The sequence below is a fragment of the Streptomyces sp. NPDC055239 genome, from assembly GCF_053606205.1.
Map to the genome: position 1 here is coordinate 829,201 of NZ_JBSGRD010000003.1, position 57,671 is coordinate 886,871.

46 protein-coding genes are annotated in these 57,671 nt (G+C 70.8%); 23 read left to right on the top strand and 23 right to left on the bottom strand.

The genetic code is table 11. The annotated features are described in order from the left end of the window. Positions 1 to 37: 37 nt before the first annotated feature. Complete coding sequence (locus ACWFRJ_RS14455) at positions 38 to 2,323, bottom strand: MMPL family transporter (RefSeq protein WP_453529045.1); 2,286 nt, start codon at positions 2,321 to 2,323, stop codon at positions 38 to 40. 191 nt (positions 2,324 to 2,514) lie between these two features. Here ACWFRJ_RS14455 and ACWFRJ_RS14460 point away from each other — a divergent pair, with 191 nt between their 5' ends. Then, positions 2,515 to 3,786, top strand: a complete 1,272-nt coding sequence (locus ACWFRJ_RS14460) for a sensor histidine kinase (RefSeq protein ID WP_453529048.1) — start codon at positions 2,515 to 2,517, stop codon at positions 3,784 to 3,786. Then, positions 3,783 to 4,526 carry a response regulator gene (locus tag ACWFRJ_RS14465; protein WP_453529051.1) on the top strand — a complete coding sequence of 248 codons (744 nt, stop codon included), beginning with the start codon at positions 3,783 to 3,785 and terminating at the stop codon, positions 4,524 to 4,526. The genes ACWFRJ_RS14460 and ACWFRJ_RS14465 overlap by 4 nt, the downstream gene beginning before the upstream one ends. Positions 4,527 to 4,532: 6 nt before the next feature. On the opposite strand, the gene ACWFRJ_RS14470 is transcribed toward ACWFRJ_RS14465, so the two are convergent. The 3 genes from ACWFRJ_RS14470 to ACWFRJ_RS14480 are packed head-to-tail and all read right to left on the bottom strand — an operon-like array spanning position 4,533 to position 7,617. Beyond that, a complete protein-coding gene (locus ACWFRJ_RS14470) occupies positions 4,533 to 5,858 on the bottom strand; it encodes an ABC transporter substrate-binding protein (protein ID WP_453529054.1) in 1,326 nt (441 codons plus the stop codon). Beyond that, positions 5,858 to 6,694 carry a carbohydrate ABC transporter permease gene (locus ACWFRJ_RS14475; RefSeq protein ID WP_453529057.1) on the bottom strand — a complete coding sequence of 279 codons (837 nt, stop codon included), beginning with the start codon at positions 6,692 to 6,694 and terminating at the stop codon, positions 5,858 to 5,860. Before ACWFRJ_RS14475 ends, ACWFRJ_RS14470 begins: the two co-directional genes overlap by 1 nt. After that, positions 6,691 to 7,617 (bottom strand): carbohydrate ABC transporter permease, encoded by a 927-nt coding sequence (locus ACWFRJ_RS14480; protein WP_453529060.1) that lies wholly within the window; start codon positions 7,615 to 7,617, stop codon positions 6,691 to 6,693. The genes ACWFRJ_RS14475 and ACWFRJ_RS14480 overlap by 4 nt, the downstream gene beginning before the upstream one ends. Positions 7,618 to 7,797: 180 nt before the next feature. Here ACWFRJ_RS14480 and ACWFRJ_RS14485 point away from each other — a divergent pair, with 180 nt between their 5' ends. Then, the gene (locus tag ACWFRJ_RS14485) at positions 7,798 to 8,652 is read left to right on the top strand and encodes a phosphotransferase enzyme family protein (protein WP_453529062.1); all 855 of its coding nucleotides are present in this window, start codon (positions 7,798 to 7,800) and stop codon (positions 8,650 to 8,652) included. Between the two features lie 36 nt (positions 8,653 to 8,688). Here the strand turns inward: ACWFRJ_RS14485 and ACWFRJ_RS14490 are convergent, their stop codons facing one another. The 4 genes from ACWFRJ_RS14490 to ACWFRJ_RS14505 form a co-directional block, all read right to left on the bottom strand. After that, a complete protein-coding gene (locus ACWFRJ_RS14490) occupies positions 8,689 to 9,423 on the bottom strand; it encodes an exonuclease domain-containing protein (protein ID WP_453529683.1) in 735 nt (244 codons plus the stop codon). A 114-nt stretch (positions 9,424 to 9,537) separates the two neighbouring features. Then, the gene (locus ACWFRJ_RS14495) at positions 9,538 to 10,779 is read right to left on the bottom strand and encodes an SAV2148 family HEPN domain-containing protein (protein ID WP_453529065.1); all 1,242 of its coding nucleotides are present in this window, start codon (positions 10,777 to 10,779) and stop codon (positions 9,538 to 9,540) included. Between the two features lie 103 nt (positions 10,780 to 10,882). Continuing rightward, positions 10,883 to 12,202, bottom strand: a complete 1,320-nt coding sequence (locus ACWFRJ_RS14500) for a copper amine oxidase (RefSeq protein WP_453529068.1) — start codon at positions 12,200 to 12,202, stop codon at positions 10,883 to 10,885. Between the two features lie 64 nt (positions 12,203 to 12,266). Further along, complete coding sequence (locus ACWFRJ_RS14505) at positions 12,267 to 13,061, bottom strand: Tat pathway signal sequence domain protein (protein ID WP_453529071.1); 795 nt, start codon at positions 13,059 to 13,061, stop codon at positions 12,267 to 12,269. A 160-nt stretch (positions 13,062 to 13,221) separates the two neighbouring features. On the opposite strand from ACWFRJ_RS14505, the gene glgX reads away from it, so the two are divergent. Further along, positions 13,222 to 15,330, top strand: coding sequence for a glycogen debranching protein GlgX (gene glgX, locus ACWFRJ_RS14510; RefSeq protein ID WP_453529074.1), 2,109 nt, complete (start codon positions 13,222 to 13,224; stop codon positions 15,328 to 15,330). Here glgX and ACWFRJ_RS14515 read toward each other — a convergent pair. Beyond that, positions 15,305 to 16,600 carry an MFS transporter gene (locus ACWFRJ_RS14515; protein WP_453529076.1) on the bottom strand — a complete coding sequence of 432 codons (1,296 nt, stop codon included), beginning with the start codon at positions 16,598 to 16,600 and terminating at the stop codon, positions 15,305 to 15,307. The genes glgX and ACWFRJ_RS14515 overlap by 26 nt on opposite strands. Positions 16,601 to 16,681: 81 nt before the next feature. On the opposite strand from ACWFRJ_RS14515, the gene treY reads away from it, so the two are divergent. Next, positions 16,682 to 19,123 (top strand): malto-oligosyltrehalose synthase, encoded by a 2,442-nt coding sequence (treY, locus tag ACWFRJ_RS14520; RefSeq protein WP_453529079.1) that lies wholly within the window; start codon positions 16,682 to 16,684, stop codon positions 19,121 to 19,123. Here the strand turns inward: treY and ACWFRJ_RS14525 are convergent. Continuing rightward, positions 19,103 to 20,197, bottom strand: coding sequence for a cytochrome P450 (locus tag ACWFRJ_RS14525; protein ID WP_453529082.1), 1,095 nt, complete (start codon positions 20,195 to 20,197; stop codon positions 19,103 to 19,105). The two genes, treY and ACWFRJ_RS14525, sit on opposite strands and share 21 nt — an antisense overlap. Positions 20,198 to 20,405: 208 nt before the next feature. Between ACWFRJ_RS14525 and ACWFRJ_RS14530 the strand changes: the two genes are divergently transcribed. Next, positions 20,406 to 21,656 (top strand): M14 family zinc carboxypeptidase, encoded by a 1,251-nt coding sequence (locus ACWFRJ_RS14530; protein WP_453529085.1) that lies wholly within the window; start codon positions 20,406 to 20,408, stop codon positions 21,654 to 21,656. A gap of 29 nt (positions 21,657 to 21,685) precedes the next feature. On the opposite strand, the gene ACWFRJ_RS14535 is transcribed toward ACWFRJ_RS14530, so the two are convergent. Next, the gene (locus tag ACWFRJ_RS14535; protein ID WP_453529088.1) at positions 21,686 to 22,237 is read right to left on the bottom strand and encodes an FHA domain-containing protein; all 552 of its coding nucleotides are present in this window, start codon (positions 22,235 to 22,237) and stop codon (positions 21,686 to 21,688) included. Positions 22,238 to 22,413: 176 nt separating this feature from the next. On the opposite strand from ACWFRJ_RS14535, the gene treZ reads away from it, so the two are divergent. Beyond that, the gene (treZ, locus tag ACWFRJ_RS14540) at positions 22,414 to 24,159 is read left to right on the top strand and encodes a malto-oligosyltrehalose trehalohydrolase (protein ID WP_453529686.1); all 1,746 of its coding nucleotides are present in this window, start codon (positions 22,414 to 22,416) and stop codon (positions 24,157 to 24,159) included. A gap of 38 nt (positions 24,160 to 24,197) precedes the next feature. Here the strand turns inward: treZ and ACWFRJ_RS14545 are convergent, their stop codons facing one another. From ACWFRJ_RS14545 to phsA, 3 genes are all read right to left on the bottom strand, one after another. Further along, the gene (locus ACWFRJ_RS14545) at positions 24,198 to 25,331 is read right to left on the bottom strand and encodes a M24 family metallopeptidase (protein WP_453529091.1); all 1,134 of its coding nucleotides are present in this window, start codon (positions 25,329 to 25,331) and stop codon (positions 24,198 to 24,200) included. 154 nt (positions 25,332 to 25,485) lie between these two features. Next, on the bottom strand, positions 25,486 to 26,184 hold the full coding sequence (locus ACWFRJ_RS14550; RefSeq protein WP_453529094.1) for a PDZ domain-containing protein: 699 nt from the start codon (positions 26,182 to 26,184) through the stop codon (positions 25,486 to 25,488). Positions 26,185 to 26,292: 108 nt separating this feature from the next. After that, positions 26,293 to 28,230 (bottom strand): O-aminophenol oxidase PhsA, encoded by a 1,938-nt coding sequence (gene phsA, locus ACWFRJ_RS14555; protein WP_453529689.1) that lies wholly within the window; start codon positions 28,228 to 28,230, stop codon positions 26,293 to 26,295. Positions 28,231 to 28,474: 244 nt separating this feature from the next. Here phsA and ACWFRJ_RS14560 point away from each other — a divergent pair, with 244 nt between their 5' ends. The 6 genes from ACWFRJ_RS14560 to rbsD all read left to right on the top strand — a co-directional run bounded on the left by ACWFRJ_RS14560 (position 28,475) and on the right by rbsD (position 35,831). Continuing rightward, the gene (locus ACWFRJ_RS14560; RefSeq protein ID WP_453529097.1) at positions 28,475 to 29,692 is read left to right on the top strand and encodes a hypothetical protein; all 1,218 of its coding nucleotides are present in this window, start codon (positions 28,475 to 28,477) and stop codon (positions 29,690 to 29,692) included. 223 nt (positions 29,693 to 29,915) lie between these two features. Further along, positions 29,916 to 30,932 (top strand): LacI family DNA-binding transcriptional regulator, encoded by a 1,017-nt coding sequence (locus ACWFRJ_RS14565; RefSeq protein ID WP_453529100.1) that lies wholly within the window; start codon positions 29,916 to 29,918, stop codon positions 30,930 to 30,932. A gap of 47 nt (positions 30,933 to 30,979) precedes the next feature. Beyond that, positions 30,980 to 32,518: a sugar ABC transporter ATP-binding protein gene (locus ACWFRJ_RS14570; protein ID WP_453529691.1), complete on the top strand. Its 1,539-nt coding sequence runs from the start codon at positions 30,980 to 30,982 to the stop codon at positions 32,516 to 32,518. Next, on the top strand, positions 32,508 to 34,457 hold the full coding sequence (locus tag ACWFRJ_RS14575) for an ABC transporter permease/substrate-binding protein (RefSeq protein WP_453529103.1): 1,950 nt from the start codon (positions 32,508 to 32,510) through the stop codon (positions 34,455 to 34,457). The genes ACWFRJ_RS14570 and ACWFRJ_RS14575 overlap by 11 nt, the downstream gene beginning before the upstream one ends. 55 nt (positions 34,458 to 34,512) lie before the next feature. After that, positions 34,513 to 35,445: a ribokinase gene (locus ACWFRJ_RS14580; RefSeq protein WP_453529106.1), complete on the top strand. Its 933-nt coding sequence runs from the start codon at positions 34,513 to 34,515 to the stop codon at positions 35,443 to 35,445. Beyond that, positions 35,442 to 35,831, top strand: coding sequence for a D-ribose pyranase (gene rbsD, locus ACWFRJ_RS14585; protein ID WP_453529109.1), 390 nt, complete (start codon positions 35,442 to 35,444; stop codon positions 35,829 to 35,831). Before ACWFRJ_RS14580 ends, rbsD begins: the two co-directional genes overlap by 4 nt. Here rbsD and ACWFRJ_RS14590 read toward each other — a convergent pair. Continuing rightward, positions 35,828 to 36,805, bottom strand: coding sequence for a GHMP family kinase ATP-binding protein (locus tag ACWFRJ_RS14590; protein WP_453529694.1), 978 nt, complete (start codon positions 36,803 to 36,805; stop codon positions 35,828 to 35,830). The two genes, rbsD and ACWFRJ_RS14590, sit on opposite strands and share 4 nt — an antisense overlap. A 145-nt stretch (positions 36,806 to 36,950) precedes the next feature. On the opposite strand from ACWFRJ_RS14590, the gene ACWFRJ_RS14595 reads away from it, so the two are divergent. The 6 genes from ACWFRJ_RS14595 (at position 36,951) to ACWFRJ_RS14620 (ending at position 43,217) form a co-directional block, all read left to right on the top strand. After that, complete coding sequence (locus ACWFRJ_RS14595; protein ID WP_453529112.1) at positions 36,951 to 37,940, top strand: pyridoxal-phosphate dependent enzyme; 990 nt, start codon at positions 36,951 to 36,953, stop codon at positions 37,938 to 37,940. A 58-nt stretch (positions 37,941 to 37,998) separates the two neighbouring features. Further along, complete coding sequence (locus ACWFRJ_RS14600) at positions 37,999 to 38,826, top strand: Rossmann-like domain-containing protein (RefSeq protein WP_453529115.1); 828 nt, start codon at positions 37,999 to 38,001, stop codon at positions 38,824 to 38,826. Continuing rightward, positions 38,823 to 40,100, top strand: a complete 1,278-nt coding sequence (locus ACWFRJ_RS14605) for an MFS transporter (protein ID WP_453529118.1) — start codon at positions 38,823 to 38,825, stop codon at positions 40,098 to 40,100. Before ACWFRJ_RS14600 ends, ACWFRJ_RS14605 begins: the two co-directional genes overlap by 4 nt. A gap of 155 nt (positions 40,101 to 40,255) precedes the next feature. After that, positions 40,256 to 41,392, top strand: a complete 1,137-nt coding sequence (locus tag ACWFRJ_RS14610) for a FecCD family ABC transporter permease (protein WP_453529121.1) — start codon at positions 40,256 to 40,258, stop codon at positions 41,390 to 41,392. 1 nt (position 41,393) lies between these two features. Continuing rightward, positions 41,394 to 42,173, top strand: coding sequence for an ABC transporter ATP-binding protein (locus ACWFRJ_RS14615; RefSeq protein ID WP_453529124.1), 780 nt, complete (start codon positions 41,394 to 41,396; stop codon positions 42,171 to 42,173). Between the two features lie 48 nt (positions 42,174 to 42,221). Next, positions 42,222 to 43,217: an ABC transporter substrate-binding protein gene (locus tag ACWFRJ_RS14620; RefSeq protein WP_453529126.1), complete on the top strand. Its 996-nt coding sequence runs from the start codon at positions 42,222 to 42,224 to the stop codon at positions 43,215 to 43,217. A 25-nt stretch (positions 43,218 to 43,242) separates the two neighbouring features. Here ACWFRJ_RS14620 and ACWFRJ_RS14625 read toward each other — a convergent pair whose 3' ends face one another. Next, entirely contained in the window at positions 43,243 to 43,749 is a 507-nt protein-coding gene (locus ACWFRJ_RS14625; protein ID WP_453529129.1) for a MarR family winged helix-turn-helix transcriptional regulator, read from the bottom strand. A 120-nt stretch (positions 43,750 to 43,869) separates the two neighbouring features. Here ACWFRJ_RS14625 and ACWFRJ_RS14630 point away from each other — a divergent pair, with 120 nt between their 5' ends. The 4 genes from ACWFRJ_RS14630 to ACWFRJ_RS14645 all read left to right on the top strand — a co-directional run bounded on the left by ACWFRJ_RS14630 (position 43,870) and on the right by ACWFRJ_RS14645 (position 48,014). Further along, entirely contained in the window at positions 43,870 to 44,280 is a 411-nt protein-coding gene (locus ACWFRJ_RS14630) for an organic hydroperoxide resistance protein (protein WP_453529132.1), read from the top strand. A gap of 100 nt (positions 44,281 to 44,380) precedes the next feature. Next, positions 44,381 to 44,845 carry a hypothetical protein gene (locus ACWFRJ_RS14635; RefSeq protein ID WP_453529135.1) on the top strand — a complete coding sequence of 155 codons (465 nt, stop codon included), beginning with the start codon at positions 44,381 to 44,383 and terminating at the stop codon, positions 44,843 to 44,845. A gap of 86 nt (positions 44,846 to 44,931) precedes the next feature. Next, complete coding sequence (locus ACWFRJ_RS14640; protein WP_453529138.1) at positions 44,932 to 46,395, top strand: hypothetical protein; 1,464 nt, start codon at positions 44,932 to 44,934, stop codon at positions 46,393 to 46,395. A gap of 290 nt (positions 46,396 to 46,685) precedes the next feature. Beyond that, the gene (locus ACWFRJ_RS14645; protein WP_453529141.1) at positions 46,686 to 48,014 is read left to right on the top strand and encodes a M28 family metallopeptidase; all 1,329 of its coding nucleotides are present in this window, start codon (positions 46,686 to 46,688) and stop codon (positions 48,012 to 48,014) included. A gap of 66 nt (positions 48,015 to 48,080) precedes the next feature. Here the strand turns inward: ACWFRJ_RS14645 and ACWFRJ_RS14650 are convergent, their stop codons facing one another. The 7 genes from ACWFRJ_RS14650 to ACWFRJ_RS14680 all read right to left on the bottom strand — a co-directional run bounded on the left by ACWFRJ_RS14650 (position 48,081) and on the right by ACWFRJ_RS14680 (position 57,530). Next, entirely contained in the window at positions 48,081 to 51,476 is a 3,396-nt protein-coding gene (locus ACWFRJ_RS14650) for an SAV_2336 N-terminal domain-related protein (RefSeq protein WP_453529144.1), read from the bottom strand. Positions 51,477 to 51,478: 2 nt separating this feature from the next. Then, on the bottom strand, positions 51,479 to 52,453 hold the full coding sequence (locus ACWFRJ_RS14655; RefSeq protein WP_453529147.1) for an AAA family ATPase: 975 nt from the start codon (positions 52,451 to 52,453) through the stop codon (positions 51,479 to 51,481). Further along, on the bottom strand, positions 52,450 to 54,618 hold the full coding sequence (locus tag ACWFRJ_RS14660; RefSeq protein ID WP_453529150.1) for a VMAP-C domain-containing protein: 2,169 nt from the start codon (positions 54,616 to 54,618) through the stop codon (positions 52,450 to 52,452). Before ACWFRJ_RS14660 ends, ACWFRJ_RS14655 begins: the two co-directional genes overlap by 4 nt. Position 54,619: 1 nt before the next feature. Further along, the gene (locus ACWFRJ_RS14665; RefSeq protein WP_453529153.1) at positions 54,620 to 55,024 is read right to left on the bottom strand and encodes a CU044_2847 family protein; all 405 of its coding nucleotides are present in this window, start codon (positions 55,022 to 55,024) and stop codon (positions 54,620 to 54,622) included. 89 nt (positions 55,025 to 55,113) lie between these two features. Then, positions 55,114 to 55,521, bottom strand: coding sequence for a peptide-methionine (R)-S-oxide reductase MsrB (msrB, locus tag ACWFRJ_RS14670; RefSeq protein WP_453529156.1), 408 nt, complete (start codon positions 55,519 to 55,521; stop codon positions 55,114 to 55,116). 26 nt (positions 55,522 to 55,547) lie between these two features. Further along, complete coding sequence (murC, locus tag ACWFRJ_RS14675; protein ID WP_453529159.1) at positions 55,548 to 56,945, bottom strand: UDP-N-acetylmuramate--L-alanine ligase; 1,398 nt, start codon at positions 56,943 to 56,945, stop codon at positions 55,548 to 55,550. A gap of 111 nt (positions 56,946 to 57,056) precedes the next feature. Further along, entirely contained in the window at positions 57,057 to 57,530 is a 474-nt protein-coding gene (locus ACWFRJ_RS14680; RefSeq protein ID WP_453529162.1) for an indole-3-glycerol phosphate synthase, read from the bottom strand. Between the last annotated feature and the right edge of the window lie 141 nt (positions 57,531 to 57,671).

Sequence of the window (57,671 nt, forward strand, 5' to 3'; positions counted from 1 at the left end):
CCCCCGTGTACGGATCCGTACACGGGGGCCACGGCTGTCACCGCGCCGACTGGCCTTCGGAGTGCTGGTACTCCGAGGGCCGGTGCTCCGAGGGCCGGTGCTCCGAGGGCCGGTGTTCGAAGTGCGCCGGGTCGGCCGCGTACGGCTGGTACCGCTCGGCCGCGTACGGCCCGTCCGGGGCGTGATGGTTCCCCCGCGTCCGGTTCGACCTGCGCGGCCACCACAGCCCACGGCCGAGGATCGCGGCCAGGGCAGGCACAAGGACGAGGGAGAGCACGAGCGAGGACAGGATGATCCCGAGGCCTGTGGCGAAGCCGATCTCCAGGGTGGAGGGGCTCGCGGCCAGTCCTGCGAAGGAACCGGCGAGCACGATCCCGGCCGTGGCGACGGCGGGCGCGGTGTGCCGGACCGCCTCGGCCACCGCGTGCCTGGCCGGGACGGGCTTCTCCATCTCCTCCCTGATCCGGTCGGTGATCAGGATGTTGTAGTCGGTGCCGAGAGCGACGACGAAGAGGAAGAGCACCAGGGGCAGCGTGAACGAGACCCCCGGCCGGTCGAGGGCGTGCTGGAAGACCAGGGTGCTCGCCCCGAGGGTGGCCACGAACCCGAGCCCCACGGCGATCAGGAGCACGACCGGTGCGAGCAACGAGCGAAGGAGCAGGAAGAGGATCACCGCGATCAGCAGCGCCGCGACCGGGAACACCAGGCGAAGGTCCTTCTCCACGGCCTTCGAGATGTCGGCGAAGACGGCGGCCGTTCCCGTGACGTACGCCTGTGTGCCCTCCGGGGCGGTCCGCGCCGCCGTGTCCCTGATGGGTCCGGAGACCAGGTCGCGCGCCTTTTGCGTATCGGACTTCGCGCTCAGGAACAGATCGACCCGCGCGGCCGTGCGGTCCTTGCTGAGCACCGGCTCGCCCACCTCGCCGATGCCCTCCGTCCTGCCGAGGGCACGGGTCATGCCGGTGAGCGAACTCTCCTTGATGTCACCGCCGTCGGCGCTCCGTACATACACGCTGTGCGGGTCGGAGACACCCGCGGGCAGGCTGCGGGAGATCTGCTCCGCGGTCCTGACCGCGGCCGTCTCGGGCAGGCCCTGCTGGTCGTAGCTCATCTTCATGCCGACCGCGCCCGCGCCGAGCGCGCCGAGCAGCACCAGGCTGCCGAGCACGTACCGCACAGGGCGGGCGCTCACCGCGTGGCCCAGGCGTGCGCTGATTCCGCCGGTGCGCTCCTTCTTCCAGGCGCGGGCGGGCCAGAACATGCCGCGCCCGAGCACGGCGAGAAGGGCGGGCATCAGCGTGAGGCCGGCGAGGAGCATCACGAGGACGGAGATCGCGATAGCGGGGCCAAGGACCCGGAACTGCCCGAAGCTCGCCAGGCCGAGGGTCGCGAAGGCCGCCACGATCGTCAGGGCCGCGGAGGTGATCGCGCCGCCCACCCTCCCGGTCGTCTCGGCCGCGGCCGTCCGGGCGTTCTGCCCGGGATGGTTCCGCAGCTGCTCCCTGAACCGGAACATCAGGAAGAGGAAGTAATCAATACCGATTCCCAGGAGTACGACACCGATCAGCGAGGGGGTGGAAGGGTCGAGGCCGATACCGAAGAGTTTCGCCGCACCGACGACCGCTCCCGAGGCGACACCACCGATCAGCGCCACCGCGACCAGCGGCACGAAAGCGGCCGCCGGACTGCGGAACACCAGTACGTTCAGAAGGACGATGAGGCCCATCGTCAGAGCGCCGACCACTTTCCCCGTGGTCTCCTCGGCCTCCGCGTTGTCCACCGTGGAGGCTATTCCACCGGTGAATCCCACACGCAGGTCGGCGGCGGCGAATTCGTGCTCCGCGCCGTCACGGAATTCCTTGTAGACGTCCTGCAGACCGGGGTCGCCGGGGTTTCCGTCGAGCGAAACCGTCAGGAGGCGGAAGCTTCTGTCCGGGGCCACGGCGCCCGGCGACACCCGCGGGGTCTGGGAGTGGTCCTTCATCAGCGGTTCGGGCTTCGGCGCGGCGATCCGCTCCCGGCCGATACCGTCCGCGGTCGCCTCGATCCGCCGCTGGTCGCCCGCCGTGAGCTTGCCGCCGTCGTCCCTGGCGACGAGCACGGTAAGGGCGTTGGGGTCGGGCTTGGTGCCGAATTCGTCCTCGGCTATACGCAGCGCCACCGCCGAGTCGTATTTCTTGGGCAGGAAATCCCCGGCCTGGGAGTCGGTGACGTCGTACATCATCGCTTTCCCCACGAACGACAGTGCCGCTCCGAGGATGGTCCAGACGACGATCGTCAGCCATCGATGCCGGACGGAGAAAGAGGTCAGCTTGCGGATCATGCCAATAGGTCATCACGCAAAGCCCCTTGGGAGCGTCGGCCGCCGGAAGGGGACGCACCCGTGACTCCGGTCCGGTACGTCGGCGTACCCAGTACTCCGGTACTGGGTACAAGAACCACCCCCGCGCCGATTCACGACTTCGCGGGCCGGGATGTAATGGAGGGAAAGACGCTAGTTTTGGAGGCGCCCGGATGGGACGCGACTTCTTCCCTCCGGTGCCGCCCACGGGCGGGGCGCGGCCGACGCCGGGTGACGCGGCCGTCGCCGTCGTCGCGGTGGGGCTCGACGTACTGGCCTACCTCGCTCCGGGCGAGGAGGGCCCGGGGGCGCCCGTCACCGTGCTCGGTGTCCTGCTGGTCGCCGTCTCCGTGCTCCCCTTGCTCTTCAGGCGCCATCATCCCGTGCCGGTGTTCGGGGCGGTCCTCGCCGTGCAGATGGCCGTCAACCTGGGGCTTGCCGTCGACCCCGGCTCGCCGATGTCGAACAGCTACGGGGGCGCCGTCGCCGTAGCGCTCTACACCGTGGCCAGGTACAGCGGGCGGCGTGCGGTGGCGCTGTGTGTGGTGGCCACCGCGCCCGTGCAGCTCGCGCGGTACCTGCACAACGACGTGCCGTTCCTGGGGGTGGGCCTCACCGACGTGCTGGTCACGCCCTGCCTCATCGTCGCCGTGGGCCTGGCCGTGCGGCAGTGGAAACGGCAGCTGGACATCAACCGGAATCTGCTCGCCGACCGCGCGGTGACCGAGGAGCGGCGCCGCATCGCGCGCGAGCTCCACGACATCGTGGCCCACCACATCACCACCATGTACCTGATGTCCGGCGGGGCCAGATCGACCCTGGACCGCGATCCCGAGACGGCCCGCGAGGCCCTGGTGACCCTGGAGGAGTCCGGCCGCACCGCGCTGCGCGAGATGCGGCAGCTACTCGGGGTCCTGCGCAGCACCGACACGCTGGAGGAGACGCCGTCGGAACCCCAGCCCGGGGTGGACGGCATCGAGCGGCTCGTCGCCGATTCGACCGCCGCGGGCCTGTCGGCCGAACTCCACGTCACCGGGCGGCCACGGCCGCTGCCGATGACCGTCGGCCTCACCCTCTACCGCATCGTGCAGGAGGCGTTGACCAACGCCCGCAAGCACGCGGGCCCCGCCCGCGCCACGGTGCGGCTCGCCTATCTCCCGGACCGGGTCACGGTCGAAGTGGCCGACGACGGCGCCGGTGACGGCAGGGCGCCCGGCGGAAGCGGCGGGAGCGGCGGGAGCGGCGGAAGCTTCGAGGGCGGGGGATACGGTCTGCTGGGCATGCGGGAACGTGTCGCTCTGCACGACGGTTCCCTGCACGCCGGCCGCCGAGCGGAGGGCGGGTTCGAGGTGGTCGCGCAGGTGCCGCTGCCCGCCGGTACGTACGAGGCCGACGCGGAAGCCGACGCAGAGGCCGACAGACACGACAAGGACGGGACCCGATGACGCCCTCTCCCACCGAGCCCGAGCCTGAGCGGGGCAGCGAACCGGAGCCGGGCGGCGAACCCGAGCGGATCACCGTGCTCATCGCGGACGACCAGCCTCTGGTGCGCCGGGGCCTGTCCCTGATCCTGCTCTCGGACCCCGCCATCCAGGTAGTCGGCGAAGTGGGCGACGGCGAGCAGGCCGTCGCCTCGGCCATCGAACTGCGCCCCGATGTGGTCCTGATGGACATCCGCATGCCGGTGCTCGACGGCGTCAGGGCCACCGAGCGCCTGGCCGCCGAGCTGCCCCGGTGCCGGGTCCTCGCGCTCAGCACCTTCGACATGGACGAGCACGTGGTCGGTGCCCTGCGGGCGGGAGCCTCGGGCTTCCTGCCCAAGGACGTCTCTCCCGAAGAGCTGGTGGCCGCTCTGCGCACCGTCCACCGCGGTGAGTCCGTCGTCGCCCCGCGGCTGCTCACCCGGCTCCTCGCCACCTTCGTGACCCCGGCTCCTGCCTCGCACCCGCCGACCGCGGACCTCGCCGGACTCACCCCGCGCGAGATCGACGTGCTCCGCCTGATCGCCGCGGGCCTGGACAACACCGAGATCGCGCAGCGGATGGCGATCGGCGTCCAGACCGTGAAGAACCACGCCACCGGCATCTTCGCCAAGCTGGGCGTCCGTGACCGTGCGCAGGCGGTCGTCGCCGCGTACGAATCGGGGCTCGTCAGGGCGGGACAGGGGAACGGGGCCCGGCCCTGACGCTGCCTAGCGCTGATACCTCTTGAGCACCAGGTTCCCGTCCTTCACCAGCCGTTCGCGCAGCTCGTCCAGGCCGATCGCCCCGCTGTAGTACTCCTGGAGCGCCGGGGTCGCCACCTTGTCCTTCCACTCCGGGTAGCCGCGCACCGACTGCGCGGGTGCCGAACGGAGATCCTTCGCGAGGGCGGTGCCCGCGGCCCAGTCGTTCTTCTCGGTATGCAGGGCCGGATCCTTCAGCGCCTGCTCGCCCGTCGGCAGCATCCAGTCGCCCTTCGCGAGCCGCACCATGTTCTCGGGCCGAAGGAGGAAGTCGATGAACTCGACCGCCTCCTTCTTGTGCTCGGTGTCCTGCGAGACGGACAGCGTCTGCGGACTGACGCCCTGCGCGAGCCCCTCCGCTCCGGCCGGAGCGGGAAGCACCTGCCAGTCGAAGCCCTTGGGCGCCTGCTGGACGATCTGCTGACGGTAGGAGAAGCCGAGCGGGACCATCGCGTACTTCCCGCCGAAGAAACCCGGCAGGGTGTCGGATCCGCCCATGCCCAGGGTCGTGCTCGCCGCGCTCTTGTCGATGTTGACCTGGTCGTGGACCGTACGCGGCATGATCTCGTCGGCCTTGTCGAAGCGGACGTCGACCTTGCCGTCCTCGCCCCGGTGGAACATGCGGCCGCCGGTGGAGAGCGAGAGGTTGAGCGTCGCGGACACCGGCTCCTTGAGCGGCCAGGCCACCCCGTACTTCCCGTCCGTACCGTCGCCGAGTTCCTTGCTGACCGACCGGAACTCCTCCCAGCTCCACGGCTTCTCGGGCGTGGGAATCCGCACGCCCGACTTCTTCAGCCACTTCGCGTTGGCGATCAGGACGCGGGGTTCCTGGAGGAACGGCACTCCATAGACCTTGCCGTCGAAGGTCGTGGTCCCCCAACTGCGCTTCGGGATGTCGGTCTTGAGGCGCTTGGGGAGCAGGTTGCTCATGTCGGCGAGATACCCGCCGTACGCGAAGTCGGCGAGGTCGTCCGACGCGTCATGGATGATGTCCGGTGCCTCGCCGCCCTCGAAGGAGGTGAGCAGCTGGTCGTGGACGCTGTCCCAGCTTCCCTGGACGTACTCGACCTTGACGTCGGGGTGAGTGGCGTTCCACTCCTTGACGAGCGCCTTGTTGGCGTCGACCGACTCCTTCTGCCAGGCCAGGGACTGGAACTGAAGGGTGATCTTCCCGTCGTCGTCCCCCGAGCCGCCGCCGCAGCCGGTGAGCAGCAGCGCGAGAGCCGCGGTGACGGCGGTCACGAGACGTGGGGTCGCGATACGTGGTGCCGCGATACGTGGTGCCGCGCGCATCAGGCCTTCACCGCCCCTGCCAGCATGCCGCCCGTGATCCGCTTCTGGATGATCGCGAAGATGACGAGCGAGGGGAGGGTCGCGAGGAACGCCGCCGCGGCGAGCGGCCCGAGGTCCGCGGCGCCCTCGGTGCCGATGAAGCGGTTGAGGATGACCGGCAAGGTCTGCTTCTCCGGGGTCTTGAGCAGGACGAGCGCGAAGAAGAACTCGTTCCATGCGGTGATGAAGGCGAACATCGCCGTGGCGACGATGCCGGGGGCGAGCAGGGGTGCGACGACCGAGACGAACGCGCGCGCCTTGCTCGCGCCGTCGACCGCCGCCGCCTCCTCCAGTTCGGTGGGCACGGCGCGGACGTACCCGACGAGCATCCACAGCGCGAAGGGCAGCGACCACACCACGTAGACCATGATGAGACCGAGCAGCGAGTTGATCAGGTGCAGGTTCTTCAGGACCAGGAACAGCGGGATGATGATCAGGACGAAGGGGAACGCCTGGCTGATCACCACCCAGCCCGTCGCCGCCTTCGAGACGCGATTGCGGTGCCGCGCCATGACGTACGCCATGGGGGTCGCGATGACGACCGCGATCAGGGACGCGCTGAGCGCCGCGATGAGGGAGTTGCCCGCGGCCTGGAGCAGCGGCTGCTCGTCGAAGGCCTGCCGGAAGTTCTCCAGGGTCGGATCCTTGGGGATCCAGGTGGGGTGCAGACTGCCCAGTTCCCGCGCGGGCTTGAAGGCCGTGGAGATCAGCCAGAGGAACGGGAAGGCGAGGAAGACGAGATAGGCGGCGAGCGCCACGTACTGCGCGGCGCGTGTCGATCTCTTCGTACGCGTCATGACTCGTCGTCTCCCTTCAGGCGGCCGACGAGGTAGAAGGCGAGGATCACGGAGATCACCGCGACCATCACGCAGCCCATGGCCGCGGCATAGCCGAACTGGCCGTAGCGGAAGGCCTCTTCGTAGGCGAAGAGCATGGGAAGGCGGGTGCGGCCGCCGGGTCCGCCCTGGGTGAGGACGTAGACCAGGGCGAAGGAATTGAAGTTCCAGATGAAGTTGAGCGCCGTGATGGCCAGGGCGATCGGCTTGATCGCGGGCCAGGTGACGGTGCGGAAGCGGCGCCAGGCTCCCGCGCCGTCCATCGCGGCGGCTTCGTGGAGCTCACGAGGGGTGTTCTGCAATCCGGCGAGCAGCGCGACGGTGGTCTGCGGCATACCGGCCCAGATGCCGACGACGATCACGGCGAAGAGTGCGGTGGCCGTCCCCGTCAGCCAGTCCTTGCCCTCCCCCAGGCCGAGGTTGGAGAGCGTCTCGTTCAGTACGCCCGCGTCCGGGTGGTAGACGAGCCGCCACATGATGCCGACGACCACCTCGGGCATCGCCCAGGGGATGATCGCGAGCGCCCGCGCAAGCCAGCGCATCCGCAACGGCTGGTTGAGCAGGAGGGCTAGGCCCATCGCGAGGAAGAACTGCGGCACGGTGACGCCGAACGCCCACAGCAGGCCGATCCGGAACGAGTCCCAGAACAGCGTGTCGTGCAGCAGGTCCGAGAAGTTGAGGGCGCCGACCCACTGGGTCGGTTCGGTGCGGCCCGACTGGGAGTCGGTGAACGCGAGCATGATGCCGTAGAGGAGCGGACCCACGCTGAGGACCAGGATCGGGATCAGTGCGGGGAGGACCAGGAACCAGGCGCCGTGGTCCGCGCCTCTTCCGCGGGCGGACGCGCCTTTCGCTGACCGCTTCGTTGCGGTCGCCAATGTCACGGAATCGGCTCCTTTGGGCGGCTCATCGGGTTTTGGCCGCCCACGCGGCCCCCGTCATCGTGCTGATGGGATCTTGATACGTCAAGCAGCTACGCAGGCCTCGCAGCCCCTTGGCCAGTGCGAATGGGAGACTGTGCCAGCAAACGTGCCGAACGGCGCGAGCGGTGCGGGAGGCAATGGATGGACGAGGCGCGGGCACGGGACGTACTGAGCGCCGCGGGTCTCGGTCGGGACGCGGCGTTGCTCGCGCTCGGCGAGAACGCGGTGTTCGGTGACGGTGAGTCGGTGGTCAAGGTCGGGCGTGCGGCGCCCGAGCTTCTCGACCGTGCGCGGCGGGAGTTGCGCGTCGCGCGGTGGCTTGAGGAGTCAGGCGTGCCCGCGGTGCGGGCGGCCGAGGACGAGCCCCGTCTGGTGGACGGGCATCCGGTGACGGTGTGGCACCGGATGCCCGAGGCCGTGCGGCCGGCTGAGCCGCGTGACCTCGCCTCCCTCCTTCGCCTGGTGCACGCGCTTCCCGCGCCCGGGTTCGAGCTGCCCCGGCGTGAGCTTCTCGGTGGAGTCGAGCGGTGGCTGCGGCTCGCCGGTGACGCGATCGACGTCGAGGACGCGGACTATCTGCGGGAGCGCAGGGACGGGTTCGAGGCGGCGGCGTCCGCGCTCACCCCCCGGCTGACCCCTGGCCCCATCCACGGCGACGCCCTCCCCCGGAACGTCCTGGTGGGCGCGGACGGTCCGGTCCTGGTGGATCTGGAGACCTTCTCCGCCGATCTGCGGGAGCACGATCTCGTGGTGATGGCGCTTTCGCGTGACCGGTACGGCCTGCCGGCCGAGGCTTACGACGGGTTCGTCGCACAGTACGGCTGGGACGTGCGGGAGTGGGAGGGGTGCGCGGTGCTCCGGGGGGCTCGGGAGACGGCCAGCTGCGCGTGGGTCGCGCAGCATTCCCCCAGCAATCCGAAAGCGCTGGTCGAGTTCCGCCGTCGTGTCGCCTCACTGCGTGACGGGGACCCGGGTGTGCGGTGGTTTCCGTTCTGAGAGCTTCTGAGATCTTCTGAGAGCTCCCCCGGCCCCTCAGACGCCGGACGGCGTCGAGCTGCTGGCCGCGTCCCGCAAGGGCCACGTGCCGTCCACCACCGCGTCCGTCTCGCCCTTCTTCCTGAGGAACTTCTGGAAGTCCGCCGCCCACTCGGCATACCAGTCGATCTGGCGGCGATGCAGCTCCGCGGGACCGAAGGCGGCCAGTTTGGGGTGGCGGTCGGCTATGGCGGTGGCCAGGCGGGCCGCGGCCAGGGCGTCCGACGTGGCGTCGTGGGCGGACTCAAGGACCACGCCGTACTCCGTGCAGACCGCTTCGAGGTTCCGCTTGCCCTTGCGGTAGCGCTCGACGGAGCGGTCGATCGTGTACGGGTCGATGACCGGGGCCGGTTCCGCGCCGCCCAGGCGCTCGCGCAGCGACGGCAGGCCGTGCCTGCGCAACTCGGCGGAGAGCAGGGTCAGGTCGAAGGTGGCGTTGTAGGCGACGACCGGGACGCCCGACTGCCAGTACGACACGAGGACGGCCGCTATCGCGTCGGCGACCTCCGCGGCCGGTCTGCCGTCCGCCGACGCCCGTTCGTTCGAGATGCCGTGCACCGCCACGGCCTCCGCCGGGATCTCGACCCCCGGGTCGGCGAGCCACTCCCTGCGGCCCAGCGTCTCGCCCGCCCTGACCTCGATCACGGCGCCCGTGACGATGCGTGCCTCGTGCGGATCCGTCCCGGTCGTCTCCAGGTCGAACCCGATCAGCAGCTCCCGGTGCCAGCCCATGGCCGCCCCCTTCTCTGTGGTGCTTTCCCCCATTGACCACCACGATCCCACGGGCCACTGACAATCCCGGGTCCGCGTTCCGCTTACCGCCCGGGGGCAGCCGCCCAGGCCGCTTCAGGACACCGGCCGCGAGTCCGCCCAGGCCAGTTCGAACTCCTCCCGGTACGTCTCGAAGAGTCCGCTCTCGTCCTGCTCGTCCGCCTTGACCACCCGGCGTCCGCCGCGCAGCACGAGCACCGGCGCCTCCATCCCCCGCGTCCTGCGCAGATACGACTGGACGACCGCGATGCCGTCCACGCCGTCCCCGTCGACCAGATACGCGGTGAAGCGCGGCGTCTCGTCGAAGACCTGGATCTCGAAGGCGCCCGGATCACGGAGACGGGCCCGCACCCGGCGCATGTGCAGGATGTTCATCTCGACGCTGCGGCTCAGCTCGCCCCGCTTCAGGCCCAGTTCGCGCTCCCTGCGCTTGACCGCGCTGCTCGCCGGGTTGAGGAAGAGCAGCCGCACCCGGCAGCCGGACTCCGCGAGGCGGACGAGGCGGCGCCCGGAGAAGTTCTGGACCAGGAGGTTCAGGCCTATCCCGATCGCGTCGAGGCGACGGGCCCCGCCGAAGATGTCCTCGGCAGGGAACTGCCGAAGCAGGCGCACCCGGTCCGAGTGGACGCCCACCACGTCGGCGTACCGGTCGCCGACCAGGGACTCGACGGCGTCGACGGGCAACCGGCGCGCGGAGGGCGTGTCGGTGCCCGCGCCGAGTATGTCCAGGAGCTTCGCCGACGCGCGCTCCGCCTGGGCGAGCACGGCGGTGGACAGGGCGCGGTTGCGCGAGACGACGTTCCGGGTGACCTCGAGCTCGTCCAGGGCCAGTTCGACGTCCCTGCGGTCGTCGAAGTACGGCTCGAAGCACGGCCAGTGCTGCACCATCAGCTCGCGGAGCTGGGGCAGCGTGAGGAAGCTGAGGACGTTGTCGTCGGCCGGGTCGAGCAAGTACCCCTTGCGGCGGCTCACTTCGCGTACGGCGACGGCCCGCTGCACCCACTCCTGTCCGGCGGGTCCGGCGGCGGCGACCACCCAGCCGTCGGAGTGGACGGGTTCGTAGATGGGACGCAGAACAGCGGCCACGACCGCGCGCAGCCGCTGCTCCACGAGATTCAGCCAGATGTAGGCCCGCCCGGCGCGCTGGGCGCGCGTACGCACCTCGCGCCAGGCGTCGGGGCCCCAGTCCAGTTCGGGTCCGATCTGGGATCCCATCTCCATCGGCCGTGCCAGGGACACCGCTCCAGGCGGGCCGTCCACGGAACTCCCCTCGTGACCCTCGTCACCAGGGGGTAGTTCCCGCCCTCCCGAGCTCACCCAGCGCACCCCTTCCGCTCCCCAGAGCACCCCCCAGTTCAACGATCAAGGAAGGGTACTCCGGGAGCGGCGGGCGGTGCAGCCGGATGGCAAGGGTGGATTCTCAACGACCCTGTGAGGGCTGGCCGTTCTGGTCGGCGAGGTCCGCAGGAGTGAGCGGGCTCATAGCGGTCACGTCGCGCGCGGCCAGCGAGAAGCCCTGCCAGTGGACCGGCATCGGCTGCTGGTCCTCGTCACGGGCGATGTGGTGGAAGCCGATGTGGACCCAGGTGACCGGGTGTGTGAGGGACTGACCGTTCACCCACTTGTCGACGCTGTCCGGTGTGCCGTTGGGGCACCCGGGGTTGTTGCTCGCGTACTGCTCGCACTTCTTGTACTCGGTGAAGTACACGTCGTGCTTGGTGAAGGGGCGCCCGGCGTGCTTGGTGCTGGGGCCCGGCACGATCTCGTACGAGCGCGGGTGGCCGTCCTTGTTCTTGCCCGCCCCGCTGACCACGCGCCACCAGCGCATGTCCTTGTGGTCACCGGCGAGTTCCTTGGTGACCTTGGTGCGGGTGGTCTTCGTGGTGGGGCTGCCCTGTCCTGTGGGCGGGGTGACCTTGGAGTCGTACTGCTCGACCTTGGCCTTCGGGGATCCGTCCAGACCGAAGTTGAGCCGCCAGAAGACGTTGTGGGCATGGCTCTCGGCCTTGGCCTGGTCGCCCTTGCCGATGGGCCAGCCACGGCTGTCGCCGCCGTCGTAGTCGTACGGCGAGAGGCTGCCGGTCGCGCCGACCTGGGAGGTGATGGTGCCGTCCGATGAGAAGCGCCACTCGGTGATGTACTCGTACCAGGAGGCCTTGTTCACCGTGTAGACGAGCAGGTCCTTGCCCTGGCCGGTGTAGACCTTGCCGGTGCCGCCGGTGCTCTGGTCGTCGTTGAGGCGGTACGCGTGCCCACGCGCGCGCGTGGTGGTGCACAGGCCCTTCACGTTGCCCCGCTGCGGGACCTTCACGGTCTTGATGGTGCCGCCGGGACACTCGCCGGGGTTCAGGTTCTGCAGGGCCTGGCCGAAGTCGGTGCCGGTGACGTCGTCGTACTCGGCCTGGCCGTCGTCGTAGGGGACGTGGACCTGCGCGAGCCGGGCGCTTGTCAGGACGGGTATCGGCTTGGCCTCCCCCTTGGGCTGGTAGCTGATCTTGTCGAGGATCAGGCCGGAAAGGCTGTTGTAGTGCCAGCACATGCGCCAGGTCGTACCGCCGTCGACGGTCTGCTCGATCTTGTAGGCGTCACTGCAGTCGGCGGCGGCGGCCGCGGGGGCGCTGGGCGCCTGGGGGGCTGCCGACGCGGGCGAGGCGACGGTGGCGGCGCCGCCGATCAGCGCGAGGGCCGCGAGGGCCGTGGTGGCCCGTCTGCGGGCGCGGACAAGTCTGTTGACGTGCATTGCGGTGTGGACTCCCTCGTCCGAGGAGAAACAGAAGTGTGGTGTCGTGCGCGGGCGGCCCTGATCAGCCGAGGCGGCCCACGGAACGGGTGCTCAGGTCGACGACGAGGGACCGGGTGTCGATCCACGGACCGTTCTTGACCTTGGTGACGACCTGGAGGCACCGGTGCTTGCCGCACTCGGTGAGGTCGGACGGCACACGCTCGACGGTCTCCTTGCGGAAGACCATGCCGCTCAGCTGCAGCTGTCCGGGGCCGGTCAGCGCCTTGCCGGTGGCGTGCTTGAAGTCCTGCTTCAGACCCTTGCCGAGCGGGTCGGCGATCAGCAGCTGGGCGCCCTCCGCGAGCTCTTCCTGGCTGGGCGGCGGCTGGACGTTCTGTGTGGTCGTCGTGTTCTCCACCTTGCCGGTCTCCACATTGACCGTCTTGGTGATGACCGCGTCCTTCTTGTAGTCGTAGTAGACGACCTCCGCGCTGCGCGGCGCGGCGGCACCCGCGGCACCCGCGTCACTGGGTTCCTGCTCGCTGAGGTTCGTCGAAAGGAGCTGCGGACCCCGGTCGCCCTCCACGTCCCTGGCGCTGGAGCGCAGGGCACCCGTCACCGAGGCCTTCTCGGCGCGCTCGATCTCCGCGTCGGTCAGCGGGTCGCTGCCGATGCCCTTCTCGCCCTCCTCGGGTGCGGCCTCGACGACGCCGTCCTTCGCGATCGCGTTCTGCTTCGCGTCCGCCGCGTTGGCCTGGCGGCCCCCCGACTCGCCCGCCCCCGGCAGTGTGACGCCCACAAGCACCGCGGCGGCGGCCAGCGCGACTGCCGCACCCGCTACCACCTTGCCCAGGTTACGTCTGACTATCTCTCCCACTTGCTCCCCTTTTATCCCCCACGAGCCTCATATAGAGGCATACCGAGTGTGTAGTCGGACGGTTAGACGGCTGCAACTCCCGCGTGGTTGCCCCACTTTCGGGGAGACTCTGACCAATGTGACCCCGAGCCGAGGGGGCGGTAGTGGAAGAGTCATATGCATGCAGGTGTGGCCAGGGCAGGCGTATCCACTCGGTGCCACGTACGACGGCGCCGGAACGAACTTCGCGGTCTTCTCCGAGGCCGCCGACCGCGTAGAGCTCTGTTTGTTGCACGACGACGGCTCGGAGACAGCCGTCGAGCTGCGTGAGTCCGACGCGTTCGTGCTCCACGCGTACCTGCCCGGCGTGATGCCGGGCCAGCGGTACGGCTTCCGTGTGCACGGTCCGTACGAACCCGCGCAGGGGCACCGCTGCAACTCGGCGAAGCTGCTGCTCGATCCGTACGCCAGGGCGGTCAGCGGCCGGATCGACTGGGGCGAGGAGGTGTACGGCTACCGGTTCGGCGCGCCCGACAAGCGCAACGACATGGACTCGGCGCCCCACATGATGACCTCCGTGGTGGTCAATCCGTACTTCGACTGGGGCGACGACAGACCGCCGCGCACCCCGTACAACGAAACCGTGCTCTACGAGGCCCATGTGAAGGGCCTGACCATGCGACATCCGGATCTTCCCGAGGAGTTACGCGGTTCGTACGCCGCGCTCGCGCATCCGGCGGTCATCGATCACCTCACGCAACTGGGCGTGACGGCCCTCGAGCTGATGCCGGTGCACCAGTTCGTGAACGACCACCGTCTGGTCGACATGGGCCTGAACAACTACTGGGGCTACAACACGATCGGCTTCTTCGCGCCCCACAACGCGTACGCCTCCTGGGGCGACCGAGGTGAGCAGGTCCTGGAGTTCAAGCAGGCCGTGAAGGCGTTGCACGAGGCGGACATCGAGGTGATCCTCGACGTCGTCTACAACCACACGGCCGAGGGCAACCACCTGGGCCCGACGCTCTCCTACAAGGGCCTGGACAACGGCTCGTACTACCGCCTCATGGACGATTCCCGCTACTACATGGACACCACGGGGACCGGCAACTCCCTCCTGATGCGGTCGCCGCACGTGCTTCAAATGATCATGGACTCGCTGCGGCACTGGGTCACCGACATGCACGTGGACGGCTTCCGCTTCGATCTGGCGGCGACGCTCGCCCGGCAGTTCCACGAAGTGGACCGCCTGTCGTCGTTCTTCGACCTCGTGCAGCAGGACCCCGTGGTGAGCCAGGTGAAGCTGATCGCCGAGCCGTGGGACGTCGGCGAGGGCGGCTATCAGGTAGGCAACTTCCCGCCGCTGTGGACCGAGTGGAACGGCATGTACCGCGACACGGTGCGCGACATGTGGCGGGGCGAGCCGCGGACCCTCGCGGAGTTCGCGTCCCGGCTGACCGGCTCGTCCGACCTCTACCAGGACGACGGCCGGCGCCCCTTGGCGTCGATCAACTTCACCACCTGCCACGACGGTTTCACGCTGCACGACCTCGTCTCGTACAACGAGAAGCGCAACGAGGCCAACGGCGAGGACAACCAGGACGGCGAGAGCCACAACCGCTCCTGGAACTGCGGCGCCGAGGGCGAGACCGACGACCCGGACGTCCTGGAGCTGCGCGAGCGGCAGATGCGCAACTTCATCGCGACGCTGATGCTCTCCCAGGGCGTCCCGATGCTCGCCCACGGCGACGAGTTCGCCCGGACGCAGCAGGGCAACAACAACGCCTACTGCCAGGACAACGAGATCGCCTGGGTGCGCTGGCCGGAGGGGGAGAGCACCCAGTTGGAGTTCACGCGCGCGATGGCGTGGCTGCGGCGCGATCACCCCGTCTTCCGCAGGAGGCGCTTCTTCCACGGCCGCCCGGTCGAGGGCACGCACGACGAGCTCTCGGACATCGCCTGGTTCACGCCGGAGGGCGAGGAGATGGCGCGGGAGGACTGGGACGCATCTCAGGCACGGGCGCTGACGGTGTTCCTGAACGGCAACGCGATCTCCGAGCCGGGCACGCGCGGCGAGCGGATCTCCGACGACTCGTTCCTGATGATGTTCAACGCGTCGGCGGAGCCGCTGGAGTTCGTGATTCCGGTCAATCACGGCCGCCAGTGGCAGGTGATCGTCGACACCGCGCTGCCGGAGGGCGTGCCGCCGGAACCGGGGCCGAAGGCGGGGGCGGGCGAACGCCTGACACTGGCCGACCGGAGCCTCACGGTGCTGCAGCGCCCTGCGTGACGAAGGGTGCGGCGTTCGCGTGGTCGTCCGTCGTGGGGCGGGCGGCCAGTGCGATCAGGAACGCGACGGCTGCTGCCGCGCTGCCGAGTGCGAACGCCGCGCCGGGGCCGTGGGACTCGGCGAGGCGTCCCGCCACGGCGAGCGTGACCGCCTGGCCGCCGACGAAGGCGCTCGCGGCGAACGTCATCCCCTCGGCGAGCCGCTGCGGCGGACAGGAGCGCTCGGTGAGCGCGAAGCCGGTGATCAGGTTCGGGGCGTAGACGGCGCCGAACACGGTCACCACGACGTACAGGCCCGTCATGCTGTGCGTCCACACCAGCGGCAGGGAGAGCAGCGCCGCTGCGGCCGTCGCCACGCGCCAGCGCGCGTGAAGGCCGAAGCGCTCGGGCAGCGCGGCCATGGAGAGCCCCACGACGGCGCTCATGACGCCCATGGCGGCGTAGACGAGGCCCGCCTGGCCCGGCGCGCCCAGCTCCTGGGTGAGGGCCGTGATGCCCGCTCCACAGGCGCCGAGCAGGACGCCGACGAAGACGAGCCCGATGCGCACGACGAAGACCTCGCGCGGGAGGCGCTGTCGGCCGGCGCGCGGGAGTGCCCCCTCGCCTGACGCGTGGGTCACCCGCACCGTCCGCCCCGTGGGGTGCAGCGCGAAGCCGGAGCCGCAGACGGCGACCAGGAGCGCGGCCACCCCGAAGGCGTACGCCGGATGGCCCGCCACGGCCGCGAGGCCCACGAACGCGGGGCCGAGCACGAAGGACAGCTCGTCCATGGTGCTCTCCAGGGACAGCACGGTGTTGACCAGACGGTCGTCACCGCCCGCCCCGCGGACCAGCGGCACGGCGCGTGCGCGGGCCAGGGGGCCGATCCCCGGGATGCTCGCCCCTGCGAGCACGGCCAGGACGACGAGCGCGGGCGTGGGCACCTCGAACAGGGCTCCGAGCGTGTACACCGCGATCGCCACGGCGTTGAGGAGCGAGAAGCCGAGGACCACGGCGCGCTGGCCGCGCCGGTCGGCGAGGCGGCCGACGAGGGGGCCCATGGTCACCTGGCCGAGCGCGAGCGCGCAGGCGACCACGCCGCCCGTGGCGAGCGATCCGCTGGTCTCGGTGACGAGCAGGACACTGCCGAACTGGATCATGGCCACGGGGAGCCTGCCGAGGAACGAGATCACCGGAAGGAGCGCTCCGGTGTGCCCGATCACTTCGCGGTAGGTGTCCAGAAGTCGTCCTGCGCCGGGCTCGTCCCGTCCGGCCTGTGCCTTTGTAGCCATCGTCCGACGCTAACGACGCCCACGCGGCCACACGCATGAGCCGATGGCACGAAAGCCCGTCAGGCGGGTACGTAGGTTCGCATGACACCTGAGCGCTCGGAGCCCGCGGTGCCACCACCGCCCACCGCCACCTACCGGCTGCAGCTCCAGCCGGAGTTTCCGTTCGCGGCCGCCGAGGCGGCCGTCCCGTATCTGGCCTCGCTGGGAGTCTCGCACCTGCATCTGTCGCCGGTGCTCGAAGCCGTTCCCGGCTCCACGCACGGCTACGACGTCGTGGACCACGCGCGCGTACGGGACGAGCTGGGCGGCGAGGAGGGGCTGCGGGCCCTGTCGCGGACCGCGCGGACGTACGGTCTCGGCCTCGTCGTGGACATCGTGCCGAACCACATGGCGGCCGTGCCGCGCCACAACCACGCCCTCTGGGAGGTCCTGAGGGAGGGCCCCGAATCGCCCTACGCGCGCTGGTTCGACATCGACTGGGAGGCGGGCGGCGGGCAGGTGCTGCTTCCGGTGCTCGGGCGCGGGGTCGGGGACGAGCTGGAGCGCCTTCGGATCGACGGGGACGTGCTGCGCTACCACGAGCACGCGTTCCCCCTCCGCGAAGGCACCGGGGAGCTGCCGTTGCCGCAGCTCCTCGACGCCCAGTGGTACCGCCTCGCGTGGTGGCGCCTCGCCCGCACGGAGCTCAACTACCGGCGCTTCTTCACCATTTCCGATCTCATCGGGGTGCGCGTCGAGGACCCGGAGGTGTTCGACGCGACCCACGCGAAGATCCTCGAGCTGCTGCGGGAAGACGTCGTGGAGGGACTGCGGATCGACCACCCGGACGGCCTCGCGAACCCGGGGGCGTACCTGCAGCGGCTCCAGGAGGCCACACACGGGCGCTGGACGGTCGTAGAGAAGATTCTCAGCGACGGGGAGCAGCTGCCCGCCGCGTGGCCCGTGGCGGGCACCACGGGGTACGACGCCCTCCGCCATCTCGACGGCCTCTTCACGGACCCGGCGGGGGCGGGTGAACTCCTCGGCCAGTACCGCAGGTTCACCGCCCCTGCGGTGGACCGTGGCGGCGACTGGGGGGCGACGGTGCGACGCGCCGCGTACAAGGTGCTCACCCATGAGCTCGCCGCAGAGACCGACCGCCTCACGCGCGAGGCGACCGCGCTCTGCGCCCCGGACCCGGCACTGCGCGACCACGCGCCGTGGGCGCTGCGCACCGCGCTCCTGGAACTGCTCGTACGGCTTCCCGTCTACCGGCCGTACGTCTCCGGGGGCGTCGAACCTGCTTCGGTGCTTACGGTGGGGGCCGCCGCCGAGGCGAAGGCGGCCTTCGCCGTGCGGGAGGAGGCCGAGGCGGTCGATGTCGTACGGGATCTGGTGCTCGGACGCCTTGGATCCGGGCCCGCCCTTGACGGCTTCCGCGCGCGGTTCGCGCAGACCTCGTCGGCGCTGCGGGCCAAGGCGGTCGAGGACACGGCGTTCTACCGGCACGCGCCGCTCCTGTCGGCGGCCGAGGTGGGCGGCTCCCCCGCGCACCCCGCGGTGACTCCGGAGGCCTTCCACACCTACTGCGCGCGCGTGCAGCGCGACTGGCCGTACGCGGGCACGGTGCTCACCACGCACGACACGAAGCGCAGCGCCGATGTGCGGGCGGGCATCGCCGTCCTCACGCAGTGCCCGGAGCGGTGGGCCGACCTCCTGGTCGAGGTGACCGAACAGACGGCGCGCGCGGGCGGCACCAGCGCGCCGGACCCGCAACTGGCCTGGGCGGCCTGGCAGACGGCCGTCGGCTTCGGCTTCCCCTACGACGAACGGCTGCAGAAGGCGCTGCTCAAGCACGTGCGCGAGGCGGGCCTGCACACGAGCTGGACCGAACAGAACGAGGCGTACGAGAAGGCCGTGACGGCGTTCGTGGAGGCGGGTCCCTGCGGGCCGCCGCTCTACACGGTCGCGGAGTTCGCGGGCGGCCTTGGGCCCCATGTGCGGGCGAACGTCCTGGGGGCCACGCTGCTCCAGCTGACGATGCCCGGGGTGCCCGACATCTACCAGGGCACGGAGAGCGAGTACCGGGCCCTGGTGGACCCGGACAACCGGCGTCCCGTGCGGTTCCAGCCACATGTCCTGGAGTACCTGGAGCAGCACCGTGACCGCTGGGACCTCTCCGAGGAGAAGCTGGCGCTCACGGCGACCGCGCTGCGGCTGCGCAGGCGCCGTCCGGAGCTCTTCGGCGACGCGGCGACGTACGAGCCCCTTGCGGCGCTCGGCCCCGGCGCACCTCACTGCGTGGCCTTCGTGCGCTCCGGAGAGGTGATCGCGGCGGCGACCCGGCTCTCCTTGCGCCTTGCCGAGGCGGGCGGCTGGCGCGCGACGGAACTGGCGCTTCCGGAGGGGCGGTGGGTGGATCTGCTCACTCGGGGGCGGGAGTTCACGGGGCACGCGCGCGTGGAGGAGCTTTTCGGGGAGATGCCGGTGGTGCTTCTGGAGCGGATCAGGACAGGCGAGGACTCAGCGGGTCCTGACGAGTAGCAGGCGTGGTGCCCGCGCCATGATTCCCCGGGGCACGGGCCTGAACCCGGGCGCCAGGCGCAGGCCCGGCATGGCGTCGAGCAGGGCCCGCAGGCCGCACTCGGCGGCGAGCCCGGCCAGGGTGGCGGCCGGGCAGAAGTGCGCTCCCGCGCCGAACACGAGGTGTGCCGGGTCCGCGCGGAAGATGTCGTAGCGGTCGGGGTCGGCGAAGCGGAACGGGTCGCGCCCCGCCGAGCCGATGAGGCAGGCCACGACGGATCCCGTGGGCAGTGTGGTGCCGCCAAGGGCGATCGGCGCACTCGCGCGGCGCAGTACGACGGGGGTGGGCGGGTCACGGCGCAGGGACTCCGCCCAGGCGCCGGGTATCAGCCCCGGACGGGCACGCACGAGGTCCAACTGGGCCGGGTGGCCGAGGAGGTTGGCGAGGAAGGAGGCCAGGGCGAGGGCGGTGGCCTGGCCGCCGCCGGTGAGGAGCGTCCCGGCAAGGGCGGTGACGGTGTCGTCCGAGAGGGCCTGCCCGTCCCGTGTCGCGCGGCGGCGCGCCCGTCGGCGCAGCAGCCCGCCGAGGTCCGGGTGGACGCCGCCGGACCGCGCGGACCCCGTACGGCACCACTCCCGCACCCGGGCGGCGTCCTCCCAGGGCAGCCCGAGCGCGGCGACGGCGGCGGCCGCGGGCAGCCACGCGCTGAACTCGGCGACGAGGTCGACCTCGCGCCGCCCGGACATGCGCCGGGCGAGAACGTAGGCGGTGCGCTCGGCGGCGGCCCGCAGGACGGGCTCCAGGAGCCCCCGGTGGACCGGACCCGGCGGAACTGTCACCGGCGGACCGAGCCGGGCGTCACCGAGCGCGGCCCGCACATCCGCGTACCGGCTGAGCAGCCAGGCCCCCAGGAGCTCGTCACGGACGAGAGGGAAGGTCTCGCGGAGGCTGCGGTAGAGCGGATAGGGGTCGTGCTCGACGCCGGGAGCCAGGAGGCTGGGTATCTCAGCCCGTCCGGCGTTCGAGGACGAACCCGGCGAAGCCGGTGACAGAGGGCGCCCACGAGGGGCCGAGCTCGAAGACACGGCAGGCACGGCAGCTTCCCTTTCCCGCTGGGCGACCCCGCCAGAAAGAAGTGGGGTTTCAGGGGATCACCGCGCAGCGCCGCGCGCAGTTCCCGTACACCCATTCGGGTGACGCTGGGGGCCAGGGACGCCGCGAGGTGACATCCCTCGGGTCGCACGCTTGACACGTGCCCGACCGCGTGGCGTACTGCGGATTGCTTCAGCGGACAAGTCGGGGGTGAGTCAACTGGCGGAGCAGCGCTATCTCAATGTGGCCGAACTCGTACTGTCCGCAAGGGAGTTGGCGGCCCACCGCCCCGAGCTGAGCTCCCTGCGCCAGGTGGGCACCTCCCGCGCCGGAAGACCCTTGCACCTGCTGTCCGTCGGCCACTCGCGCCGCGCCGTCCTGGTCGTCGCGGGCGCGCACGCGAACGAGCCGACCGGTGGTTCGACGCTGCTCCACCTCGCGGAGTGGGCCCTGCGGGACGAGCCCCTGCGTGCCGACACCTCCTGGCACTTCCTCCTGTGCGCCGACCCGGACGGCGCGAACCTGCACCGCACGCCCGCGCCGCGCACCCTGTTCGACTACCACCGCCACTTCTTCCGCCCCGCGGGACCCGAGCAGCCGGAGTGGTCCCCCTCCGTCCTTCCACCCGACCGGCTGCCGCCCGAGACCCGTGCCCTGACCGGCGTCATCGACGAACTGCGGCCCTACTTGCAGGTGTCGCTGCACGGAACCGATCTCGGCGGCAGCTGGGTGCAGTTGACGCGGGACATACCGGGGCTCGCGGAGCCGTTCGCCAAGTCGGCGGCGGAGCTGCACATACCGGTGGAGACGGGGGCGTCGGACGCCGCGGGCTGGTCGGTCTCGGGCCCTGGGGTGCATGTGCTGCCAGGACCGGGTTCGGCGGCCGCCTATCCGAGCCTGCCCGAGGACGCCCGGCACACCACCTGGCACCACGCCCATCGGTACGGCGGCCTGACCGCCATCGTCGAGGTCCCGATGTGGGCGAGCGACCTCGTGGACGACCCGGCCGTCCACCCCGCCCCCGAGCTGGCCCTTCGCGGCTTCGCGCGGCGGCTGCTGCACGACGCGCGCCTGGTCGAGGACATTCTCAGCGAGGCGCTGCCACGGCTCCCGGAGGCACAGGGGCCGCTCCTTCGCGCGGCGCGCTGGGCGCTCGACCTGGTGCCGGGCCTCGCCGACGACTGGGTCAGGATGCCGCCCGCGGGGACGTCGATGGCGTACATCGGGAGCGTCGACGCCTTCGGGCGCCGTCTCCCGCTGCGGGCCGCCGCGATGCTGCTGCGGGTCCTGGACACGGCGGGCGACCGGGCAGCGCCACGCCTCGAACAGCTCGTGCTGCGCTGGAGCGACACGTTCGCCGAGCAGTTCAGGGCGCGTTGGGTGCCGGTGGAGCACCAGGTCGAGCACCAGTCACGGACGACGGTCGCGGCCGCGCGCCACGCGCGCGTGCGGGGCGATTGACCGCACGCACCTCGCACGTCCGCCGGGCTTCACGAACCGGAGAGCCGGAAGCTCATCTTCCCGAAGCTGACCTGATCGCCGTCCTGGACGACGGCCACGCCGATCACCCTGCGGCCGTTCACGGACGTGCCGTTGGTCGACCCGAGGTCGCGCAGCACCCACATGCCGCCCTGCCTGCTCAGCTCAGCGTGCACCCGCGAGACCGTCTCGTGGCTGAGCCTGAGTCCGTTCGCGGGGTCGCGGCCGATCCGCAGCGGATACGGGTTCCCCGGCACCGGAAGGAGCAGCTTCGGCAGCTTCTCGGCCTGCCAGGTCCTGCGCAGCCGGACCGTGAACCCGGAGACCGCGCCGACAGCGCCGAACACCACACGCGAGAGACGTCCCTCGGTCCGCAGATCGGCGGTGAGCGCGGCGAGTTCGTCGGGCTGGCGGGCGGCGAGCGCCAGCTCCATGCGCCGCACGAACGTGTCGTGCGAGAGCTTGCCGAGGGCAGCGCCCTCCCTGAGCACCTTCAGCGCCCTGTCCCGCTCGGCGTCGGTCAGCCGCGCGGGGTTCATCTGGATCTCGAAGGACGACGTCACCCTCGTGATTGTCTGTCAGCGCGGCCGGAGTGTCCAGATGCGGCCGAGCTGTCCAGATAACGCGGAACGACCGCGCCCCGATCACTTCTGCAGCACGATGGACGGGCGTGACCACGGATGACGTACGGATGAAGACAGATGGCCGTCAGCGGATCACAGACGAGGGGGAACTGTCGGTGGAGTTCGAGGTGTGGGCACCTGGGGCAGAGCACGTCGCGCTGCTGTGCGAGGGCACCACGCACGCGTTGGAGCGTGCCGACGGCCGGGCCGGGTGGTGGACGGCGGAGGCGGACGCCACCGAGGGGACGCGCTACGGCTTCTCGCTCGACGGAGGGCCCGTACTGCCCGATCCCCGCTCGCGGCGCCAGCCGGAAGGACCCGACGGGCTCAGCGCCGTCGTCGACCACGACCTGTACGCATGGCGCGCACCCTGGTCGGGGCGCGGGTTGCGGGACGCGGTCCTGTACGAGCTGCACGTGGGGACTTACACACCGGACGGCACGCTCGACTCGGCCGCGGGGCGGCTCGGCCACCTCGCCGAACTGGGCATCACTCATGTGGAGCTGATGCCGCTCTGCCCGTTCCCGGGGCGGCACGGCTGGGGGTACGAGGGCGTGTCCCTGTGGGCCGTGCACGAGCCGTACGGCGGGCCCGACGCACTGAAGCGCTTCGTCGACGCCGCGCACGCGCACGGCATGGGCGTCGTGCTCGACGTGGTCCACAACCACCTCGGCCCCTCCGGCAACCATCTGCCCGCGTTCGGGCCGTACTTCACCGACACCCACCACACTCCGTGGGGCGCCGCGGTCAACCTCGACGCGCCGGGCTCGGACGAGGTGCGCGCGTATCTGATCGGCAGCGCGCTCGCCTGGCTGCGCGACTACCGCCTCGACGGCCTGCGCCTCGACGCCGTGCACGCGCTGCGCGACACGCGCGCGTGCCACTTCCTGGAGGAACTGTCGGCGGCCGTGGACGCTCTCGCCGTGGAGCTCGGCAGGCCGCTCTCACTCATCGCCGAGTCCGACCAGGGCGATCCGCGTGTCATCACCCCGCGCCGGCAGGGCGGGCTCGGCATGCACGCGCAGTGGAACGACGACTTCCACCACGCGCTGCACTGCGCGCTCACCGGCGAATCACACGGCTACTACGAAGACTTCGCCCGCGCGCCCTTCGCCGCGCTCGCCAAGACGCTGACGGGCGGCTTCTTCCACGACGGTACGTACTCGACCTTCCGTGGGCGGCGGCACGGGCGCCCCGTCGATCCCGCCCGGACGCCCGCCCACCGCTTCCTCGGCTATACGCAGACCCACGACCAGATCGGCAACCGCGCACAAGGGGACCGGCTCTCCGCCACCCTCTCCCCCGGCCTGCTCGCCTGCGCGGCCGCGCTCACCCTCACCGGACCGTTCACACCGATGCTGTTCATGGGCGAGGAGTGGGGCGCGGCCACGCCCTGGCAGTTCTTCACGGACCACACCGATCCCGAGCTCGCGGAAGCCGTGCGCCGGGGCAGGCGCCGGGAGTTCGCGGCACACGGCTGGGCCGAGGAGGACATCCCTGATCCGCAGGACCCGGCCACCAGGAACCGCTCCTGCCTCGACTGGGCCGAGCCCCTGACCGACCCCCACGCGCGCGTCCTTGCCTGGTACCGCGAACTGATCGCCCTGCGCCGCGCCCGCGGCGACCTCCTCGACCCGGATCTGGCGGCGCTCCGGGTCGCCTACGACGAGGAGCAGCGCTGGTTCGCCGTCCGGCGCGGCGATCTGCGGATCGCGGTGAACATCGGCAAGGAGGCGGTCGACATCCCGCTGGGCGGCCGGGGCGCGCGGGTGCTCGCGGCCTGGACGCCGGTCACCGCGCCCGGCGCCGACGGGCTGCTGCGGCTGCCCGCCGAGTCGTGCGCGGTGCTCGCGACACCATGAGGCCGATGCCTGCGACGCCATGAGGGCGGCGGCGGACGTCAGTTGACGATGGCGAGATCGCGCGGCGTCGAGTTGAGGCGCCGTACGCCGTCGTCGGTGACCGTCACGATGTCCTCGATGCGCACTCCGAAGCGGCCCGGCAGATAGATGCCGGGCTCCACGGAGAAGCACATCCCGGGCACGAGCGGCAGCTCCTCGCCCTCGATCATGTAGGGCGGCTCGTGAGTGGTGACGCCTATGCCGTGCCCGGTGCGGTGGATGAAGTACTCGCCGTACCCGGCATCGGTGATCACCGCCCGCGCCGCCCTGTCGACGTCCTGGCAGGTGTTGCCGGGCCGCACCGCGCGGCAGCCCGCCTCCTGCGCCTCGCGCACGATGTCGTGGACCTTCCGCTCCTCGGCGTCGGGCTCGCCCACGTGCACCGTGCGCGAGGTGTCCGAGCCGTAGCCGTGCATCAGGCCGCCGAAGTCGAGGACGACCATGTCGCCGTTACCGATGACGCGATCGCCCACCTCATGGTGCGGGTTGGCGCCGTTCGGTCCTGAGCCGACGATGGTGAAGTCGACCTGCGAGTGCCCGAACTGCCGCAGCAGATCGGCGAGATCGGCGGCGACGTCGGTCTCCTCGCGGCCCGCGAAGGGAACCTTCCTGATCTCTTCGTACGTTGCGTCCGCAGCGGCACCGGCCGCCGTGAGGCGCTGAAGTTCCGCGGCGTCCTTGACGGCGCGCAGCATGGGGAGCGCTTCGGTGAGGGACACGTAGGACGTGTTCGGCAGCTCGTTCTGGAAGCCGAGAAGGTGCATGGCCCAGGAGTTGTCGCTGACCCCGAAGCGGCCGTCGACGTCCAGGAGCGGCGCTGTCGTGGCGTAGGGGTCCTTGCCGTCGGTCCAGTCGCGCAGGGAGAGCGCGCCCGCGCCCGCCGCGCGTTCCGCGTCCGGGGCCTCCAGGGTGGGCACCACGAGCACCGGTTCCTGCCCCGCGGCGAGCACGAGGACGGTGAGGCGTTCGGTGGCGACCGGCTGGTAGCCGGTGAGCCAGACCAGGTCGGGGCCCGGCGCGACGAGCAGTCCGGCGAGGCCCGCGTCCGCGGCGGAGGCCGCGGCGCGGTCCATGCGGGCCTTGTAGTCGTCGGCGGTGAAGGGCGCGGGGGTGCCCGCGGTGGTGCCGGTCATGGGGGCCTCCAGGGCTGCTCACTGCTGCGCGTACGGCGCGCTGCCGATGAGGCCGATCCTGCCCGCACCGCCGCGCGTGCGCGACCGGGTTACGGCGGTCCCGGTCACGCGCCGCCTCGCCCCGATCCGCCCCGCCCCGCCGCATCACGCCGCATCACGTCACGTAGCCCGGCGTCACCGGCAGGGACTGCCGCTGTCCGCTCACGTGCCGGACGGTCACAGTGACGTTCCTTCCCGGGTCCGCGGCGGCGACCGCGGCCGCAAGGGCCTTCGCCGATGCGATGCGGGTCTTGCCGAAGGCGAGAAGTACGTCGCCGCGTACGAGACCGGCGCTGTGACCGGCGCCAGGGCTGTGCACGCCGACGAGCAGGGCGCCGGAACTCGTGGGGGCGTCGACGGCCTCCACGCCGAGGGCGGGACGCGCGCCGACCCTCCCATCGGCCTTCTGGGACGGGTTCGGCGGCGGCTTCGGCGGGGCGGAGGGCTTGGACGCCGCGCCCGCCTGCGGCTGTGCGGCTGCGCCCGCCTGCGCCTCCTTCTGCATGTCGGCGAGCTTGCTCATGCCGATGACGGTGGCGCTCACCGTGCCGAGCCCCACCCCCGAGAGCACGAGGCCGATCGAGAAGAGCACTCCGAAGAGCAGGGTGGCAAGACGCCGTCCGCGCCGCCGCGCGGCATGCGGACGGCGGCCGGGACCGGGCCTGCGGCCCGTGCCGTGAGTCCGCCCCGCACCGGGCTTCCGCCCGATGCCGAACTTGTGACGGATGCCGAACTTGCCGTCGGCGCCGAACTTCCTCCCCCTGCCGTGCTCCTGTCCGGGCATCGGCTTGGGACGCAACACAGTCTGTTCCATGGCTCGCCTCCGGCCACAGCCCTACCCGGCGTGACCCGGCGCGACGATTCTCGAACGAGTGACGTCCAGGTGTGCGGCCGCCCGGAGGCGCGGCCGACGCGAGCTCTGTCAGCCCGCGTGGCCTCCCTCGTGCCCGCTGCCGTCATGGCCGTCATGCCCTCCGTGCCCCGCCCCGTGGTCGAACTTCAGGGCCTCCTTCGGCATGACCACGAACGGGCGCATCATGCCCATGTCCTCGTGTTCCAGGAGGTGGCAGTGGTACATGAAGCGGCCGTACGCACCGTCGAACTTGCCCATCACCCGCAGCAGTTGGCCGCCGGGGACCAGGAAGACGTCTTTCCATCCCCGCTCGTTCGGGGCGAGAGGGATCTGCTTCTCCGGGTCGAAGGCGATCGGGGCCAGGGTGCCGCCCACGGTGACGTCGAAGCCCGAGACGTCGTACGCGTCGCGCCCCATGAGCTGGAAGTCGGCCAGGTGGATGTGCATGGGGTGGGTCACCGGCGGGTTCACCGCGAGGTTCAGGAAGCTCCACTGCTCGTGGCTGCCCTCGGCGATGGTGAAGCCAAGACCGTCGTTGAAGGTGCGGGCGGTCCTGCGGTAGGTCTTGGTCTTGCCGTCCGCTCCCGTGACCTGGATGACCCCCTCGGTCGGCACCTGGATGCCGCCCGCGTCCTTGACCTCGGTCATCTCCCAGATCTCCGGGTGGCCCCCGCCGCCCTTCGTGGCGGGCGGCGTCAGGACGACCAGACGGTGGCCGTGCTCGATGTCATGGCTCAGCGGGCGGAACGAGCCCGAGAGGATCTCCGGGAGCGAGAAGGGGTCCTCGCACTCCGCATCCCGCACGCGGAACTCCATGACCTGCGGATAGCGCACGTCGTTCGCCACGTCCGGCACCCCGGGCGCCTGCGCCCTGCCCTTGTTCACGAGCCGCACCCGCGTGCCCGCGAGCGCGCGGAAGTCGATCAGCAGGTCCATCCGCTCGGCAGGACCGACGGTGAGCGTGGGCAGAGCCGCGTCGAAGTCGACCGGCACAGGACGCGGCAGCAGGCCGCCGTCACTGCCGATCTGGTGCAGGACGCCGGGCACCGGATTGTTGTCCTCGTCGACGAGCACGAGGTCGTAGATACGGGCGTTCGACGCGTTCACCAGGCGGAAGCGGTGCCAGGCCGCGTCGACGTCCGCGTACGGCCAGATGCGGCCGTTGACCGTGCTGTACGGGCCCGTGAAGGGCACCGAGACCGGCTTGCCCGTCTCCGGGTTCTCGGCCTGGACGATCACGGTCTTGTGCAGCAGGCGGCCGTTCAGACGTCCGTCCTCGTCCGTGTCCAGGTTCCGGTCGGCGAGCAGCAGCGGGATCTCGCGCTCCCCGGAGGGGAGGTGGAGTGCGTCCTCTTCGTCGTCCCTCACCAGATAGGTGCCGTACAGCCCCGCCTGGACGTTCCAGCGGGTGATGTTCATGGCGTGGTCGTGGTACCACCACTGCACCGCCTGGTGGTCGTTCGGGTACTCGGAGAGCTGGGCGTCGCCGGATCCCACGGCGTTGTCCGCCCACCCGTCGTTGCCCCCGCCGGTCTGCGCGCCGTGCAGGTGCGTCACCGACCAGGCCGGCAGCGCGGCCACGTCCTTGTTCGGCCCGACGCCCGCGCGGCCCGGCAGGGTGCTGGGCCGCGGATCGGCCTGCGGCACCTCGACGGAGGTGACGGGATACTCGCTGCCCTTCGGGATGCGGTTGGTCCAGGCGATCCGGATGCGCCGCCCGCGTCGCACCTCGATGGTCGGGCCCGGCACGCACCCGTCGTACCCCCACATCTGGGTCGGCGGCAGCTGCGGGTGCAGCCGGATCCAGGCCGGGCGCAGCGCGATCTCGGTCTCCGCGGGTACGTCGGTCTCGTCCCGCACGTCGACGGAGTCCGGCCGCAGGACCGGCGGCACCGGAAGCGGCGTGACGTACGGCGCGAGCTCCCGCGATGCCGGTGTCGATGCCGCGTCCGCGTCGGCCCGTGTGCCCGGCTGGCGGTCCGTGATGCGCTCAATGATGTCGGTCAGGTCGGTCAAGATGAACACCCCCGTGTCGCTCCACACTGTTGATCAATGCAAACGCAACGGCCGCTGCCGTGCGGCCGGTTGAGCGGCCCGGTCGGTGGCCGCCCCTCACAACAAGAGAGACTCACGGCACCTCACCCAAGTTCCACGAATCCCCCATTCCGCTAGAAAAGTATCGGAAACCGCATATGGAATCGAGTAGTCCTGTTGCGGGTCTGCCGTCAGTGACCGCTGTTACTTTCGGAGCATGACCGAACGTGCACTCCGTTTGCTGCGACAGGACCCGCGTCTGGCCGAGCTGGCCGCGTTCCCTTTCGCATTCGACCTGTCCCGCGCGGACCACGTCGAAGAGGTCCGCCTCGCGTCCGGCGGCCCGCTCGAACCGATCGCGGGGGACGATTCCGGCGGCACGTATTTCGTGTGCGGGGACGGGTCCGTCCTGTACGCCGACTCCGAGGGTTGTGCCGGGATCATCGGGGACAGCGTCGACGAGACCCTGGAGATCCTCGTCGGCCTGCCCGGCTGGCAGGACTACGTACGCCTGTCGCCGACCGACGGCGAGGCGCGGATACTCGCCGAGATCGCCGACACGGAGGGCGACTTCCGCGAGGACTGCGTACCCGACCTCGACGCCCACCGCACCGAACTGCGCGCCGCGCTCGGGCTCCCGGAGCGCTCCCCCGTACAGCTCGTCGCGCGCCTGCACGCCGCGCTCCTGCGCACCGAGCCGGACCATCTCCTCCTCAACGCCGTCGAGCACCTTGCGTACAAGCGCCTCGATCCGCATCCGCGCCCGCCCCTGTGGGAACAGGTGCTCGCCAAGGGCCGCACCGACCTGGCCCTGCTGCGGACGGGCGACCGCACGGCCTGGGACGGCGTGGCCGTGGACCGGGCGCGCAGAGTGGCGGTGCTGCGCGCCGCACAGTACGACCGGCGCAACACGGACCGCACCCTCCTGCGCCACCTCCTCAAGCACGAGGCGGACGCCTCCATGTCCGACGAACTGCGGCTCGCCGTCGTCCTGGTGGGGCTCCACTGCCTGGCCGAGGACCTGCCCCTGCTGCGCGAGGTGCACGAGACGACGTACGACACCTGGTGCGGCCTCGCCGGGCTTCCGGAGGAGGCAGGTCAAGTCCAGGAGTGGGCGCGCTCGTTCGACGACTCCAACTACGGGGACGACCCCGACGACGAACCGGAATCCACCTGGCTCGAACTCGCGCGGGATCAAGGCATGGTGGAGGCGGCTCGCACCTACTTGATCCGCGAGCTGGACGACACGGGCCCCGATCCGGCCCAACTTGCCGTACTGCGCGATGAGTTGGCGCTGATCGGCGACTACACCCAGGCGATACGGGCCCAGCGCCTGCACCTGTCGCTCCAGGACACCGACCACGGCCGCGCGGCGGCCGACGCGCGCCTTGCCGATCTTGAGCGCAGGGCCGTGGACACGGCGGCGGAGTCGTAACTCGTCTCGTCCTCCCGGCGCGTCGTCGGACACCGTTCAAGATCCACCCCGTACGCGGCCCGAATGATCCGGCAGTGGCCCGGAAAGAAGCTTCACCCCCTCCGCTCACCTGAGCACCTCGCATCACAATCTGGTCTCGCTGCCCCTCCAGGGTCTTGCCACCCACCCGTGTAATCGATTCCAATCCTCCGTGTAATCGATTCCACAAGGAGGTGGACCGGCGATGGCGAGCATCAAGGACGTCGCGGCCGAGGCAGGCGTATCCGTCGCCACGGTCTCGCGCGTCCTGAACAGTCACCCCTCGGTCAGCCCGGCCGCACGGGCCCGCGTCATCGCCGCGACGGAGAGCCTCGGCTACCGTCCGAACGCCGTCGCCCGCTCACTGCGCACCGCCCAGACCCGCACGCTCGGCCTGGTCATCAGCGACGTCCTGAACCCGTACTTCACTGCCCTGGCCCGCTCCGTCGAGGAAGCGGCCCGCGAACTCGGCTACAGCGTGATCATCGGCAACGCCGACGAACGGCCCGAGCTGCAGGACCACCATGTGCGTACGCTCCTGGACCGCAGGATCGACGGGCTCCTGGTCTCCCCCACCGACGGCGGCTCCCCGCTGATGCTCGACACCGCGCGCTCCAGCACGCCGATGGTGTTCGTGGACCGCTGGATCCCGGGCGTGGACGTCCCCGTCGTCCGCGCCGACGGCCGCGAAGCCGTCCGTGACCTGGTCGCCCACCTGCACGCCATCGGCCACCGCAGGCTCGCGATCATCGCCGGACCCGCCGCCACCACGACCGGCAGCGAGCGCGTCGCCGCCTTCCGTGAGGCACTCGGCGCGTACGGGCTCCCGCTGCCCGACGCCTACATCGGGCAGGGCGACTTCCAGGCGGACAGCGGGCGTCGGGCCACCGAGCGGTTCCTCGCGCTGCCCGAGCCGCCCCACGCCGTCTTCGCCGCCGACAACCTCATGGCACTCGGCGCGCTCGACGCGATCCGGGCGCACGGCCTGCGCGTCCCGCACGACATCGCGCTCGCCGCCTTCGACGACATCCCGTGGTTCGTGCACACCGATCCGCCGATCACCGCCATCGCCCAGCCGACCGGCGATCTGGGGCGAGCCGCCGTGCAGGCCCTGGTCGACCGGATCGAGGGCCGAAGCCCCCGCTCCGTCACCCTGCCCGCACGTCTCGTCGTACGCCGCTCCTGCGGCGAGTCCCCCAACGACCAGAGGAGCACCACGTGAGCAACCCGGACGAGTTGCCGCGCAGCACAGAGCACGACGCGGCCGAACTGCCGCAGGCGACGGAACTGCTGCGGATCGAAGGCATCCACAAGACCTTCCCCGGCGTCGTCGCCCTCGACTCCGTCGACTTCGACCTGCGCCGCGGCGAGGTGCACGTCCTGCTCGGCGAGAACGGCGCGGGCAAGAGCACGCTCATCAAGATGCTCTCCGGCGCCTACCGCCCCGACAGCGGCCGCATCCTCGTGGACGGGAATGAGGCCCGCATCCACGGCGCGCAGGACGCCGAACGGCTCGGCATCGCCACGATCTACCAGGAGTTCAACCTCGTACCCGACCTCACCGTCGCCGAGAACATCTTCCTGGGCCGCCAGCCGCGCCGCTTCGGGATGATCGACCGCAAGGCGATGGAGTCGGCCGCCGAGGAACTCCTGAAGCGGGTCGGCGTGCAGGTGTCGCCGCGCGCCAAGGTGCGCGAACTCGGCATCGCACGGCTCCAGATGGTGGAGATCGCCAAGGCGCTCAGCCTTCAGGCCCGCGTCCTGATCATGGACGAGCCGACGGCCGTCCTGACGAGCGAGGAGGTCGACAGACTCTTCGCGATCGTGCGGCAGCTGCGTGCGGACGGCGTCGGCGTCGTCTTCATCACCCACCATCTGGAGGAGATCGCCGCGCTCGGCGACCGCGTCACCGTCCTGCGCGACGGCCGCAGCGTCGACCAGGTGCCCGCGTCGACCGCCGAGGACGAGCTCGTACGGCTGATGGTGGGCCGGAGCATCGAGCAGCAGTATCCGCGCGAACGCCCGGACGCCGGGGGCGCGTTGCTCACCGTCGACGGCCTCACCCGTGACGGCGTCTTCCACGACGTCAGCTTCGAGGTGCGGGCCGGTGAGGTCGTCGGCCTCGCGGGACTCGTCGGTGCGGGCAGGACCGAGGTGGCGCGTGCCGTCTTCGGCGCCGATCCTTACGACGCGGGCTCCGTGGACGTACGTGGTGAGCGGCTGCCCCGGCATGACGTGATCGCCGCGATGGGCGCGGGCATCGGCCTCGTACCGGAGGACCGCAAGGGCCAGGGGCTCCTGCTCGACGCCTCCGTGCAGGAGAACCTCGGTCTGGTGACGCTGCGTTCGGCGACGCGCTCCGGGCTCGTGGACCTCAAGGGGCAGCGCGTCGCTGCCGCCAGGATCGCCGAGCAGCTCGGCGTGCGGATGGCCGGGCTCGGCCAGCACGTGCGCACGCTGTCCGGCGGCAACCAGCAGAAGGTCGTCATCGGCAAGTGGCTGCTCGCGGACACCAAGGTGCTGATCCTCGACGAGCCGACGCGCGGCATCGACGTGGGCGCGAAGGTCGAGATCTACCAGCTCATCAATGAACTGACGGCCTCCGGCCACGCGGTCCTGATGATCTCCAGCGATCTGCCCGAGGTCCTCGGCATGAGCGACCGCGTACTCGTCATGGCGCAGGGCCGCATCGCGGGCGAACTCACGGCCGACGACGCGACGCAGGACGCGGTGATGGCACTCGCCGTCAGCAGTACGGCAGTTCAGACAGACGTAGCAACTGAAGGGGAGGCCTCCCGTGGCCACTGAAACGCTGAAGAGCAACGCGGGTGGCGCCACCGGTCTGCGCCGTGTGCTGCTCGACAACGGCGCGCTGAGCGCCCTGGTCGTCCTGCTCGTGGCGATGTCGCTCCTTTCGGGCGACTTCCTCACCACCCAGAACCTGCTCAATGTGGGCGTGCAGGCCGCCGTCACGGCGATCCTCGCGTTCGGTGTCACCTTCGTCATCGTCTCGGCGGGCATCGACCTGTCGGTCGGCTCGGTGGCCGCGCTCTCGGCCACCGTCCTCGCCTGGACGGCGACTTCGCAGGGCCTGCCGGTCTGGCTCGCGGTCGTCTTCGCCGTCGGCACCGGCATCGCGTGCGGTTTCGTCAACGGACTGCTCGTCTCGTACGGCAAACTCCCGCCGTTCATCGCGACGTTGGCGATGCTGTCGGTGGCCCGCGGCCTCTCCCTTGTCATCTCGCAGGGCAGCCCGATCCCGTTCCCCGACTCGGTCTCCAACCTCGGTGACACGATCGGCGGCTGGCTGCCGGTCCCGGTCATCGTGATGATCGTGATGGGTCTGATCACGGCCCTCATCCTGGCCCGTACGTACATCGGCCGCTCCATGTACGCGATCGGCGGCAACGAAGAGGCCGCCCGCCTCTCCGGCCTGCGCGTCAAGCGGCAGAAGCTCGTCATCTACGGCCTCGCGGGCCTCTTCGCCGCCGTCGCGGGCATCGTCCTCGCGTCCCGTCTGGTCTCCGCGCAGCCGCAGGCCGCGCAGGGTTACGAGCTGGACGCGATCGCCGCTGTCGTCATCGGCGGCGCGAGCCTGGCGGGCGGTGTCGGCAAGGCGTCAGGCACCCTGATCGGCGCGCTGATCCTGGCGGTCCTGCGCAACGGCCTCAACCTCCTTTCCGTGTCCGCCTTCTGGCAGCAGGTCGTGATCGGCGTCGTCATCGCGCTCGCGGTGCTGCTCGACACGTTGCGCCGCAAGGCCGGGGCGACTCCGGGGGCCTCGACGGGCGCCGCGGCCGGTGGCGGGAAGAAGGGGCCGCAGATACTGAAGACCGGGATCGCGGCCGTCCTTGTGGCGGCTGTAGTCGGCGGCGTCTCCTTCTTCAACAAGGACTCCTCCTCCGGCACGACGACGAAGGTCGGCATGTCGCTCTCCACTCTCAACAACCCCTTCTTCGTACAGATGAAGGAGGGTGCGCAGGCGGAGGCCAAGAAGGCGGGCATCGACCTCACCGTCACGGACGCGCAGAACGACGCGTCGCAGCAGACCAACCAGCTGCAGAACTTCACCGGTGAAGGCATGAAGTCGATCATCGTCAACCCGGTCGACTCGGACGCGGTGGGCCCCGCGGTGCGCGGCGCCAACAAGTCGGACATCCCGGTGATCGCCGCCGACCGCGGTGTGAACAAGGCGAAGGCGGCGGCGCTCGTCGCCTCCGACAACGTCGCGGGCGGCAAGCTGGCCGCGAAGACCCTCGCGGAGAAGCTGGGCGGCAAGGGCAAGATCGTCACCTTGCAGGGCGTCGCGGGCACGTCGGCGAGCCGTGAGCGAGGCAAGGGCTTCGCCGAGGGCATCAAGGAGTACCCCGGCATCAAGGTCGTCGCCTCCCAGCCCGCGGACTTCGACCGCACCAAGGGCCTGGACGTCATGACGAACCTCATGCAGTCCAACCCCGGCATCGACGGCGTCTTCGCCGAGAACGACGAGATGGCCCTCGGCGCCGCCAAGGCACTCGGCGGCAAGGCCGGCAAGTCGGTCTCGGTGGTGGGCTTCGACGGAACCCCCGACGGGCTCAAGGCGGTCGAGGCGGGCACGCTGTACTCGTCCGTGGCGCAGCAGCCGAAGGAACTGGGCCGGATCGCCGTGCGCAACGCGGTGAACGCGGCACGGGGCAAGGACGTCGCGACGATGGTGAAGGTGCCGGTGAAGGTGGTCACGAAGAAGAACGTGGCCGACTTCTCCTGACGGCGCCTTCGTCGCCGTACCCCCTAACCCGTACGAGCAGGAGCTGGATTCACAGATGCACGACCACGACGACGCCACGTACGACCTCCTGGTCGTCGGGTCGGCCAACGCCGACCTGGTGATCGGTGTCGAGCGCCGCCCCGCCCCCGGCGAGACGGTCCTCGGCTCCGACCTCGCCACCCATCCCGGTGGCAAGGGCGCCAACCAGTCCGTCGCGGCGGCCCGCCTGGGTGCCCGTACCGCCCTGCTCGCGCGGGTCGGCGACGACGCCCACGGACGGCTCCTGCTCGACTCGCAGCGCGCGGCGGGCGCGGACACGGTCGGCGTCCTGGTCGGCGGGGCGCCCACGGGCGTCGCGCTGATCACCGTCGACCCTTCGGGCGACAACAGCATCGTGGTCTCGCCGGGCGCCAACGCCCGGCTCACCCCCGAGGACATCCGCGCGGCGGGCAGCCTGCTCGCCGCGTCCCGGGTGATCTCGACCCAGCTGGAGATCCCCGTCGAAACGGTCATCGAGCTCGTACGTACGCTGCCGTCCGCCGCCCGCTTCGTCCTGAACCCCTCGCCACCGGCCCCGCTGCCGTCCGAAGTCCTGGCGGCCTGCGACCCGTTGGTGGTGAACGAGCACGAGGCGCGCTACATCCTGCGCGACTCCGCGGCGCTCTCCGACCCCCTCGACTCTCCCGCGGAGTGGGCGCGGGCGTTGCTCGCCCTCGGCCCCCGCTCGGTGGTCATCACCCTGGGCGCGGACGGAGCGCTGACGGCGGACGGCAGCGGCTCCCCCGTCACCGTCCCCAGCCCGAAGGTCGACGCGGTGGACACGACCGGCGCGGGCGACGCGTTCACGGCGGCCCTGGCCTGGCGCCTCGGCCTGGGCGACGACCTCCCGACGGCCGCGGCGTACGCGGCGCGCGTCGGGGCGGCGTCGGTCACCCGGCAGGGCGCGCAGGAGTCGTACCCCACGTCCGACGAGATGCCGTCCGCATGAAGAAGACCGGCATCCTCAACCGCCATCTCTCCGGCGCCCTGGCAGAGTTGGGCCACGGAGACACGGTCCTCATCTGCGACGCGGGCATGCCCATACCGCCGGGCCCCCGGGTCGTCGACCTGGCCTTCCGTGCGGGAGTCCCGTCCTTCGCCGAGGTCCTCGACGGGCTGCTCGCGGAGCTGGTGACGGAGGGCGGAACGGCGGCGGCGGAGGTCCAGGAGGCGAACCCGGCGACGGCTCGGCTCCTCGCCTCCCGCGTCGCGCCCCTCAGCCTGATCCCGCACGAGGAACTCAAGCGCCGCACGGCGACGGCCCGCCTGGTGGTGCGCACCGGCGAGGCCACGCCGTACGCGAACGTGCTGCTGCGGTGCGGGGTGTTCTTCTAAGCCGGGTTCTTCCAAGCCGGACGGTTCGCGATTTCTGCCCCTCCGGCGAAGCTCAGCGTCCGGTACACCGTCACCCCGCCCGCAAGCTCCCCGCACGCCTGCGCCGCCGCACTGACGCGCTGCGTGTACGAGGGGTCGCCGGTGTCGAGCAGGATGCCCAGCGTCGTGCCGCTGTGCGCGACGGCGACGCCCAGGCCTCCCACCTCCCGGCAGATCTCCCGCATCGGCTCCAACGACCACTTGTGGCGCAGGAGTTGATTCATCCGCGCACTGCGGGTCGCGACCCTGCCGACCTCCGCCAGGTCGCGCCGGCGGACGGCGCGGGTGAGGCGGTCGAGCAAGCGCGCGTATGCGTGGCGGTCGGCCAGGGTGAACGGCTTGGGTATGCGGTTGAAGTCGACGGTGTCGACCGAACCGCCCTCGTCTATCCCCACCACGGCCATGACCGGGAGTGAGCCGAGGACCCCGCGAAGGCGCACGGTGCGGTGGTGGAAGGCGACGATCGCCGGGTAGAGCACCCCGTCCGTGGGCTCGATGTCCGCGAGCAGCCGCTCGATCCGGGACGGCGGCATGTCGACCCGCAGCGCCTGCCCGACCGCACGCGCGGTCGCGACGAGGTCGGCGGACGAGCTCGCGAGGCCCTTGCCCTCGGGGATGACGCTGTTGACGTGGAGGGTTCCCCCGGTGGGCACGCCGGTCCGCCGCTCCGCCAACTCACTTATCGTGCGCGCCAGTTGCAGTGCCTTGGTCTTCCCGGCGGGCCGGACCGCCACGCCCCCGGAGTCGCAGCCGGGCTCCTGGCGGAACGTGGCCATCGTCCACCGCGCGACGGGCAACGTCACCAGGAAGTCCCCGTCATCCTCCGGCAGCACGCCCTGCAGCAGCTCGCCGAAGGTTCCGAAGGCGGTACCCACTCCGACGCCGGGCGCTCGCCCGCCCGCCGGACGGGGTCGCGGCCCGGCCTCCTGGAACAACTTCACAGGTCTCCTCTCAACGTCCCGACGCCTCCGGATCCACAGGCTGCCACAGCACTAACAGTCTTGACAATCATTTTCATCTAGTGTGATGCTCTCGGCTCGGCGACCGACCCGGGTGACGACGCAGGGGGCAGCAGCAGACATGCACGACCACATAGCCGAAGCGGTGAAGAAACCCGATCTCATCTCCCTGGAGCCGGATCTGGTCTGTCTCCGGTTCGAGACGATGAAGATCTATTCGGCTCTGGGGGCGGTCCGTCACCTTCTTGATTCGGGTGCCGTGCAACCCGGCGACACCCTCATCGACAGTTCCAGCGGTATCTACGCGCAGGCCCTGGCACTCGCCTGTCACCGCTATGGGATGAAGTGCCACATCGTGGGTTCCACGACCGTGGACCACACCCTGCGCGTCCAGCTCGACATACTCGGCGCCAGGCTTGAACAGGTGCGGCCGTCGAAGAATCTCCGGCTCGACCAGGAGCTGCGGGTGCGGCGCATCGCCGAGATACTTGAGGCGAATCCGTCGTACCACTGGATGCGTCAGTACCACGACAGCATTCATTACCACGGCTATCGCGACGTGGCCGAGACGGTCGACGCCGAGGTCCCCGAGGGGCCGCTCGCCCTGGTGGGCGGGGTCGGATCGGGGGCGTCGACCGGCGCCATCGCGCGCTATCTGCGGGACGCGGGCCGGGATGTGTCACTCGTCGGCGTGCAGCCTTTCGGCAGTGTCACCTTCGGCTCGGAACATGTGGCCGACCCGGACATGATCATCGCCGGGATAGGCAGCGCCATCGAATTCAAGAATGTCCGGCACGACGCGTACGACCGCGTGCACTGGGTGAATTTCGACTGTGCGGTGTCCGGCGCGGTCTCGCTCCTCAGAACGAGCGGCATCTTCGCCGGTCTCTCCACCGGGGCCGCCTATCTCGCCACTCTCTGGGAACAGCGTCGCGACAATTCCCGTACGTACGTCTTCATCGCGGCGGACACCGGTCACCGCTATGTCGAGAGCGCCTACGCGAAACACGCGGACGCCCCGGACATCGACACCTTGAAGCCGCACGAAATCACCTCGCTCGACGAGCTGAGGCATCCCTGGTCGACCACTTCCTGGCCCGACCTTCCCTGACCGCGTCACCACCTCCTCCAGCACCACCACTTCCTCCACCACTCTGAGAGAACTCCACATGTCACACCCCGAGCCGCGCACGCCCCTCAACGTCGCGGAGCTCATCGACGCCGTCCTGGCGGGCGACTACGGCCCCGACCCCAAGGACCTCTCCGTCACCAGCGCGTTCTGGCTGTACAACACCACCCGTCTCGCAGGCAGCCAAGTCACTTACCACAACCACTACTTGCTGCTCAGGGTCGGCACTGCCTTCGGCGCCTGCTCCTTCGAGGCCGGTGAACTCGCCCCGGAATTCTGCGAGAACGCATCGGGCCACACCCTCGACAAGCTGCTGCGCGCCGAGTCCACGCCCGTCCGCATCGCCGCACTCGACGCCTATCTCGCCCAGGTGAGCCCGCACCGCGACGCCGCCGAAGCCGAGCGCGTCACGCTGCCCACCGGCACCCCGGAAGTACGGGCGAGGGCCCGCGACGCCGCCATCGCCGGGCTGCTCGACATCGAGCCGGGTGCGAAGGTGGCGCTGATCGGCGTGGTCAATCCCCTCGTCGCTGCGATACGTGAGCGGGGCGGCGTATGTCTGCCGTGCGACCTGAATCTCCGTACGACCCAGTGGGGCGACCGGATCACCGACGACATGACCGAGGTCCTGAAGGAAGCCGACGCCGTGGTCGCCACCGGTATGACACTGAGCAACGGCACCTTCGACCTGATCCTCGCGCACTGCCGCGAGCACGAGGTGCCGCTGGTCGTGTACGCGCAGAGCGGCAGCGCCGTGGCCCGCGCGTTCCTTGCCGCCGGGGTCACCGGACTCTCCGCCGAGCCCTTCGCGTTCTCGCAGTTCAGCGCCGACGAGACGCCCCTCTACCGCTACCGGGAGGCGGCGTGAGCGTCGACTCCAAGGGCCCCGCGGTGGATCCAGGGCCCTCCCGGCCCTCCGCCGCCGACGAGGAGTTGCCCGGCGATCTGCGGATGGCCCGCACACTGTGGCCCGTCCTGGTCGCCTCCGCGGTGGGCCTGCTGCCGTTCACCGTCTTCAGCACGTACCTGGTGCCTATGGCCCAGGACGCCGAGAGCAGCGTCGCCACGCTTGGCGGCCTGCGCGGACTCGGCGGTCTCGCCGCCCTGTTGGTGGGCACCGCGCTCGCCCCGCTGATCGACCGGGTGCGCAAGGAGTGGGCCGCGGCGGGCGGTCTCGCGGCGCTCGGCGTGTCCGCCGCACTCGGCGCGAGCGGGGACTTCATCCTGCTCGCCGTGTTCTGCCTGCTCGTCGGCGCGAGTACGTCGGTGCTCAACCCGGCGCTCACCGCGGCCGCCGCCGACCGCTTCGGCTCCGGAAAGGCCGCCGGGCGCGCGGCCACGCTCGTCACGGCGACCCAGTCGATGACGGCGATGCTCGCGGCGCCGGTCATCGCGCTGCCCGCGCTGTTCTGGGGCTGGCAGGGCGACCTGTTCGCCGTGACCGGGGTGTCACTGCTCCTCGCCGCTGTCTTCTTCGTGCGCGGCAAGGACAAGCCGGTCGAGGAGAAGGCGGACGCCCAACGCCTGGGCTACATAGCCTCGTTCAAGGCGCTCGGGGCGATCCCCGGTGTCGTGCCGCTGCTGCTCATCGCCCTGCTGCGCACCGCCGTGTTCATGGGTTACCTCTCCTATCTGGCGGCCTACTACGACGACCGGTTCGCGCTGAGCCCCGGGCTCTTCGCGTTCGTGTGGACGCTCAGCGGCGCGTCGTTCTTCGTGAGCAACCTCCTCACGGGGCGGATCACGAACTCCGCGGAGCCGCGGATCGGCACCGAGCGGCTGCTGGCCATCGGTCTGGTCGCCGCGCTCGTCTCGGTCGTGGGCTTCTACTTCACGCACTGGCTGCCGCTCGCGCTCGCGATGACGTCCCTGCACGCGGCGAGCCACGCCGTCGTGGCCGCGTGCGTGATCAGCCTGCTCGTCCGGCGCTGCGGGACCCAGCGGGGCGCGGCCCTGAGCGTGAACGCCGCGGGGATGAGCCTCGGGGTCTTCGTGGGCGCGGGCCTCGGCGGGCTCGGGCTCGGGCTCGCCGGGTACCCGGGGATCGCCGTGGCCTTCGGGGCATTGGTGGCGGCGGCGCTGGTGGCGGCGGTGCTGGTCCTTCGGGCGGGGCCGGTGGAGGAGGAGGCGGAGCCTGCCTGAGCGCTCCGTGGAGGTGCGGTGGATGGACCCGCGGGCCCGGTGGGGGCTTGGTCGCGCAGTTCCCCGCGCCCCCTATGGGGCGCCGTCAAGTCCGCCTAGCGCCCCGCTGGCTCCAACACACCTTGCTCCGACCCCACTTGAAAGGACCGCCTGCCATGCCACCGCCCGCACTCTCCCCCACGGCAACCATCGCCATGGCGTCCGACGCGCCCCCTCCAGTTCCACCGGCCAACGGTGCACGGAACCGATTCACCTCCCGCGCGGGCCTGGCGGCGACCTGTGCCGCGCTCCTCCTCACCCTCCTCGTCTCCGTCGTCGTGGCCATCGGCCTGGGCTCCGCGGTGGTCACGCCGGGCGATACGGCACGGCTGCTGTGGGCGGCGCTGAGCGGCGGGAGCATCGACGCCGACGAGGTGACGACGTATCAGATCATCTGGCAGATCCGCACACCGCGCGTGCTCCTGGCGGCACTTGTGGGTGCGGGCCTGAGCGCGGTCGGCGTCGCCATCCAGGCGCTCGTGCGCAACGCGCTCGCCGACCCCTTCGTCCTGGGCGTCTCGTCCGGGGCGTCCGTCGGCGCGGTCGGCGTCACGGTCACGGGCGGACTCTCGGCGCTCGGCATCTACGCGGTGTCGGCGGGGGCGTTCATCGGCGCGCTCGTCGCATCGCTTCTCGTGTACGTCGCTTCGGCGAGCCGCGGTGGCGGGCTCTCGCCGCTGCGGCTCGTCCTGACGGGCGTGGCCATGGCGCTCGGTTTCCAGGCCGTGATGAGCGTGATCATCTACTTCGCGCCGGACAGCGAGGCGACCAGCATGATCCTGTACTGGACGATGGGCAGCTTCGGCGCCGCGAGCTGGGGCGCCCTGCCCGTCGTGGCCGCCTGTGTGCTGCTCGGTCTCACCGTGCTCCACCGGTACAGCAGGGCGCTCGACGTTCTCGCGCTCGGCGACGAGACCGCCACGAGCCTGGGCATCAGTCCCGACCGGCACCGCAAGGGGCTGCTCCTGCTCGCCTCGCTGATCACCGGGGTGATGGTCGCCGTGAGCGGCGCGATCAGCTTCGTCGGCCTGGTGATGCCCCATCTCGTGCGCATGGTGGTCGGCGCCACGCATGCGCGGGTGCTCGCCGTCGCGCCGCTGGTCGGGGCGGTCTTCATGGTCTGGGTCGATCTCTTGTCGCGGACGCTCGTGGCGCCGCGTGAGCTGCCTCTCGGGGTCATCACGGCGCTGGTCGGAGTGCCGGTGTTCATCGCGCTGATGCGGCGCAAGGGCTATATGTTCGGGGGGCGTTGAGATGGAGCTCGTACTCGACGGCCTGTCCGTGAAGATCGACGGCAAGCTGCTCGTCCGGGACCTGTCCCTCGATGTGGGCAGCGGCCAGATCGTGGGCCTGGTCGGCCCGAACGGCAGCGGCAAGTCCACCGCCCTCAAGTGCGTCTACCGCGCCCTGCGTCCGAGCTCCGGCGTGGTCCGGGTGGGCGACGAGGACCTCTCGCGCCTGACGCCGCGCCGCAGTGCGCGGGTCGTCGCCGCGATGGCCCAGGACGGTGCGGTGGACCTCGACTTCACCGTGGCAGAGGTCATCGCCCTGGGCCGCGCGCCCCATCTGCGCGGGAACCAGGCGCTCAGTGCGCGCGAACAGGACCTGTGCACACGGACGATGACCCGTCTCGACCTGACCCGCCTCGCCGATCGCGGCGTACTCACCCTGTCGGGCGGAGAACGCCAACGCGTCCTGCTGGCAAGGGCGTTGGTCCAGGAACCCCGCATTCTGGTCCTCGACGAGCCGACCAACCACCTCGACGTACGCCACCAGATCGAGCTCCTGTCGCTCCTGAAGGGCTCGGGCCTCACCGTCCTCGTGGTCCTGCACGACCTCAACCTCGCGGCGGCCGCGTGCGACCGCATCGGGGTGCTGTCCCAGGGCGCGCTGGTGGCCGCGGGGACGCCGGAAGAGGTACTCACCACGGGTCTCGTCGACGAGGTGTTCGGCGTCAAGGCCAGCGTGATCAGCCACCCCCTGACCGGCGACCCCCAACTCCTCTACGCACTGAGCCCCTCGGCTCCCCTGTGAACCTCCGAACCTTTGAACCCCTGAACCTCTGAAAGGCACCACTACGTCATGCCCAGAACACGTACCACCATCGGATCGGCGCTCGCGGGAGTCCTGCTGCTCGGCGGCTGCGGCGCGGAGGTCGAATCGGACTCCAAGGCCGCGGGCACGCCCGAGAAGGTCACCGTGAAGCGCTGCGGCGAGCCGGTCACGTACAAGACTCCGCAGCGCGCGGTGGTCTACGAGGGCGGCAGCGCGGACAAGATGTTCAGCCTGGGCCTGACCGAGCACGTCCACGGCTATGTGATGCCCCCGGCCAACCCGCCGGTCAGCGAGTCCCCTTGGGCGTCGGAGTACGCGAAGGTGAAGATGCTCAGCGACGACCTGCTCAACAAGGAGCTCGTCGTGGAGGCCAAGTCCGACTTCGTCGTCGCGGGCTGGAACTCGGGGTTCAGCGACCAGCGGGGCATCACCCCGAAGATCCTGGACAAGCTCGGCATCCAGAGCTTCATGCACACGGAGAGCTGCTTCAACTACCCCGGCCACCCGCAGAAGGTCACCCCGTTCAAGGCCCTGTACTCGGACCTCGACCGCCTCGGCAAGATCTTCCAGGTCGAGAAGAAGGCGGACGAGGTCGTGGGCGGCCTCAAGAAGCGCGTGGCCGCAGTCGAGTCCAAGGCGCCCAAGGACAACCCCGTCCCCGTCTTCCTCTACGACTCCGGCACCGACCAGCCCTTCACGGCGGGCAGCCAGGTCCCGCCCAACGACATCATCAAGTCGGCCGGCGGCAAGAACATCTTCGACGGCCTGGACGAGCGGTGGACCCAGGTGAACTGGGAGGCCGTCGCCAAGGCCGAGCCCGAGGTCGTCATCATCTTCGACTACGGCGACATGCCCGCCAAGAAGAAGATCGACTTCCTGAAGAAGTCCCCGCACACCAGGGAACTGCCCGCGGTGAAGAAGAACAACTTCTTCGTCCTCGACTACAACGAGGGCATCAGCGGCCCGCGCGACATCGACGGCCTGGAGAAGTTCGGGAAGTACGTACGGGAGCTGAAGCGGTGAAGCGCTGAAGCGAGTCCGAGTCTGCTCAGTGAGCGCCGTCGAGAGCGCCCGTCAGACGGCCGAGGAGTCCTTGCAGGGCGAGGATCTCCTCGACCGTCATACCGGTCGCGGCGAGGATCCGGCGCGGCACGGGCAGCGCACGCTCGCGCAGCTCGGCTCCGGCGTCGGTCAGCTGAACGGTGACGGAGCGCTCGTCGGCGGCGCTGCGCTCACGCCTCACGAGTCCCGCTGTCTCCAGGCGCTTGAGGAGCGGCGAGAGCGTGCCGGAGTCGAGGCGCAGCTTCTCGCCTATCGCCTTGACGGGCTGCGGGCCGTCTTCCCAGAGCACCAGCATGACCAGGTACTGGGGGTAGGTGAGGCCCAGGTCCTTGAGGGCATCGCGGTAGACGCCGCCGAAGGCGCGCGAGGCGGCGTGCAGCGAGAAGCAGACCTGGTGGTCGAGGCGCAGGAGGTCGGCGTCGGGCAGGTCCGGCTGCTCGGTCCTGTCCGGTCGGTCGGTGCCGGGGGGTACGGCGGTCGGCGATGACTTCATGGGTCCAGGGTACCTGGCACGCGCCATTAAGTTGTGCACAACTAAGTCGTGTGCAACCATTGCTCTCGAGCGAACGAAACCCGTTCCTCACGTTCTTCGACCGAGGGAAGAGGACACCCCATGAACGCGCTGTACACCGCCGTCGCCACCGCCAACGGCCGTGAGGGCCGCGCCGTCAGCTCCGACGGCCAGATCGACCTCACGCTGGCCATGCCCCCGGCACTCGGCGGCGACGGACAGGGCACCAACCCCGAGCAGCTCTTCGCCGCCGGGTACGCGGCCTGCTTCGCCAGCGCGATGGGCGCGGTCTCGCGTGAGATGAAGGTCGACGTCAAGGACGTCTCGGTGACCGCGGAGGTCTCCATCGGCAAGGACGACACGGGCTTCGGGCTCTCGGTCGTGATGCGCGTGGAGCTGCCGGACTCCCTGGCGGGCGAGACCGGGCAGAAGCTGGTCGAGGCGACGCACGCGTACTGCCCGTACTCCAAGGCCACGCGCGGCAACATCGAGGTCGAGCTCGTCATCGAGTAGCAGCGGATCGCGATTCGGGACACGGCCGGACGGCGGGTACCGTAGAGGTACCGATCTCATGGGCCTCCTGGTGGGCTGCGTGAACCCCAGGAGGCCCAGCATGACGACGAACCGCGGACGCAAGGACGTGATCCGCAACCGGATGACGTCGACCGGCGAGTCGTACAACGTCGCCGCCCGCAACCTCAAGGCCATGAAGGACATGGGCGCCACCCGCGAGGCCGTCGTCACCCAGCGCTGGCAGCCCGCCGAGACCCTGGACGTGCCGTGCCCCTGCGGCGGCACCTGCGAGCCCGGCGAGAAGTGCGACCGCTGCCACGCCCGCCACCGCCACGTGGCCCGCTACCCCGGCAGCCGCACCGAGGTCGAGACCTGGGTGGACTGCTACGAGTGCATGGGCTGCGCGAACTCGTACACCATCCTCGTCGACCTGCCGGGCCGCCCGTGGGGCATCGCGGAGACCGTGATCCAGGGCGCGTCCACCGAGCCGGTCGTCAAGGCCCGGGTGTTCCCCGGTGTGAAGCATCCGCTGCTGCGCCCCGAGACGCCGGACGAGGAGCAGTAGGCCTCCGGCCCCCATATATCGCGCGCCCCGCACCGCTTCCCCGCCCTACGATCACCTCCCTACAGCCGGAGGAATCGGGGGCGGTCATGCGTGAGGGCATCGCAGAAGACACAGCAGACACAGCAGACGCAGAAGGCGACGACGGCGCCGCGGCGGCGGTGCGCCTTGCACAGGGGGCTTCGCTGGGGAGCGTACTGGCCGTCACCGATACCGACGGCTGGCTCTCGCTGGACGCGGGGGTAAGGGAGCTGTCCTGGTACCGGTCGGTGGCCCGGCGGCCGGACTGGGAGCGCACGGCCCCGCTGCCCGCCGACCTGACGCACCTCGGCGAGTCCGGGCTCGCTCTCGCCCTTTGCCACCGCGACGGCAGGATCCGCGAGGCGGCGATACACCGGGCGGGCCGGTATCCCGTTCTGCTGCCACTGATCGCGATCCGCTGCGCCGACTGGGCCGCCCCCGTGCGCGAACGCGCCAGGACGCTCCTGCGCGAGGCGCTTGACCCGCAGGCCGCCGTCGCTCTCGCTCCGCTGATCCTGCGGGTCGGCCGCCGCGACCGAGGCGCCTTCGGCGTCGAGCTGCTCGGAAACGCGCTGCGGCGGACGGCTCCCGGGCAACTTGCCACCCTCTTCGCGCTCCGCGACGACGCCGTACGGCGGTTCGCCTACCGCCTTGCCATCGAGGACCGGCGCCTGAGCCCCGCCGAACTGGCCCGCGCCGCCGCGCGCGACTTCGACGCCGTGGTCCAGGATCTGTGCGCGACGGCGGCGCTCGCGGCCGTGCGAGAAACGGATGCCGACTCCGCCGACGTGCTCGAACCGCTGCTGACCGCACACGCGCCGCGTGTCCGGTCCGCCGGTGTCACCGCGCTGCGACGGGCGGGGCAGCCGGAGCGGGCCGAACTGTTCCTCTGCGACCGGTCCGCGCGAGTGCGTGCCTGCGCCCGGTACGTCGTACGACAGCATGGAGGCGACCCGGCGTCCTGGTACCGGGCGCGGTGCGCGACACCGGGCGACCCCGCCCTCGCGCCCGGCGCGGTCATCGGCCTCGGCGAGTGCGGACACCGCGCGGACGGCGCGCTGCTGCGGCAGTTGCTCGTCCACCCCGCGGACGGGGTGCGGGCGCAGGCCGTGGCCGGACTCCGGGCACTCGACCTCGCGGACACGGATCGGCTGCTGCCGCTGCTCGACGACCCCGCCCCCGGTGTCGTGCGCGAGACGATCGACGCCCTGCTGCCATCGGCCGAGCAGCTCCCTGCCGACTGGCTCATGGAACGCACCGGGTCCGAGCGGCCCCGGCACCTCCGCGTGGCCGCGTTCCGGCTGCTCCAGGCACAGGGCGGGGTCGTGGCGCTGCGGGCGGCGGCCGGGCTCGTGGACGACCCGGACGTGAAGCTGCGCACGTGGGCCGGAATGTCCGTGCAGCGCTGGCATCCGTCGGCGGCCGTACGGCCCGGGGACCCTGAGGTGGGCGTGCTGCTCGACCGGTGCCGGCGCCTCTTCAGCGACCACGTCCTGAAGAGACGCAAGTGGGAGGCCGGACTGCACGGCTGAGTTTCCCGCCGAGCCGTGCCGCTCGGCGGGATCTCGTACGCGGAAAACAGGACGATGTACGACATAAGACCGGCATACGTCCGACAAGCGTCCGCTATGCGAACCCTGCTTCCCGGTTTCTGACCGGATTCCTCTCTTGACGGCGAGTCGACGCACCCCCAATATCAGGCAACGCACTTCGAGCCACCCACCCCACCCAGGTTCAGCGCAGCTCCAGCGCCCTGCGGCATCCGCGTCGCAGGGCGTCAGTACGTTCCGTCCCCCTCGCTGTTCGGAATACGGAGCCCCACATGCGAATCTCCAGACCTGCCCTGCCCCGCACCCTGAGACGGGCCACCGCGGGCGTCGCCGCACTCGCCGCCGCCGGGCTGATCGCGGCCACCGCGCCCGCGGCCCTGGCAGCCCCGTCGCCGACGCTCGCGGCCCCCGACATCCCGCTCGCCAACGTCAAGGCGCACCTCTCCCAGCTCCAGTCCATCGCCACGGCCAACGGCGGCAACCGCGCCCACGGACGTGCCGGCTACAAGGCCTCGATCGACTACGCGAAGGCCAAGCTGGACGCGGCCGGATTCACCACCACCGTGCAGCAGTTCACCTCCAGCGGCGCCACCGGCTACAACCTCGTCGCGGACTGGCCGGGCGGCGACCCGAACAAGGTCCTGATGACGGGCGCCCACCTCGACAGCGTCACCGCGGGACCCGGCATCAACGACAACGGCTCGGGCTCGGCCGCCATCCTGGAGACCGCGCTCGCCGTCTCGCGCGCCCAGCTGCAGCCGACGAAGCACCTGCGGTTCGCCTGGTGGGGCGCCGAGGAGCTGGGCATGGTCGGGTCGAGGTACTACGTCAACAACCTCCCCTCCACGGAGCGTTCGAAGGTCTCCGGCTACCTCAACTTCGACATGATCGCCTCCCCGAACCCGGGCTACTTCGTCTACGACGACGACCCCACCATCGAGAAGACCTTCAAGGACTACTACGCGGGCCTGAACATCCCCACGGAGATCGAGACCGAGGGCGACGGCCGCTCCGACCACGCCAGCTTCAAGAACGCGGGCATCCCGGTCGGCGGCCTCTTCACCGGCGCGGAGACCACGAAGTCCAGCGCCCAGGCCCAGAAGTGGGGCGGCACGGCGGGCCAGGCCTTCGACCGCTGCTACCACTCGTCGTGCGACACCACGGCGAACATCAACGACACCGCGCTCGACCGCAACAGCGACGCCATCGCCCACGCGGTCTGGACCCTCGGCACCGAGACCCCGGTCCCACCCGGCGACTCGTACGAGAACACCGCGGACGTCACCATCCCGGACAACGGCGCGGCCGTGACCTCGACGGTGAACGTGACCGGCCGCACGGGCAACGCCCCGGCCACCCTCAAGGTGGACGTCGACATCCGGCACACCTGGCGCGGTGACGTGGTCATCGACCTGCTCGCCCCCGACGGCACGGCGTACCGCCTGAAGAACTCGAGCAGCAACGACTCGGCGGACAACGTCATCGCGACGTACACGGTCAACGCGTCGAGCGAAGCGGCGAACGGAGCGTGGAAGCTGCGCGTGCAGGATGTGGCGGCGCAGGACACCGGCTACATCAACAGCTGGAAGCTGACGTTCTGACCCTGCCCCCGTCCGGCGAAGACCGGCGCGGCGCGTTGCCGTCCTCACCGACCGCGACGCGCCGCGCTACCCGGCGTCGGGAGCCCCCGTCCCCTCAGGATCCGACACGACCCGCGCCGCCAGGTCCAGGAACGCCTCCGCCGTGCGTGCCCTGAGGCGGCCGAGTTCCCTCGCCCGGTGTTCGGAGAGGTGGAGGTCGAAGGGGATGAGGACCGCACCCGCGCACTCGGCGGTGAAGCGCTCTTCGACCTCTGTGTCGCGCAGAGGCTTGTCGATGCCGCCGAGGCGGGACGCGACGACCAGGGCCCGGTTCGCCAGGTTCTCGTGGCCCCGTACGCGCAGGGCGTCGAGGAACTTGGCGGCGACCTTCACGGAGTAGGCCGATGTCGTGCAACAGACGATCAGGCGGTCGGCCATGTCCAAGGACACGGTGAGCGCCGGATCGCTCGTCGAGGCCGCCCAGTCGGTCAGCATCACGGGGTAGTGCCGGGCCGTCATCGTGAGGATGCGGCGGTACTCCTCGGCGTATGCCGGGCTGCGGACGGCGTAACTGGCGCGGTGCGCGATGATCTCGAGGCCCGAGGAAGCAAGGCTGGTCAGGCGGCGGATGTCCGCGAGGCCGGCGTCCTGCGGCAGACGGGTGAGGTCGCGCGGTGTCGCGGCGTTCTGCTGGACCAGATATTCGCTCAGGTCACCGCTGACCGGAGCGCCGTCCATGGCGAGGACCGGCTCACCGCGCACCGCCGCGAACAGCGAGCCCAGCATGAACGTGGTGGTGGACCGGCCGCAGCTCGGGTGGGCGCCGACCACGGTGACGCGCTTGCTGTACGTGAGAGGGCGCCGGGCGAGGGAGAGGCGGTGCTCGTACGCGGCCCGGCCGCCCCCGAGGCCCAGGTCGACGCGGAGGCTGCGGCGGCCGATCCTGGGGACGGCAGGGGCGGTGGCCTGCTCGCTCTCGCGGGGCAGCAGGGGCGGGCGCGCGGGTACACGGCCGGGGTAGGTCGTCGTCTGTCCGGCGGGCTTTTGGCCGCCGCCTCGCATGGCCTGGGCGATCGCGACGTACCGGGCCAGCCTGTCGGCCACCGCGGCGGCGGTGGGCCGCCGCGCGAGGTCCGGGTCCAGGCACTGCTTGACCATGTCGCGCAGGGGCTGCCAGGTGGTTCCCTGCCAGAGGTGCATGCCGTCGGGCAGGCCCGGCACCGAGGCCTGCCGCTTGCTGCTGATCAACCGCAGCAGTTCGCCGAGCGACTTGATGTTGTCCTCCCGCGTCGGCGCGATTCCGGCGCCGGAGTACTCTCCGTCCACGACGCTGTCCGAGAGGCCGACGAGCACCACGGACCGCTCCAGGACGATCACCGAGTCCGGGGCGAGGTCGGCCGGGATCAGCCCGGCGAGGTGACAGATGCTCAGCGCGCTCGCCAGGTGCCAGGCGAGCAGCAGGCTGGTGAGGATGTCGAACGTGGCAGTGCCGTCCGGCGTTTCGTACGCGAGGAGTTCACTGAGCCGGGGCGGCTGCAGATCCGTGTTGCCGGGGGCGGCGATCAGCCGCATGGCCAGCCACGGCGGGCGGGCGTCGAGCCCGGAGGCCAGGAGCTCGGGAGCGTACCGTCCGTTCATCCGGCGCAGCGCCTCGGCCTCCGTGATCAGCAACTGCTCGGTGGCCACCGGCAGGTCGGGGCGGGCCACCCGCAGGGCGGCCTCGCCGCCGTTGTCGTCCCGGCCCAGATAGACGAAGGTGCGGGTGCCCGCCCTGCGGCCCTGCAGCCGATAGCGGCCCAGGCGCGTCGGATCCTGCGCGGTCAAGGGCGCCCACGGCTCCGCCCGGGGCCTGTCCGGCGCGGCGAAGACCGGGCTGCGGGGCTGTATCGCCACCCCGAACCGCGCGAGGAGCCTGCGTTCGACGGCGGTGAACGAATGGAAGGCGGCAGGCACCCGGTCCGCGCCTTCGGGGTGGGTCAGCCAGGCGGGGAAGTCCGGTGAGCGGCCCGCCAGTTGTTCGAGGCGCCGGCCGATGGCCCGCCCGGTGCGCAGCAGTTCGGAGCTGGGCACGGCGTCGAGGAGCGCGGTCTTGGTCTCCTCGGTGAAGTCGAAGATGCGGTGTTTCGCGGGCAGCGGCCCCGGCACGGGAGCCGGGTAGGGATGCATCAGGCCGCCCAGGAAGACCTCGGCAAGCTGTGCGACCGGGGCCCGCCAGGGCACGGCGGACTGCACGAGCCGCATGACGGGCACGGACAGCGGGGACACGGCGGCCAGATGCGCGGCCAGTCGGTACGCCTCGGGGGAGGCCGCGTCACGGAAGTGCTGGACACCGCGGACCTCGCGCCCCGGAGTGATCGGCGCGTGCCGCTGCGGGCGGGCGAGGAGAGGCAGCTCGACGGTGGTGCCGGGCGAGGTGAGCAGCAGCGACCAGTCCCGCAGCGACTCGGCGGCCGGTTCGATCACGGGGATGGGTACGCCGGAGAAGTCGGCGACGCCCGCGGGCAGCACCCGGTCGGTGATCTCCCACGACGTGTTGGCGCCACCCGGCCTGCGAGTGGTGGCCTGCCAGCGGTCGGCCTGGATACCGGAGCCGTCCCACAGCGCGGGCGGCAGGGTGTGGAGCACCGCCACCGGCCCGCTGGTGGCCCACTCGAGCAGGGTGTCGTGCATGGAGCCGCGCCGCCAGGCGCTGCCGAGGCCGTCGCTGACGACGAGGACCAGGGTCTGTCCGGTCGGGTCGAGCAGGACGTTCGGCGGCATGGTGGACCCGCCGGTCTCGAAGGGCCGGCCGTGCAGCAGCGGAACATCCGAGGTGCGGGTGTCGAGACCGAGGACGCGGATGGAGCGGAAGGCGGCGAGGCGTTGCAGCGCGGTGCGCAGATCGGCGGCGAGCCGGTGCCAGAGGAGCATCGAGAGGCCGCCGTCGACGACCAGTGCCAGATGCAGCCAGCGTTCACGCGCCGGCCGCATGACCACATCGGGCAGCCGCGTCTCGGCAAGGGCCGCCGCGGTCGCCGCTTCGTCCAGTTCCTGACGCCACCTGCTGGGTCGCTTCCGTTTCAGCGGACGCAGCGCGCGCCCGATGAGCAGCTCCTGTCGCAGAGCCTTGTCCTCGGGGACCCGCAGCGGCAGCGCGGGCTGCTCCTCGTCCGCGGACAGGGGCGCGGGGCGGTCGGGCAGGAGGGGAGGCAGGGACGCGCCGTGCAACTCCGGGGTGGTGAGGTCGGGCAGGTCGCCGTCGGGTGTGGCGGGGTCGGGAGGAGTGTTGTCGTCCTCGGCAGGTGGGGGCGATTCGGCGGGCGGGGACGGCTCCGGGCGGGTCTGCCGGTGGCGGCCCGCGCGTTCGAGGGGCAGCTCTCCAGGACCGTCGGACAGGCGCTCGGCCAGCCACAGCACATCCAGGACCTCTTGCGCGTCGAGGTCCTGCCCCGCCGCCTTGAGGACCTGAAGGGCGGTGCCCAGGCTGTCGTCCCTGCGGTCCACGGTCAGAGGGTTCCCGTCAGCTGGTGGAGCACAGCGTCCAGCAGCCCCTCGGCGTCCAGGTCCACTCCCCCGGCCCGCAGGAACACCGCGTTGAGCAGCTGGTCCGTGGCGAGTTCGCCCGGGGCCCGGCGGCGCAGGAACGCCTGCAACAGGTCGTCGACCTCCCTGAGCGCCCCGTCCCCGAGGTGTGCGGAGACGATGGCGCGCAGCCGGTCCTCGTCCGGCACCGGAAGGTCCAGCCGGATGCAGCGGCGCAGGAAGGCGGGCGGGAAGTCGCGCTCGCCGTTGCTGGTGATGACGACGACGGGGAACTCGACGCACTGCACCCGGCCCTGCTCGACGGCGACGGAGCCGTGGTGGTCGGCCGTCAGGACGTCGACCGACGCCATCTCCTCGGGCATCCTGGCCAGTTCGGGTATCTCGAAGACCCCCTCCTCGAAGACGGTGAGGAGGTCGTTGGGCAGGTCGACATCGCCCTTGTCCATCTCGTCGACGAGCAGCGCCCGAGGCCTGTCGGCCGGGGCGAGGGCCGTTCCGAGAGCGCCGAGCCGGATGAAATTGCCGATGGAGGGCTCGCGGTCCCCCCGGTCACGGCTGAGCGTCGTCTCCCTCAGGCGTCCGATGGCGTCGTACTGGTAGAGGGCGTCCTGCACGCTGGAACGGCTGTTGACCGGCCAGCGCAGCAGCTCGCCGAGGCTGAGCTCATGGGCGACGGCCCGCGCGAGCGAGGACTTTCCCGTGCCCGCCGGGCCGGTCACGAGGAGCGGCCTGCGCAGATGCAGTGCCGCGTTGACCACGTCCGCGTGCTCCTGGGCGATCAGATAGGGCAGCGGTGTCGACGAGCCGTCCGGTGTGGTGAACCGGCGCCAGGGCGGTGCGGGCGGCATGGTCACGGGACGCGGGACGCCGTCACCGTGGAAGATCCGCCAGCCGCCGTCGGAGTCCTTGCTCATGTGCCCGCTCATGTGCCCGCTCATATGCCCTCCTGCGGCTCGGACAGGTGCAGTTGCGGAACCGTACGGTCCGGGTCGGCCCAGGCGAGGACCGGACGGCCGGGGAAGGCGCCGGGCTGGTGCACCGTCTTGGCGCGGTACGACCGCACGCCTTCGGGAAGTTCACGGGTGGTCACGTCGCTCATGCGCTCCACCGCATGGGACTCGCGCCCGATGCCCCGGTCCCACACCACGACCGGGATCCCGACCACCAGACACGCCTGTACGACCTCGTCGCGGAGCCGCGGCGGTACGTCCACGGCGACGCGCACGGCGTCCACGTGGTCCATCAACGCGCCGTATATCTCACGCCGCCCCAGCGATTCGTCGGCGAAGAGCAGGGAGACGCCCGTGTCGAGCTGGCGCCACCGGCGGCGCCAGTCAGGGAGAAAACGCTCGTTGCGGCGCAGGAGTTCCGGACAGTTGACGACCAGGGGGTACTCCGCGCCCAGGACGCCCGGCACCAGATCGTCCGGCCCGAAGCTCTCCCACTCGTCTATCGGCAGGTTGAGGCCCGCCCGATCGACCAGTGCCTCCACCAGGGGTCTTCGGTCACTCGCGGAGGCCTGGTGCAGCGACTCCAGGACACGCAGCAGCTCCCGCGCGGCCCTCGCCGCGCTGAACGTGGCCTCGCCGTCCGTCGACACCTGGCGGGGCCCGGCGCCCTCGTCGCACCAGACGCGCAGCCGGTAGCGATCCTCACCGCTGCGGCTCACCTGCACCAACACCCGCAGCGGCACGTCCCGTTGGCCCTGGGTCCTGGACCAGTCGACCGCGTCGGAGCGGCGCTCTGCGAGAGCCGAACGCGGGATGCCGAGCCGCTTGGCGACCGCGTCGGACCACAACCGCAGCACCGCGCACTGCGAGGGCACGCACAGGGACGCCAGGTACTCCATCACGCGCAGCAACGCGGGCACCCGGGACCCGTCCCCTTCCGTGCGGCTGTCGCCCGGAAGGCACTCCAGGTGATCGAGGTAGCCGTCGGTCGAGTCCTCGCCGGGGAACGCGGCCGCCAGGGGCAGCGCGGCACGCACCGCCTCCGGCAGCCGGGCCAGCGTCGCCGCGGGGATCGCCTCCAGCGACTTGCGGAGCCTGCGGTGCTCGTCGGGCGAGAGCAGCCGGGGGACGGGGGAGAGCTGCCCGGCGTTGAGCAACTTGGGGACGGCGGTGGGTTCCGGGCTCCGCAGCACTTCGGTGAGCGCCGCGAGCGCGCGCGGGTCGGTGACGAGAAGGAGAGCGAACTCTTCGGGTGTGGGGGCGGATTCGCCGCCCGGGTGACCGTATCCACACCGGCGGGCGACGGCCCTCGCGTGGTCTCCGCGCAGCGTGGGTGAGGGCATGATGCCCTCCAGTAATTCCGTGAGAACGGGCAGCGCGGGGTCGTCCGGGTCGGGCTCCGCGCTGTCGAAGAGGCCGCCGGCCCCGACCGCACGCAGCTCGTCCTCGATCCGCTGCCAGGGGATGCCCCAGCTGCGGCGCGAGACGTGCTGGGAGCTGAAGGGCCGGACCGCGCCGGTGCCGGGGTCGGCGGGCGGCATGATGTGGGCGACCACCAGGCCCACGACGGCGTTGTCGGTGACCGACCAGAACGGGCCGCCGCTGAAGGCGGGGCCGATGGCCATGCCGGTGGGCTCCCCGTCCACGTACCCGATCGAACCGTCACAGGTCTTCACCCGTACGTCGGCGAAGGAGCTGCTCATTCCGCTCCCGTGCCAGGCCCGCAACGACTGCCCCGGCGCCATGCGCTGCCACAACGGCGAGGGGACGGCCTCCTCGGGCATCGATTCGAGGCTCAGCACGGCAAGGTCGCCGAGCCACTCCTGATCGCCCCTCTCACGCACCTCCGCCGTACCCTCACGCGTACCGTCGCGACGGCGTGGCGGCACCCAATGGGCAACCCTGGTCGCGTAGTTGACGGAGGCGGACGGCCCGTGCACGACCACGTGGACGGTGTCGCGACCGGGGTGGCGGGTGTCGAACGGCTTCCTGCCCAGAGCGTCGTTGACGACGTGCGCGCACGTCAGCAGTCGGGTCGAGCTCAACAGGACCCCGGCTCCCGCAGCCCTGACGTCACCCCTGCGCAGCACCGAGACGACGCAGTGCCGCGGGTCGGCCGAGTGGGACCGTGACTCGGTCAGGAACCAGTCCATGTCAGCCCGCCGGTGTGGGGCGCTGCCACGACGCCGAGACCGTCAGGTGGGCCTGTCCGCTGCCGCCGACGATGCCGAGCTTGAGGTCCTGCCCGACCTGCACACCGAACGTCACGTTCACCTCCTGCGGAGGCCGCTCGGATTCCATCAGCGCGTCGTGCACCTCACGGAGCAAGGGGCCCAGCGGGCTCAGGGTGGTCCGCAGCGCCTCGACGGCGAACGCGGCCACCGCGTCACCACCGCGTGACACCGGAACGCTGTGGCCCATCCCGTCGGGCAGGTCCTCGTCCGACTCCGGCCCCGGCGCGTGCGCGGACGGTTGCACGGGCGGCTGCGCCTGGGCGGGGAACACCTCGAACCGAATGGCGGTCCCGTCGGCGAGCTCGAGCTCAGTGAAGTTGGGCACCTATACATTGTGCCGATCATTGACGACGGCGTACCGAGTTCAACAGAAGGAAAAATGTTGTCCCGGCCCGCCGTCGTCAGCGGAGGTTCCTACTCCTCTTCGGCCGCCAGCGTCAGCGAGATCGAGTTGATGCAGTACCGCTGATCCGTCGGTGTCGCATAGCCCTCGCCCTCGAACACGTGCCCGAGGTGCGAGCCGCATCGTGCGCAGCGGACCTCCGTGCGGGACATCCCGTGCGAGGTGTCCTGGAGCAGCTCGACCGCGTCCGTGTCCTTGGGGTCGAAGAAGCTCGGCCAGCCGCAGTGCGACTCAAACTTCTCCTTCGAGGTGAACAGCTCAGCGCCGCACGCGCGGCAGGAGTAGACGCCCTTGGTCTTGGTGTCCGTGTACTCACCCACGAACGCGGGCTCCGTGCCCGCCTTGCGCAGGACCGCGTACTCCGAGGGGCTCAGCTCCGCGCGCCACTGCTCGTCCGGCTTCTCGACGTCGTACGACATGAGACTGAACCCCTTAATTCTTCGTCTTACTGCTTCGACAGCTCGGTCAGGATCTGCGGGCCGATGTCCGTGACGTCGCCCGCTCCCATGGTGAGAACGAGATCACCGGGCCTCGTCATTCCCGCGACGACCGCAGCGGCCTCGGTCTTGTCGTGCACGGCCCGTACGTCGGCGCCCGCCGCCACGGCCGCGTCGATGATCAGGGCGCTGGTGATGCCGGGGATCGGGTCCTCGCGGGCGGGGTAGATGTCCAGGACCACGGAGGCGTCCGCGAGGGCGAGGGACTGGCCCATCTCCTTGCCGAGCTCCTGCGTGCGGGAGAAGAGGTGGGGCTGGAAGAGGACCAGGAGGCGCGAGTCGCCCGCGGAGGAGCGCATCGCCTCCAGGTCGGCCGTCATCTCGGTCGGGTGGTGCGCGTACGAGTCGATGACCTGGACGCCCGCCGCCTCGCCCTTGAGCTGGAGGCGGCGCTTGACGCCGGTGTAGGAGCCGAGGGCCGACGCGAGGTTGTGCGCGGGGATGCCGAGCGCGATGCCCGCGGCCAGGGCGGCCACCGCGTTGTGGGCGTAGTGGCGGCCGGGGACCGAGACCGTGAAGGTCAGGAACTTTCCGTTGAGGATGACCGTGACCTCGCTGGTCAGGCCGCGCGCGGTGATCTTGTGGATGCGCAGGTCGGCGCCCTCGGACTCGCCGTAGGTCACCACCTTCAGGTCGCCCGCGTCGCGCACGCGCTTCGTCAGCTCGACCGCGCCCGGCTGGTCCGCCTCGATCACCAGCGTGCCGCCGGGGACGATCTTGCCCGCGAAGGTCTCGAAGGACTCGTAGATCTCTTCCATCGACGCGTAGTTGGCGTGGTGGTCGAGCTCCACGTTCAGGACGATGGCGACCTCGGGCGCGTACTTGTGGAAGCTGCGGTCGCTCTCGTCGGCCTCGGCCACGAAGATGTCGCCCTCGCCGTGCAGCGCGTTCGATCCGGGGGCGTCCAGGTCGCCGCCGATCGCGTACGAGGGGTCGAGGCCCAGGGTGGAGAGGGTGACCGCGAGCATCGACGTCGTCGTGGTCTTGCCGTGCGTGCCGGCCACCGCGATCGGGCGCAGGCCCTCCATGAGGGAGGCCAGGGCGTCCGAACGGTGGACGACCGGGATGCCGAGCTCGGTGGCGCGGGCCAGCTCCGGGTTGTCGGCGCGGATGGCCGACGAGACGACCACGCAGGTCGCGTCCGACGCGAGGTGCGCGGCGTCGTGGCCGATGTGGACCGTGGCGCCCAGGGTCCGCAGGGCCTCGGCCGTGGCGGACTCCCGCGCGTCACTGCCCGCGACCTTGGCGCCACGCTGGGCCAGGATCTTGGCGATACCCGACATTCCGGCGCCGCCGATGCCGATGAAGTGCGGTCGGTCCATGGCGGTGGGCAGGCCGGGTGCCATACGTGTGTCTCCCCAAGAGTCCAAGAGTTACGGCAGATGAGCAGAGCTCAGACTATTGCCTCGGGCAGGCAGCGAGCACACCTGCGCCCCGTAAGGGGCGCGGGAGAGCGCTCAGTCCTCCGCGTGAGAGAACAGCTTCAGGACCGGTACGCCCACCTTGTGCCGGGCACGTGACGCCCAGTCCCGGTGGAAGAACTCCTCCACGTAGTGCGGGTCGGTGAGGACGATGACCTCGTCCGCGTTCGCCTCGTCGACAAGCTGCTTGAGCGCGTCCAGGGGGTGGTCCTCGATCAGCTGTCCCGATGCCTCGCAGCCCGCCGCGCGCAGCGCCGTCAGCGAGACCTCCAGTGCCTTCTGAGCGGGGCCCGTCGCATCCTCACCTTCGGGTACGTCCCCTTCCCTCGCCGCCTCGTCGATCTCCCCCAGAGCCACGTCGTCGATGGCCCGCAGCAGGCGGTCCGCCTGGTCGCCGCGGGGCTGGAGCAGCAACCGGAAGGTGACCGACTCATCGCCGTGCAAGGTGGTGACAAACTCCACGTCGGCGGAGGTCAGGGCCTTCTCGATCATCAATACGCTTGTGAACACGACAGGCGCCCTTCTCATCCGTGGGCCGCCGAGAGTCTGTCTCGACAGGCCCCTGCGGAAACCATCCTGCCCCGTGGCCGCACGGGGTCTGCGACTTTTAGTGTGCCCAGCGGAAGCCAAACGGAACGGACGATTCCGCTG

Excerpts from the sequence above, each read along its gene's own strand:
- ACWFRJ_RS14660 (WP_453529150.1), bottom strand. The coding sequence starts at position 54,618 with ATGGACTGGTTCCTGACCGAGTCACGGTCCCACTCGGCCGACCCGCGG.
- msrB (WP_453529156.1), bottom strand. The coding sequence starts at position 55,521 with ATGTCGTACGACGTCGAGAAGCCGGACGAGCAGTGGCGCGCGGAGCTG.
- ACWFRJ_RS14615 (WP_453529124.1), top strand. The coding sequence starts at position 41,394 with ATGGAGCTCGTACTCGACGGCCTGTCCGTGAAGATCGACGGCAAGCTG.
- ACWFRJ_RS14630 (WP_453529132.1), top strand. The coding sequence starts at position 43,870 with ATGAACGCGCTGTACACCGCCGTCGCCACCGCCAACGGCCGTGAGGGC.
- ACWFRJ_RS14655 (WP_453529147.1), bottom strand. The coding sequence starts at position 52,453 with ATGAGCGGGCACATGAGCGGGCACATGAGCAAGGACTCCGACGGCGGC.
- treY (WP_453529079.1), top strand. The coding sequence starts at position 16,682 with ATGACACCTGAGCGCTCGGAGCCCGCGGTGCCACCACCGCCCACCGCC.
- murC (WP_453529159.1), bottom strand. The coding sequence starts at position 56,945 with ATGGCACCCGGCCTGCCCACCGCCATGGACCGACCGCACTTCATCGGC.
- ACWFRJ_RS14640 (WP_453529138.1), top strand. The coding sequence starts at position 44,932 with ATGCGTGAGGGCATCGCAGAAGACACAGCAGACACAGCAGACGCAGAA.
- ACWFRJ_RS14595 (WP_453529112.1), top strand. The coding sequence starts at position 36,951 with ATGCACGACCACATAGCCGAAGCGGTGAAGAAACCCGATCTCATCTCC.
- ACWFRJ_RS14560 (WP_453529097.1), top strand. The coding sequence starts at position 28,475 with ATGACCGAACGTGCACTCCGTTTGCTGCGACAGGACCCGCGTCTGGCC.
- ACWFRJ_RS14625 (WP_453529129.1), bottom strand. The coding sequence starts at position 43,749 with ATGAAGTCATCGCCGACCGCCGTACCCCCCGGCACCGACCGACCGGAC.
- ACWFRJ_RS14645 (WP_453529141.1), top strand. The coding sequence starts at position 46,686 with ATGCGAATCTCCAGACCTGCCCTGCCCCGCACCCTGAGACGGGCCACC.
- ACWFRJ_RS14545 (WP_453529091.1), bottom strand. The coding sequence starts at position 25,331 with ATGACCGGCACCACCGCGGGCACCCCCGCGCCCTTCACCGCCGACGAC.
- glgX (WP_453529074.1), top strand. The coding sequence starts at position 13,222 with ATGCAGGTGTGGCCAGGGCAGGCGTATCCACTCGGTGCCACGTACGAC.
- ACWFRJ_RS14465 (WP_453529051.1), top strand. The coding sequence starts at position 3,783 with ATGACGCCCTCTCCCACCGAGCCCGAGCCTGAGCGGGGCAGCGAACCG.
- ACWFRJ_RS14485 (WP_453529062.1), top strand. The coding sequence starts at position 7,798 with ATGGACGAGGCGCGGGCACGGGACGTACTGAGCGCCGCGGGTCTCGGT.
- ACWFRJ_RS14580 (WP_453529106.1), top strand. The coding sequence starts at position 34,513 with ATGCACGACCACGACGACGCCACGTACGACCTCCTGGTCGTCGGGTCG.
- ACWFRJ_RS14475 (WP_453529057.1), bottom strand. The coding sequence starts at position 6,694 with ATGACGCGTACGAAGAGATCGACACGCGCCGCGCAGTACGTGGCGCTC.
- ACWFRJ_RS14600 (WP_453529115.1), top strand. The coding sequence starts at position 37,999 with ATGTCACACCCCGAGCCGCGCACGCCCCTCAACGTCGCGGAGCTCATC.
- ACWFRJ_RS14500 (WP_453529068.1), bottom strand. The coding sequence starts at position 12,202 with ATGCACGTCAACAGACTTGTCCGCGCCCGCAGACGGGCCACCACGGCC.
- ACWFRJ_RS14635 (WP_453529135.1), top strand. The coding sequence starts at position 44,381 with ATGACGACGAACCGCGGACGCAAGGACGTGATCCGCAACCGGATGACG.
- ACWFRJ_RS14490 (WP_453529683.1), bottom strand. The coding sequence starts at position 9,423 with ATGGGCTGGCACCGGGAGCTGCTGATCGGGTTCGACCTGGAGACGACC.
- ACWFRJ_RS14460 (WP_453529048.1), top strand. The coding sequence starts at position 2,515 with ATGGGACGCGACTTCTTCCCTCCGGTGCCGCCCACGGGCGGGGCGCGG.
- ACWFRJ_RS14455 (WP_453529045.1), bottom strand. The coding sequence starts at position 2,323 with ATGATCCGCAAGCTGACCTCTTTCTCCGTCCGGCATCGATGGCTGACG.
- ACWFRJ_RS14610 (WP_453529121.1), top strand. The coding sequence starts at position 40,256 with ATGCCACCGCCCGCACTCTCCCCCACGGCAACCATCGCCATGGCGTCC.
- ACWFRJ_RS14620 (WP_453529126.1), top strand. The coding sequence starts at position 42,222 with ATGCCCAGAACACGTACCACCATCGGATCGGCGCTCGCGGGAGTCCTG.
- rbsD (WP_453529109.1), top strand. The coding sequence starts at position 35,442 with ATGAAGAAGACCGGCATCCTCAACCGCCATCTCTCCGGCGCCCTGGCA.
- ACWFRJ_RS14550 (WP_453529094.1), bottom strand. The coding sequence starts at position 26,184 with ATGGAACAGACTGTGTTGCGTCCCAAGCCGATGCCCGGACAGGAGCAC.
- ACWFRJ_RS14565 (WP_453529100.1), top strand. The coding sequence starts at position 29,916 with ATGGCGAGCATCAAGGACGTCGCGGCCGAGGCAGGCGTATCCGTCGCC.
- ACWFRJ_RS14515 (WP_453529076.1), bottom strand. The coding sequence starts at position 16,600 with ATGGCTACAAAGGCACAGGCCGGACGGGACGAGCCCGGCGCAGGACGA.
- ACWFRJ_RS14470 (WP_453529054.1), bottom strand. The coding sequence starts at position 5,858 with ATGCGCGCGGCACCACGTATCGCGGCACCACGTATCGCGACCCCACGT.